Annotated in this window: 32 protein-coding genes and 1 pseudogene (1 of these 33 only partly in view); 18 read left to right on the forward strand and 15 right to left on the reverse strand. The window is 40.6% G+C overall.

Annotated elements, in window-relative coordinates; translation table 11 throughout:
* Together HMPREF1505_RS12265 and HMPREF1505_RS12270 are read right to left on the reverse strand one after the other, a co-directional pair.
* Window positions 1-604, reverse strand: the 5' end (the start) of a protein-coding gene (locus HMPREF1505_RS12265; protein WP_036925857.1) for a GTP-binding protein. Its footprint begins 653 nt before the window's first position; only the first 604 of its 1,257 coding nucleotides appear in the window; the start codon lies at window positions 602-604; the stop codon falls past the left edge of the window.
* A gap of 209 nt (window positions 605-813) precedes the next feature.
* The gene (locus HMPREF1505_RS12270) at window positions 814-1,215 is read right to left on the reverse strand and encodes an FKBP-type peptidyl-prolyl cis-trans isomerase (protein WP_036925860.1); all 402 of its coding nucleotides are present in this window, start codon (window positions 1,213-1,215) and stop codon (window positions 814-816) included.
* A 116-nt stretch (window positions 1,216-1,331) separates the two neighbouring features.
* Here HMPREF1505_RS12270 and HMPREF1505_RS13375 point away from each other — a divergent pair, with 116 nt between their 5' ends.
* The 12 genes from HMPREF1505_RS13375 (at window position 1,332) to HMPREF1505_RS12325 (ending at window position 17,407) form a co-directional block, all read left to right on the forward strand.
* Window positions 1,332-1,472 carry a hypothetical protein gene (locus HMPREF1505_RS13375; RefSeq protein WP_197017528.1) on the forward strand — a complete coding sequence of 47 codons (141 nt, stop codon included), beginning with the start codon at window positions 1,332-1,334 and terminating at the stop codon, window positions 1,470-1,472.
* Between the two features lie 4 nt (window positions 1,473-1,476).
* Window positions 1,477-2,829 (forward strand): MATE family efflux transporter, encoded by a 1,353-nt coding sequence (locus HMPREF1505_RS12275; protein ID WP_197017529.1) that lies wholly within the window; start codon window positions 1,477-1,479, stop codon window positions 2,827-2,829.
* 16 nt (window positions 2,830-2,845) lie between these two features.
* Complete coding sequence (locus tag HMPREF1505_RS12280; RefSeq protein WP_036925863.1) at window positions 2,846-3,949, forward strand: metallophosphoesterase; 1,104 nt, start codon at window positions 2,846-2,848, stop codon at window positions 3,947-3,949.
* A 591-nt stretch (window positions 3,950-4,540) separates the two neighbouring features.
* The gene (locus tag HMPREF1505_RS12285) at window positions 4,541-5,341 is read left to right on the forward strand and encodes a polysaccharide biosynthesis/export family protein (RefSeq protein WP_004361228.1); all 801 of its coding nucleotides are present in this window, start codon (window positions 4,541-4,543) and stop codon (window positions 5,339-5,341) included.
* A gap of 165 nt (window positions 5,342-5,506) precedes the next feature.
* Window positions 5,507-7,354, forward strand: a complete 1,848-nt coding sequence (gene glmS, locus HMPREF1505_RS12290; protein WP_036925865.1) for a glutamine--fructose-6-phosphate transaminase (isomerizing) — start codon at window positions 5,507-5,509, stop codon at window positions 7,352-7,354.
* Between the two features lie 191 nt (window positions 7,355-7,545).
* The gene (locus HMPREF1505_RS12295; RefSeq protein ID WP_036925868.1) at window positions 7,546-9,447 is read left to right on the forward strand and encodes an amidophosphoribosyltransferase; all 1,902 of its coding nucleotides are present in this window, start codon (window positions 7,546-7,548) and stop codon (window positions 9,445-9,447) included.
* Window positions 9,448-9,575: 128 nt separating this feature from the next.
* Window positions 9,576-10,652 carry a glutamine-hydrolyzing carbamoyl-phosphate synthase small subunit gene (carA, locus tag HMPREF1505_RS12300; RefSeq protein WP_013263963.1) on the forward strand — a complete coding sequence of 359 codons (1,077 nt, stop codon included), beginning with the start codon at window positions 9,576-9,578 and terminating at the stop codon, window positions 10,650-10,652.
* Complete coding sequence (gene carB / locus HMPREF1505_RS12305; RefSeq protein ID WP_036925872.1) at window positions 10,652-13,876, forward strand: carbamoyl-phosphate synthase (glutamine-hydrolyzing) large subunit; 3,225 nt, start codon at window positions 10,652-10,654, stop codon at window positions 13,874-13,876. Before carA ends, carB begins: the two co-directional genes overlap by 1 nt.
* Window positions 13,877-14,043: 167 nt before the next feature.
* A complete protein-coding gene (locus tag HMPREF1505_RS12310; protein ID WP_036925874.1) occupies window positions 14,044-14,631 on the forward strand; it encodes a hypothetical protein in 588 nt (195 codons plus the stop codon).
* A 107-nt stretch (window positions 14,632-14,738) separates the two neighbouring features.
* A complete protein-coding gene (locus tag HMPREF1505_RS12315) occupies window positions 14,739-15,599 on the forward strand; it encodes a patatin family protein (protein WP_036925877.1) in 861 nt (286 codons plus the stop codon).
* 30 nt (window positions 15,600-15,629) lie between these two features.
* The gene (locus tag HMPREF1505_RS12320; protein WP_036925880.1) at window positions 15,630-16,808 is read left to right on the forward strand and encodes a phospholipase D family protein; all 1,179 of its coding nucleotides are present in this window, start codon (window positions 15,630-15,632) and stop codon (window positions 16,806-16,808) included.
* Window positions 16,809-16,915: 107 nt separating this feature from the next.
* Window positions 16,916-17,407 (forward strand): low molecular weight protein-tyrosine-phosphatase, encoded by a 492-nt coding sequence (locus HMPREF1505_RS12325; RefSeq protein WP_036925882.1) that lies wholly within the window; start codon window positions 16,916-16,918, stop codon window positions 17,405-17,407.
* 268 nt (window positions 17,408-17,675) lie between these two features.
* Here HMPREF1505_RS12325 and HMPREF1505_RS12330 read toward each other — a convergent pair whose 3' ends face one another.
* The 3 genes from HMPREF1505_RS12330 to HMPREF1505_RS12340 all read right to left on the reverse strand — a co-directional run bounded on the left by HMPREF1505_RS12330 (window position 17,676) and on the right by HMPREF1505_RS12340 (window position 22,743).
* The gene (locus tag HMPREF1505_RS12330) at window positions 17,676-18,863 is read right to left on the reverse strand and encodes an AGE family epimerase/isomerase (protein WP_036925885.1); all 1,188 of its coding nucleotides are present in this window, start codon (window positions 18,861-18,863) and stop codon (window positions 17,676-17,678) included.
* A 178-nt stretch (window positions 18,864-19,041) separates the two neighbouring features.
* Window positions 19,042-21,870, reverse strand: coding sequence for an excinuclease ABC subunit UvrA (uvrA, locus tag HMPREF1505_RS12335; protein WP_036925886.1), 2,829 nt, complete (start codon window positions 21,868-21,870; stop codon window positions 19,042-19,044).
* 189 nt (window positions 21,871-22,059) lie between these two features.
* Window positions 22,060-22,743, reverse strand: coding sequence for a gliding motility-associated C-terminal domain-containing protein (locus HMPREF1505_RS12340; protein WP_036925888.1), 684 nt, complete (start codon window positions 22,741-22,743; stop codon window positions 22,060-22,062).
* A 588-nt stretch (window positions 22,744-23,331) separates the two neighbouring features.
* Here HMPREF1505_RS12340 and HMPREF1505_RS12345 point away from each other — a divergent pair.
* From HMPREF1505_RS12345 to HMPREF1505_RS12355, 3 genes are read left to right on the forward strand one after another with little or no spacing between them, the layout of a single operon-like run.
* Entirely contained in the window at window positions 23,332-24,723 is a 1,392-nt protein-coding gene (locus HMPREF1505_RS12345) for an ABC transporter substrate-binding protein (protein ID WP_036925953.1), read from the forward strand.
* 26 nt (window positions 24,724-24,749) lie between these two features.
* Window positions 24,750-25,499: a porin family protein gene (locus HMPREF1505_RS12350; RefSeq protein WP_036925891.1), complete on the forward strand. Its 750-nt coding sequence runs from the start codon at window positions 24,750-24,752 to the stop codon at window positions 25,497-25,499.
* A 24-nt stretch (window positions 25,500-25,523) separates the two neighbouring features.
* Window positions 25,524-27,053, forward strand: coding sequence for a peptide MFS transporter (locus HMPREF1505_RS12355; RefSeq protein WP_036925894.1), 1,530 nt, complete (start codon window positions 25,524-25,526; stop codon window positions 27,051-27,053).
* A 386-nt stretch (window positions 27,054-27,439) separates the two neighbouring features.
* Here the strand turns inward: HMPREF1505_RS12355 and uvrA (HMPREF1505_RS12360) are convergent, their stop codons facing one another.
* Window positions 27,440-30,316, reverse strand: a complete 2,877-nt coding sequence (gene uvrA, locus HMPREF1505_RS12360; RefSeq protein ID WP_036925897.1) for an excinuclease ABC subunit UvrA — start codon at window positions 30,314-30,316, stop codon at window positions 27,440-27,442.
* 152 nt (window positions 30,317-30,468) lie between these two features.
* On the opposite strand from uvrA (HMPREF1505_RS12360), the gene HMPREF1505_RS12365 reads away from it, so the two are divergent.
* The gene (locus HMPREF1505_RS12365) at window positions 30,469-30,873 is read left to right on the forward strand and encodes a hypothetical protein (protein ID WP_004361211.1); all 405 of its coding nucleotides are present in this window, start codon (window positions 30,469-30,471) and stop codon (window positions 30,871-30,873) included.
* A 64-nt stretch (window positions 30,874-30,937) separates the two neighbouring features.
* On the opposite strand, the gene HMPREF1505_RS12370 is transcribed toward HMPREF1505_RS12365, so the two are convergent.
* From HMPREF1505_RS12370 to HMPREF1505_RS12395, 6 genes are all read right to left on the reverse strand, one after another.
* Window positions 30,938-31,603 carry a hypothetical protein gene (locus HMPREF1505_RS12370; protein WP_036925900.1) on the reverse strand — a complete coding sequence of 222 codons (666 nt, stop codon included), beginning with the start codon at window positions 31,601-31,603 and terminating at the stop codon, window positions 30,938-30,940.
* 112 nt (window positions 31,604-31,715) lie between these two features.
* Window positions 31,716-32,093 carry a YccF domain-containing protein gene (locus HMPREF1505_RS12375; protein ID WP_013264763.1) on the reverse strand — a complete coding sequence of 126 codons (378 nt, stop codon included), beginning with the start codon at window positions 32,091-32,093 and terminating at the stop codon, window positions 31,716-31,718.
* Between the two features lie 295 nt (window positions 32,094-32,388).
* A complete protein-coding gene (locus HMPREF1505_RS12380) occupies window positions 32,389-32,898 on the reverse strand; it encodes a nitroreductase family protein (protein WP_036925903.1) in 510 nt (169 codons plus the stop codon).
* Window positions 32,899-32,979: 81 nt separating this feature from the next.
* Window positions 32,980-34,017: a bifunctional oligoribonuclease/PAP phosphatase NrnA gene (locus HMPREF1505_RS12385; protein ID WP_004361207.1), complete on the reverse strand. Its 1,038-nt coding sequence runs from the start codon at window positions 34,015-34,017 to the stop codon at window positions 32,980-32,982.
* Window positions 34,018-34,176: 159 nt separating this feature from the next.
* Entirely contained in the window at window positions 34,177-35,088 is a 912-nt protein-coding gene (locus tag HMPREF1505_RS12390; RefSeq protein WP_036925906.1) for a sugar phosphate nucleotidyltransferase, read from the reverse strand.
* A 648-nt stretch (window positions 35,089-35,736) separates the two neighbouring features.
* Window positions 35,737-36,444, reverse strand: coding sequence for a DNA alkylation repair protein (locus HMPREF1505_RS12395; protein WP_036925909.1), 708 nt, complete (start codon window positions 36,442-36,444; stop codon window positions 35,737-35,739).
* A 201-nt stretch (window positions 36,445-36,645) separates the two neighbouring features.
* On the opposite strand from HMPREF1505_RS12395, the gene HMPREF1505_RS12400 reads away from it, so the two are divergent.
* Together HMPREF1505_RS12400 and groL are read left to right on the forward strand one after the other, a co-directional pair.
* Window positions 36,646-36,915 carry a co-chaperone GroES gene (locus tag HMPREF1505_RS12400; protein ID WP_036925912.1) on the forward strand — a complete coding sequence of 90 codons (270 nt, stop codon included), beginning with the start codon at window positions 36,646-36,648 and terminating at the stop codon, window positions 36,913-36,915.
* Between the two features lie 153 nt (window positions 36,916-37,068).
* Window positions 37,069-38,694 (forward strand): chaperonin GroEL, encoded by a 1,626-nt coding sequence (gene groL, locus HMPREF1505_RS12405; protein WP_013263821.1) that lies wholly within the window; start codon window positions 37,069-37,071, stop codon window positions 38,692-38,694.
* An 87-nt stretch (window positions 38,695-38,781) separates the two neighbouring features.
* On the opposite strand, the gene HMPREF1505_RS12410 is transcribed toward groL, so the two are convergent.
* The 3 genes and pseudogenes from HMPREF1505_RS12410 to HMPREF1505_RS12435 all read right to left on the reverse strand — a co-directional run.
* Entirely contained in the window at window positions 38,782-39,624 is an 843-nt protein-coding gene (locus tag HMPREF1505_RS12410) for a hypothetical protein (RefSeq protein WP_036925915.1), read from the reverse strand.
* 426 nt (window positions 39,625-40,050) lie between these two features.
* Entirely contained in the window at window positions 40,051-40,230 is a 180-nt protein-coding gene (locus tag HMPREF1505_RS13380) for a hypothetical protein (RefSeq protein WP_036925920.1), read from the reverse strand.
* An 812-nt stretch (window positions 40,231-41,042) separates the two neighbouring features.
* A pseudogene (locus HMPREF1505_RS12435) lies at window positions 41,043-41,405 on the reverse strand (RHS repeat domain-containing protein); the annotation flags it as partial.
* Between the last annotated feature and the right edge of the window lie 84 nt (window positions 41,406-41,489).

Consider the following 41,489-nt stretch of genomic DNA (forward strand, 5'->3'; position numbering starts at 1 on the left):
GAAGTGAACGAATAATCTTCTTCACCAGTCCTAATTCCTCTTTGCTGACATCATCCACCTTATTAAGAAGGATAATATTGCAGAACTCAATCTGCTGGATAAGTAAGTTCTCAATGTCATCTTCTTGCAAGTCTTTCTTCAAAAGGTCGTTTCCAGCAGAGAACTCATCACACATACGACGTGCATCAACAACGGTCACAATAGAATCAAGTACTGCCTTACCTTTCTTAGTAAGGTCTGGATACATTTGTGGATATGCGCAGATAGTCTGTGCGATAGGGGCAGGCTCGCAGATACCACTTGCCTCGATAACAATGTAGTCGAACTTCTGCTGTGAAACAATTTCGTTCAACTGCTGCACTAAGTCCATCTTCAGCGTGCAACAAATACAACCATTTTGGAGTGCAACGAGCGAATCATCCTTCTGATCGACAACGCCACCTGCCTCGATGAGGTCAGCATCAATATTCACTTCACCGATGTCGTTGACAATAACGGCAAACTTAATACCTTTCTTGTTGGCAAGAATCTTGTTTACTAACGTTGTCTTACCGCTGCCTAAATAACCTGTAAGCAGGAGGACAGGAGTCTCTTTTATATTCATCTTATGTGTCTTTTGTTTTATAATTCTTAGACTACAAAGTTACAAAAAATATGCCAAGTGACGTCTTCAGCATGATGAAAAATTGTGTAATTTAGTTTTTCCTATTCCTTAATTGAAAAAGAGTGGCTATGCCAATCAATGCATAGCCACTCTTTTGGGATGTATATTGATCTCTAATACCTTTATAGACAAAGGGAAGCCCCAACTACTTATCCTATCGAAAATAGTTCTATCTCAAAAATCAATGTAGAAAAAGCAGGGATATCACCATCGCGTTTTGTTCCATAACCCTCTTGATAGGGGATATGAACACGCCAATGGTCACCCTTATGCATCGCACAGAGTGCCGTTTGAAATCCTGTAATCAGTTCGTTTACACGGAATGCCTCTGGAATACCTCTCTGCCAACTATCATCGAAAACATTGCCGTTAATAAGACTACCACGGTAATGACAGGTGACAATAGAACGTTCTGTAACTTTTCCTTCACCGCTTCCTTCCTTTATTACTTCGTATAGAATACCATTAGGAAGTTTCTTGATACCTTCCTTCTGACTAAGTTCTCTAAGGTATTCTTCATTCTTTAATTTGTATTCTTGTTTCTTTCCCATACATCTTAATTCTACATTAATGCACGCAAAATTAGCCAATATCTTTTGATTTCACAATTAATTCAATTACTTTTGTTTCGGCATAGTATTTGTTCTATAGCTTATAAACGTACGATATGAATTTTGATAGAATAGAGAATGATACACGTCGGGCAGAGTTGATTTGCGTGTTGGAGCATTCAATAGAGCGATTGTCATTGGCAGAGTTGGAAGCTTTGTATTACGACCTTGTTGCTAAGGATTACATAAGGGAGTAGCGAAATGCAGTTGTTGGATAACTGGAACAAGGAGATTTTACGCCTTGCCATCCCCTCTATTATAAGTAATGTGACTGTTCCATTGTTAGGTCTTGTTGACTTGGCGGTGGTAGGGCATATTGGTAATGAGGCTTATATTAGTGCGATAGCAGTCGGTTCGATGATATTCAATGTGATGTATTGGTTATTAGGATTCCTACGTATGGGAACGAGTGGCATGACATCACAAGCATATGGACGACAAGACGAACAGGAATGTATGAATATTCTTGTGCGCACACTGACAATAGGAGTGGGAATGGGAGTCCTCTTTATCGTGGCACAGCGTGGTATAGAGTGGGGGATGCTTCGGTTGATGAATACGCCAGAGGCTTCGTGGCACTTTGTTGCTACCTACTTTAGGATCGTTATATGGGGTGCACCAGCTATGTTGGGACTCTATGGACTGACTGGATGGTTTATCGGAATGCAAGATACGCGTACACCAATGATGGTGGCTGTGTTGCAGAACGTAGTTAATATCCTTGCCTCTTTGTTCTTCGTTTTTGTATTAGATTGGAGAATCAGTGGTGTTGCAGCAGGTACAGCTTTGGCTCAGTGGGCAGGCTTTGTAGTCTCTTTATATGCTGCATACAAGCGGATAACATCAGGAAAAGAGCGAGGATTGGCTTTTGGGAAAGAACGTTGTGTAGCCTTGCAGACAACCTTCCGTCATGTATTTATCATGAGAGGAAAATGGGGTGAGTTCTTCCGTGTAAACAAAGATATCTTCTTGCGGACGCTTTGTTTGGTGGCAGTGAACTTCTTCTTTACGTCAGCTGGAGGAAAGCAGGGGGCTATGATGTTAGCTGTGAATACATTATTAATGACCTTGTTTACGCTCTTCTCTTATCTGATGGATGGTTTTGCGTATGCTGGAGAGGCGCTTAGTGGTAAGTATTATGGTGCAGGAGATATAGAAGGACTGCACATAACAGTTCGTCGACTCTTTGGTTTTGGTGTCATTATGGCATTGATGTTTACTGCGGTTTACGTCTTTGGCGGCGTAGGTTTCCTTCGTCTTCTCACAAGTGATACGGCTGTTGTGACAGCTGCACAGCCTTATCTCTTTTGGGCTTACCTTATTCCTATAGCAGGAATGGCGGCTTTTGTGTTAGATGGGGTCTTTATCGGCTTGACAGCTACTAAGGGAATGTTATTTTCAACAGCTATGGCAATGATAACATTCTTCGTTGTCTATTATTTGTTTTGGAATAGTCATGGAAATAATGCCTTATGGATAGCTTTCCTATCGTTTCTTGGGATGAGAGGATTTGCCTCTATTCTCTGGGCACGTAGATATTTAGTAATAATTTAAGAAAAAAGATTGTAAGATGGGTTATGGTTGGATAATCGTGTTTCTTTTGGTCCTTTTGCTGGGCTGTGGATATGTAAGTTGGCATGTATGGCAGATTCTGCCCCTTGCTGTAGTAGGTAAATGGATTGTCGTTGGAGCATTTTTGCTTTGCATCGTATGCTTCTTTACCAATTTTATCTTAGGCTTGGATAATAAGCCAATGCCAATAGCTATTACATTGTATGAAGTTGGCAATTCTGCTGTGTTTGTCGGGCTGTATCTGTTGTTACTCTTCCTTGTGCTCGACTTGGGAAGATTACTTCATCTTGTTTCTCGTTCCTTCCTTTATAATAGTTGGGCAGGTACAGTATCGGTAGTTGTTATTATGATTGGATTATTCGTTTATGGATATTTCAATTATTTGCATAAAGAGCGTGTACCCTTAACTTTGCAGTCGGCAAAACCGATGAAACAGCAACATCGTTTGGTAATGATGACCGACCTACATTTAGGTTATCATAATCGTGCAGATGAGTTTAGAAAGTGGGTTGATAAGGTGAATGAAGAGCAACCAGAGGCTATTCTTATAGCAGGAGATATTATTGATGGTAGTATTCGTGCATTAATAGACCAAGATATGGCAACTGAATTTCGTCGTCTGAAGGCTCCTGTTTATGCTTGTCTGGGAAATCATGAATATCTAAGTGGAGAACCTCGTGCAAAGAAGTTCTATCAAGATGCAGGGATTCATCTGCTCATTGATAATCATAGTGTGGTGCCTTTGGCAGGTGGTGACTCAATTCTTATTGTAGGACGCGATGATAGGACGAATAAAAAGCGTGCCAGTCTACAGCATTTGATGAAGTTTGCTCCAAAGGGTTATTATACGATTCTTATGGACCATCAGCCTTATCATTTGGAAGAGGCACAGCAAACTGGTATCGACTTCCAACTCTCTGGCCACACGCATTATGGTCAGGTGTGGCCTGTAAGCTGGATAGAAGACCTTATCTATGAGGATGCTTTCGGACCTTTACAGAAAGGGAATACTCAATATTATGTGTCTTCTGGAATCGGTATTTGGGGTGGTAAGTTCCGTATCGGAACAAGGTCTGAATATGTAGTAGCTGATATCAAGTAGGGATTAACCATTCTGTTTGTTTAGAACAATATTTTAAACAAACTACTTATAGCATAATATGCTTATTGTTAGTGGTTTAATTTATATCATTAAATGATATCTACAAGTTGAATTCTTCATCATCTGTTATAATGTTCATGCTGCGCACATATGGTGCGGAGCATGAACACCATAGGTGCGGGGCGTAAGCACCATTGGTGTTCATGGTTTAATGTGTTATTCTTTTTTGTTGAGAGGGGGCTATGCATTGTCGGAAAAGAATCATATAACCAAATATAAACGATAAGGTCGGTAATTGTACGATTAATTAAGAAATAAGACTTCATTATCGCCTATCACCAGATGAGAGATTAAGACAGAATAATTCTAAAGATGTTCCAACGTTTTCTTAATAAGATAAGTCGTTCGTTACGATGTGTTGAAGAATCTAAAAAGAAAAACAGATATTAGTTTGCGGTTATCAGAAAATAGTTGTATTTTTGCAAAGAATATATTTCGATCGATGAAATAAGGAAAGAAGTTCCTTTGTTTTCGTTCGTTTTTATTTTGCTAAAATTAATGTTGATAGTTGACTACACGTTATTTGTTCAAATGAAAAAAATTATTTTCTCCCTCATAGTTACGGCTATGATTATGACCATGACGGGATGTGGCTCAAGTAAGGGCTTTACTTACTTAGAAAACGCTGATTCTATTAGCCTTGCTGCTTCACGTGGCTTGTATGATGCACGCATCATGCCAAAAGATGAATTGACGATTACTGTAAACACTACTGACCCAGATGCTGCAGCTCCTTTCAATTTGCAGGTGCGTAATCAGTTGGGTAGTGGTAAGCAGGTTGCTTCGGGTGGTGGCTCTTTGCAGGGTTACTTGGTAGACAACTCTGGATTCATCAATTTCCCAGTAATTGGTAAGATTCATGTAAGTGGCTTGACAAAGCCTGAGTGTGAAGACCTTATCAAGAGTAAGATTCAGCCTTATTTGGCACGCACTGAGAATCCTATTGTGACTGTTCGTATGAGCAGTTATCATATAACCGTTCTTGGTGAAGTTGGTCATCCAGGTGTTATTCCTGTATCAACAGAGAAGATGAGCGTCTTGGAAGCAATTGCACAAGCTGGTGACCTTGGTGTTTATGGAAAGCGTGATAACATTATGTTGATTCGTGAAGATCCAACAGGTCAGAAGCATGTTGTACGTTTGAATCTCAATGATGCAAACTTGCTTAACTCACCTTACTATTATCTTCAGCAGAATGATGTCCTCTATGTTCAACCAAACAGTGTAAAGGCTAAGAACTCTGGTATCGGTAGTTCTACTACCCTCTGGTTCTCTTTCATTGGTATTGTGACATCAGTGGCATCGTTGCTTGTAAACGTATTGAGAAAGTAAAATACTGTCCTTAGAGGCTCTATAGCCTTTCTTTGGATAAAATATAATAGGAATGAGAATATCTTTGATATCCATGTCTTGGGTAGACCTTAGGGGACTACTAAAAAGAGAGGGTGTGAGAGGTATTCTCTTTTTGAATTTGGGGTAACTGATTGTATAAGGATTATGTGTGGAATTGTAGGATACATTGGAACAAAGCGTGAAGCTTATCCCATTTTAATTAAAGGCTTACAGCGCCTTGAATATAGGGGATATGACAGTGCAGGTGTAGCATTGATAAATAAAGGTAAGGAACTGAATGTTTATAAAACAAAAGGAAAGGTTGCTGACCTGGAAGAGTATTGTTCAGATAAGGACATAACAGGTAATATCGGTATTGCTCATACGCGTTGGGCAACACATGGTGAACCTTCATCATTAAATGCACATCCGCATTATTCACAGTCGAAGAATCTTGCTATTATTCATAATGGCATTATTGAGAACTATGCTGAAATTAAGCATAATCTCATGGAAAAAGGAATGACATTTCAGTCAGAAACTGATACGGAAGTATTGGTACAATTGATTGATTATATACAGACAAAGAAAAACCTCAGTTTACTGGAAGCTGTTCAGTTAGCACTTCATCAAGTCATTGGTGCATATGCTATAGCTATACTTGACAAGCGCAATCCAGACACTATTATTGCGGCACGTAAGCAGAGTCCATTAGTAGTAGGTATTGGTGATGGAGAGTTCTTCCTTGGCTCGGATGCCAGTCCTATTGTAGAGTATACGGATAAGGTAGTATACTTGGATGATGGCAATATCGCCGTTATGAAGTTAGGAGAAGAACTGAAGGTTGTTAATATTCTAAATGAAGAACTGTCACCAGAGGTGCGTACAGTAGATATTAATCTTGGAGAGATAGAGAAAGGAGGTTTCCCTCACTTTATGCTCAAAGAGATTTTTGCACAGCCAGAGTGTTTGAAGAATTGTATGCGTGGACGTGTACATCCAGAACATACTCAGGTAACATTGAGAGCTTTGATAGATCATCATGATAAGTTGTTGAATGCGAAGCGCATAATTATTGTTGCTTGTGGTACAAGTTGGCATGCAGGACTAATTGGTAAACAACTCATAGAGGAGTATTGTCGTATTCCTGTTCAGGTCGAATATGCAAGTGAATTCCGTTATGGCAATCCTGTGGTTGGTGATGGTGATGTTGTAATAGCCATCTCACAGAGTGGTGAAACAGCAGATACACTTGCTGCAGTAGAACTTGCAAAATCAAAGGGTGCTTTTATTTATGGTATTTGTAATGCCATTGGTTCAAGTATTCCACGTGCAACAGACACCGGAACTTACATTCATGTAGGACCTGAGATTGGTGTAGCATCAACGAAGGCTTTTACAGGACAGGTTACAGTGTTGACAATGTTTGCGCTTGCACTTGCCAATGCAAAGGGAACTATCAGCGAAGAAGATTACAAGAAAGTGATAAAAGAGTTGGCTGAAATGCCTTCTATTATAGAAGAGGTGTTAAAGTCAAATGAGCAGATAGCAGACTTAGCACGTACGTTTACTTACGCCCGTAACTTCCTATATCTGGGTCGAGGATATAGTTATCCGGTAGCTCTGGAAGGAGCATTGAAGTTGAAAGAGATATCCTATATACATGCTGAAGGCTATCCAGCAGCAGAGATGAAACATGGACCAATAGCTTTGATAGATTCAGATATGCCTGTCGTAGCTATTGCAACACATAATGGAATGTATGAGAAGGTTCGTAGTAATATCCAAGAGATAAAGGCACGCCAAGGACGCGTGATAGCCTTAGTTTCAAAGGGTGATACAACCATCTCTAAGATAGCAGATGCTGTTATAGAACTCCCAGACATGATGGAATGTCTTGAGCCATTAGTAGCAACGGTTCCATTGCAGCTGTTGGCTTATCATATTGCTGTATGTAAAGGCAAGGATGTTGATCAGCCAAGAAATCTGGCTAAGTCTGTAACAGTAGAGTAGGGGGAGGTGAGTGGTTGACGCCAGACATTATAAGACATAGTCTGTGTATTTATTCTTAATGAATATAACGAATGCGCAGGCTGTGTTACTCCTAATAAAGTGAAGTTTATATTCATCTTCCTTTTTATTAAGGGAGACATGAAAATAGATATACGATTTTAAAAGTAAAAGAAAGACAGAAAACCTTATCAATGGAAAAGAACATTCATGAAGACTGCGGTGTGGCAATGATTCGATTGCTGAAGCCGCTTGAGTATTATCAGGAGAAGTATGGCACCTGGATGTATGCACTGAACAAACTCTATCTGATGATGGAGAAACAGCATAACCGTGGTCAAGAGGGAGCTGGTATGGCTTCTGTAAAACTGGATTCTGAGCCAGGTAATGAATATATGTTCCGTGAACGTGCAGAGGGTAAGAATGCTGTCGCTGAGATTTTTGCTAATGTTCATAAGCATTATAAGAACCTTTCACAGGAGCAGTTATCTGATGTTTCTTTTGCTAAAACTAATCTCCCCTTTGCGGGAGACCTTTATATGGGCCACCTTCGGTACTCTACTACCGGCAAGAGTGGCCTTTCTTATGTTCATCCTTTCTTGCGTCGCAACAACTGGAAAGCAAAGAATCTCTGTATGTGTGGTAACTTTAATATGACTAATATTGGAGATGTCTTTGAGATTTTGACTGAACAGGGACAGTGTCCACGTATCTATAGTGATACGAACATTCTTTTGGAATTGATGGGACACAGACTTGATCGTGAGGTTGAACGTAACTTTGTGGATGCGCAAAAGTTAGGTTTGGAGAAGCGTGCTATCACCAACTATATTGAAGAGAACGTACAGATGAGTAATGTTCTCAAGACAACGATGCAGCACTTTGATGGTGGCTACGTTATCTGTGGATTGACTGGTTCGGGTGAGATGTTCTCTATTCGTGACCCATGGTCGATTCGCCCAGCTTTCTATTATAAGAATGATGAGATTGTTGTTTTGGCAAGTGAACGTCCTGTTCTGCAGACTACATTCGACCTTGAGTGTGATGATATCCAAGAGTTGAAACCTGGTCAGGCACTGATTGTTAATAAGCGTGGTGAATGTTCACTACAGCAAATACTTGAACCTAAGCAGAATGCTGCTTGTTCTTTTGAGCGTATCTATTTCTCACGTGGTTCAGATCGTGATATTTATAAGGAGCGTGAGACATTGGGACGTCAGTTGACAGAGCCTGTATTGAAAGCAGTTGACTATGATACAGAGCATACAGTTCTCTCGTATATCCCTAATACTGCGGAGGTTGCGTTCTATGGTCTTGTTCACGGCTTTAAGGAGCAGATTGACAAGAAGAAGGTTGAGCAGATCGCAGCTTTAGGTTCTAATGCTTCTTCAGAGGAGGTCTATCGTATTATTCATCAAGATGTACGCTCTGAGAAAGTGGCATGGAAGGATATTAAGTTGCGTACCTTTATCACAGAAGGAAACTCGCGTAACGACCTTGCATCTCATGTTTATGACGTAACATACGAGTGTATTAAACCTTATGAGGATAATCTTGTCATTATTGATGACTCTATCGTTCGTGGAACAACATTGAAGGAGAGTATCCTTCGTATTCTCGATCGCTTGCATCCTAAAAAGATTGTTGTCGTATCCAGTGCGCCACAGATTCGATTCCCAGACTACTATGGTATTGATATGCCACATCCAGAAGAGTTCTGTGTCTTCCGTGCAGTAATCGAACTGATACGCGAACGTGGTATGGAAGACTTACTTCGTGAGGTCTATGAGAATTGTAAGAAAGAATTGGCAAAGCCTAAGGGAGAGACCATTTCAAATGCTGTACGTGCAGTTTATAAGCCTTTTACGGTAGATGAGATTAATAAGAAGATAGTTGAAATGCTGCGCCCAGAAGGTATGACAACACCTGTAGAACTCGTGTTCCAGAGTGTGGAGGGATTACATAATGCAATACCTAATCATCCAGGTGATTGGTATTTTACAGGAAACTATCCCACTCCAGGTGGTATGCGATTGGTCAATGAGGCCTTCGTAAGCTATTACGAGCGTGAACATTTAAATACAGGAAAGGCGTAATAACCGCTTGTCTGTAAATTATCATCATGATAAAAAAGAATTATTTTCATGAAAAGAAAGATTCCTTTTCACGATAAAAAATATTTCTTTTCATGAAAAGAATTTTCAATCCAACAATACTATAAGCAATGAGGAACGTAACTTTAGTCTTAAGTGACGGAACAAAATTCCATGGAAAGTCGTTTGGATACGATGCCCCAGTAGCTGGTGAGGTGGTCTTCAACACTGCGATGATGGGCTATCCAGAGAGCTTGACTGACCCTTCATATGCGGGTCAGCTACTAACAATGACCTTCCCATTGGTAGGTAACTATGGTGTACCACCTTTTACTATTGAGGAAAGTGGTATCCCAACCTTCATGGAGAGTGATAAAATCTATGTCTCAGCCTTGATAGTGTCTGACTATACAGAGGAGCATTCACATTGGAATGCTGTGGAGAGTTTGGCTGACTGGCTGAAGCGTGAACACGTACCAGGTATTACTGGTATTGATACACGTGAACTTACTAAGGTTCTACGTGAGCACGGTGTGATGATGGGTAAGATTCTCTTTGATGATGAACCTAATAATATCCCAGAGGCTGATTACGAGGGAGTAAACTTTGTTGATCGCGTTTCAACAAAAGAGATTATCCACTACAACGAGGGCGCTGGTAAGAAGGTTGTCCTTGTTGACTGCGGTGTGAAAGCCAATATTATCCGTTCATTGATTACCAGAGGAGTTGAGGTTATCCGTGTACCTTGGAACTATGATTATACTGGTATGGATTATGATGGCCTTTTCCTCGGTAATGGTCCTGGCGACCCTGATATGTGTAATGATGCTGTTGAGGTTATTCGTAAGCAGATGAGTATGAGTAAGAAACCTATCTGTGGAATCTGTATGGGTAATCAGTTGCTTTCAAAGGCTGCAGGAGCAAAGATTTATAAGTTGAAATACGGTCATCGTGGACATAATCAACCTGTTCGTATGGTAGGTACTGATAAGTGTTATATAACCTCACAGAATCACGGTTATGCGGTTGATGCTTCAACATTAGACAAGGATTGGCAGGAACTCTTCGTTAACATGAATGACGGTAGTAATGAGGGTATTCGCCATAAGGAGAACCCTTGGTTTACCTCACAGTTCCACCCAGAGGCTTGCTCTGGTCCGGTTGATACTTACTTTATGTTTGATAAATTTGTAGAAACACTGAAATAATGAAAGACGAGTCAATAAAGAAAGTCCTGATACTTGGTTCAGGCGCATTGAAGATTGGTGAGGCAGGAGAGTTTGATTACTCTGGTTCACAGGCGTTGAAGGCATTACGCGAGGAGGGTGTTTCTACGGTTTTGATTAACCCAAACATCGCAACAGTACAGACATCTGAGGGTGTAGCAGACCAGATTTATTTCCTTCCAGTTCAACCTTACTTTGTTGAGCGTGTTATAGAGAAGGAACGTCCTGATGGAATCCTCCTGTCTTTTGGTGGTCAGACAGCACTAAACTGTGGTGTTGAGTTGGATAAGACAGGTGTTCTGAAGAAGTATAATGTAAAGGTTTTAGGTACCCCGGTTAAGGCAATAATGGATACTGAAGACCGTGAACTCTTTGTTGAACGACTCGATGAGATTGATGTAAGGACAATCAAGAGTGAGGCATGTGAGGATATTCAGCAGGCACGTGTGGCTGCAAAGAACCTCGGTTATCCTGTTATTGTACGTGCTGCATACGCATTAGGTGGCCTTGGTAGTGGATTTGCTGATAATGAGGAAGAACTGAATACACTCTGTGAGAAGGCTTTCTCGTTCTCTCCTCAGGTTTTGGTAGAGAAGAGTTTGAAGGGTTGGAAAGAGATAGAGTACGAGGTTGTTCGTGACCGTTATGACAACTGTATCACAGTTTGTAACATGGAGAACTTCGATCCGCTTGGTATTCACACAGGTGAGTCTATCGTTATTGCACCATCTCAGACCCTTTCTAACAGCGAGTATCATAAGCTCCGTGCACTGTCTATCAAGATTGTACGTCACATTGGTATTGTTGGTGAATGTAATGTTCAGTATGCTTTTGACCCAGAGAGTGAGGACTATCGAGTTATTGAGGTAAATGCTCGTTTGTCACGTTCTTCAGCTCTTGCCAGCAAGGCAACTGGTTATCCTCTTGCTTTCGTTGCTGCTAAGTTGGGTATGGGATATGGACTCTTTGAGTTGAAGAACTCTGTTACAAAGACTACTTCAGCTTTCTTTGAGCCAGCACTTGACTATGTAGTTTGCAAGATTCCACGTTGGGACCTTAGTAAGTTCCGTGGTGTGGATAAGGAGTTAGGTTCAAGTATGAAGTCTGTCGGTGAGGTAATGGCTATTGGTCGTAACTTTGAGGAAGCCATTCAGAAGGGACTTCGTATGATTGGACAGGGCATGCATGGCTTTGTTGAGAACAAAGAATTGCAGATAGACGACCTCGATGCAGCATTGCGTGAACCTACCGACAAGCGTGTGTTCCTTATTTCTAAGGCGATGCACAAGGGCTATACGGTTGACCAAATTCACGAACTAACGAAGATAGACCGTTGGTTCCTTAATAAACTCAAGCATATCATAGATATTGATGAGGAACTGAAGACTAAGAATATCAACACACTTGATAAGGAACTTCTGCGTACAGCAAAGGTTTATGGCTTTACAGACTTCCAAATCGCACGTGGTGTTGGTTTGGAGGAAGAGTGCAAGAAGATGCACGAAGCGATGAGAATCGTTCGTCGTCTGCGTAAGAGTTTTGGTATTCTTCCTGTTGTTAAGCAGATAGATACATTGGCTGCCGAGTATCCTGCACAGACCAATTACCTCTATGTTACATACGCTGGTGTAGCTTCAGATGTTACGTTCCCTAATGATCGTAACTCAGTTATCGTACTTGGTTCAGGTGCTTACCGCATTGGTAGTTCTGTAGAGTTCGACTGGTGTGGTGTTCAGGCATTGAATACCATCCGTCGTCAGGGCTATCGTTCTATCATGATTAACTATAATCCAGAGACAGTGTCAACGGATTATGACATGTGTGATCGCCTCTATTTCGATGAGTTGACCTTCGAACGTGTTATGGATATCATTGATGCAGAGAACCCACATGGTGTGATTGTATCAACAGGTGGTCAGATTCCAAATAACCTTGCTATGTATCTTGATGAGGAGAATGTGCCTATTCTTGGAACATCAGCAAAGGATATTGATAACGCTGAGGACCGTGCTAAGTTCTCGTCAATGCTCACAGAGAATGGTATCAATCAGCCAGAATGGAGTGCATTGACAAGTATGGACGATATTGATAAGTTCGTTGACCGTGTTGGCTTCCCAGTACTTGTACGTCCATCTTACGTACTTTCTGGTGCAGCTATGAATATCTGTTCTAATAGAGATGAACTCACTCGCTTCCTTCAGTTGGCTGCCAACGTCAGCGAAGACCACCCTGTTGTGGTAAGTAAGTTCATTGAACATGCAAAGGAGATTGAGATGGATGCTGTTGCACAGGATGGTGAGATATTGGCATACGCTATCTCTGAGCATATTGAGTTTGCTGGTGTTCACTCTGGTGATGCTACAATTCAGTTCCCACCTCAAAAACTTTATGTTGAAACTATGCGCCGTATTAAGCGTATCAGTCGTCAGATTGCGAAGAAGTTGCACATCAACGGACCATTCAACATCCAGTTTATGGCACGTGATAACGATATCCTCGTTATTGAGTGTAATCTCCGTGCGAGCCGTTCATTCCCATTCGTTAGTAAGGTGTTGAAGCTCAACTTCATCGACTTGGCTACTAAGATTATGCTCGGTGCGCCTGTTGAGAAGCCAAGCAAGAACCTCTTCGACCTTGATTACGTAGGTATTAAGGCATCTCAGTTCTCTTTCAACCGCTTACAGAAGGCCGACCCAGTATTGGGTGTTGATATGAGTTCTACAGGTGAGGTAGGTTGTTTGGGTGATGATACCTCTACAGCTTTGTTAAAGTCTATGCTGTCTGTAGGTCTTAGAATACCAAAGAAGACAGTCTTGTTGTCGACAGGTGGAGCAAAGCAGAAGGCTGAAATGCTTGATGCTGCAAAGATGTTGAAGCAGCATGGTTATGAACTTTATGCAACAGTCGGTACATCAAAGTATCTCGCAGAGAATGGAATTGAGAATACATGCGTGTATATGCCTTCGGATGAAGGACAGCATCCACAGGCACTCGATCTCTTACACGAGAAGAAGATAGACATGGTTGTGAACATGCCAAAGGACCTTACTCCACGTGAGTTGACCAATGGTTATAAGGTTCGTCGTGCAGCAATCGACCTCAATGTACCATTGATTACAAACAGCCGATTGGCAAGTGCGTTTATCTCAGCCTTCTGCAATGTCAGCTTAGATGACATTGATATCAAGGCTTGGGGAGAATATTAATAGTCTTCTGGGGTTAAAGGAGTTAAGGGAGTTAGAAGGAGTTTAGTTAACAATTATCATTGTTGGGGTTGATACCTTTCACTAAACTCCCTTGACTTCCAAAGCAAGGGTTAGGAAATAATGTCTAAACTCCTTCTAACTCCCTTAACCCCTTTAGCTTCTTAAAGATGAAACAACATTCAATGAAGTTGCTGCCCTTAGTCTTTGTGGCTATCTTTGCAGTAGCTTTTATGTCTTGCTCAGGCTGTTCTTCACGTGGAGTAGGGCATTATGATACAACACAGGTCGACACTATGTTGGCTGTCGATCTTGATAGTAATTCGTCAGGTGATGGGACGTATGTTTCTTCATGGACCTATTTCAACGATTCTGCAGTAGCCAATATGCAGAGTGCTCCAAACAAGAAGTCGCAGATAACGCCTTCTAATCGTATGAACATTCGTGTACGTTATCTTGGACGTGTAGGTGTTGAAGCATGTATGATTCTTGGTGATGGCGAACAGTTTGCGGGTAACAGTTATGATACAACCAACTATGTTCGTGTCTATGCGTATGGAGAGGAGGTTGGACGATTCAGTTATAAGCCGGGTATCAGTAAGCAGACTGATTCCGCTTTTGTTCAGAATCCAGAAGTTTTTGTTGATTGTCTCCGTAAGTATCGTTCATTCAAGATTGAAACAACGACTTTTACCAGTGGCACACTCGTTTACAGTTTTGATGCTATCGCTGCATTGGCAAAGAGAAAACAAAAGTAAGGTGTTACCTTTTTTGTAACCTTTGTTTTACTACAATAGCATTGTTTATATCTCTAATTATCAGAATATAACATTATAAAAAGGCAGTATTTAAAGGATAAAACATAATGAAGAAAGGATTTGTATTAGAAGGAGGAGCCATGCGTGGATTGTTTTCTGCTGGTGTAATGGATGTTCTGATGGAAAATAACATATGGCCTGATGGCGTTATTGGCGTTTCTGCGGGTGCGGCTTTTGGTTGTAATATGAAGTCAAAGCAGGCAGGACGGGCGATAAGATACAACAAGAAGTTGGCAAACGACTGGCGTTATGCTTCTTTGCGTTCACTCTTAACAACAGGTGATTACTATGGTGGTGAATACGCTTACCATTATATGCCTCGCCATATTGATTACTTCGATGTTGATACTTTTCGTGAGAATCCAATGGAGTTTTGGGCTGTATGTACAAACGTTGGAACGGGTAAAGCGGAGTATAAGCGACTGATGGAGGTTGATAATAATTGTTTAGAATATATTCGTGCCTCTGCATCTATGCCTATTGCTGCTCGTATTGTGACGGTAGAAGGCAAGAAACTTTTGGATGGTGGTATTGCAGACTCCATTCCTCTCCGCTTCTTTCAGGAACAAGGCTATGAGCGTAATTTGGTTGTTCTTACTCAGCCAGAGGGTTTTGTGAAAGAGCCAATCTCACTGATGCCCCTTATGCGTATGTGGTTACATCGTCATCCACGTGTTGTAAAAGCTTTGGAGCAACGACATATCATGTATAATGAACAGTTAGCTTACGTTCGTGCAGAAGAAAAGAAGCCTAATACCTTAGTGCTTCGTCCTAAAGCAAAACTAACAATAGGGCATTTCTCACACGACCCAGCAATGATGCAAGCAACCTATGATCAGGGTAGGGAAGTAGCTTTAGAACATCTAAACGAGATAAAGGAATTGTTTGGAGTAAGTGAGGGAAAATAAGTTTTTAACTATTCTTTAAAATTGAATCTTATGGAATTAATAACCAATGAAACATCATTGAATACGCATTTCAATAAACTAATTTGTTCATTTAAGCATGTATGTATAGCTGTAGCATGGGCAACTGACCAATGCTCCATGTATGATGTACTATGTCAGAATGAAAATAAGATAGAAAAGATGATTGTCGGATTGAATTTCACAAGTACAACTCCAAAATTTATAAAGAGGTTCAAGTCTAATGAGAATGTTCGTTTCCTTGAATTACGTTCACCACATACTTTCCATCCTAAATTTTACTTCTTTTACAATAGTTCTTCTGATTGGAGTTTAATAATTGGTAGTTCAAATTTCACAGGGGGAGGATTTGGATTAAACATGGAAGCATGCGTTCTTATAAACAGCGAAGACAAACAAAATGACTTTTATAAGCAATGTACTGACTATATCAACAATGTTTGGGAACAATCATCTCGACTTAGAGATACAGACATTTCTAAGTATAAAGCAAAATTTGAGAAACAGAAGAAAGAGCATCTTTATGACAAATACAAGTTTCCTCTTACCAAGTATGGTGCAATCATAGATACACTTAGTTGGAAAGACTATGTTAAGAGGGTGATGAAAGATAAAGATAGCGTAGAAGTTCGATGTCAAATTCTGAAGAAAGCGCATGAGTTATTTAACAAGTATAGTTCGTTTAAGGATTTCCCTGATAACGAAAGGAAATGTGTTGCGGGCATTCAACGTGATCTACCTGGTATGGAAGATGTAGACTGGGGATTCTTTGGTACTTGTTTTGGCAATGGTATATTTAAGAAGGCTATCATTGATAACAATACAAAACTTGTTGAGGCTATTGATGCTATACCCTTAGAAGGTGAGGTTACAGTTGAACAGTATAAGAAGTATTGTTCTATATGGAAGAAAGAGTATAAAGAACCTGTAGCACTTGCTTCACGCCTTCTTGCAATGAAACGCCCTGACTTATTTGTATGTATCAATAACCGTAATAGGAAGTTACTATGCAATGAATTTGCCATTTCTCAATCATCGTTATCAATGGATTCTTATTGGGATGAAATCGTTTCTCGAATACAAGCTTCTGTATGGTATAAAGATTGCTGTCCAAAATCTCATTCTGAAAAAGAAATTTGTCAGTATATGGCAGCAATGCTTGATAGTATTTACGATCAAAAAGATAATTGAATAATAGATAAAACACCATATTTAATATCTTTGTAGTATGAGAATCTTGGAATAAGATTTTGGTATAGAATAAGTAAACTGTAATGTAAACTAAAAAAGAAACATATATGGATAACCAATTGAACGACAGTAATAAAATAAATATTCTTTTTATTTGCTTAGGTAATATTTGTCGCTCTCCGGCTGCGCATGCTGTGATGCAACATCTTGTTGAGGAGCGAGGCTGTGCAGACCGATATATGATTGATTCAGCAGGAATTGGTAATTGGCACGTTGGACAGTTACCTGATAAGCGCATGCGTGAACATGGTAGACTGCGTGGATATAGCGTTGATCATCGTGCTCGTCAATTCGATGAGCGTAGAGATTTTGAGTTATTCGATAAGATTGTCGTAATGGACGAGGATAATTATCGAAACATTACGTCTCAAGCACCTAATGAAGCAGCACGAGAAAAGGTTGTACGAATGGCAGATTTCTTTACTCAACATCCTTCTGCTACTTGTGTTCCTGATCCTTATTATGGTGATGCTGACGATTTTAACTTAGCTCTTGATTTAATAGAAGACGGTTGTGAGGGTATTCTTAATACTATCTAAGGCTTTCCATTTTAGGGTAGTATAACTCTTCTCTAACCACAAACAATACTCATTTTAATAGCCTATTGTTAGGTGTTAAGTACTTCGCACTATTGGTGTTAACCGTTAGCACACATGGTGCTAAGCATCCGCACGATGTGTGCGGAGCGTTAATATGTCAGTAGAAAATGGACTAAAAAGGTCATAATAAGTATTATAAAAAACTCCCATAACAAACCATTGCTGGTAATGTTATGGGAGTTTTTATTTTATCCTTTGGTATCTCAGACTATTCCATAGTCTTCAATATCTCCTGACAGAGCATGTAGCCCTTAATCATCATACGTGGAACGTGGAATGGACCCTTGAAGATATTACCCTTTGCAGGCTGTGCAACGGTTCCGTCACGATGTAGGTAACCATACCACTCAGGATAGTCTTGATCAGGGAAGTGGGCGTATGTCCACTCGCTAATACGCTGATGTCGATAGAGATATTCCTCGTCGCCAGTTCCAAGGTAGGCATAGAGAGAGGCAATGATTGTCTCGCACTGTGGCCACCAGAACTTCATATCCTGTGAGTAGTCCTGTGGTGGGAGGTTACGACAGTCTCTGAAGTTGATGATACCACCATATTGCTTGTCCCATCCCCAGTCCCATGACCAATCGAAGATGGTGAGGGCGGTGTCGAGTAAGTCTTTATCCCAGTTGCGCAACTTAGCTTCCTCCATGATAAACCATGCAGTTTCAATACAATGACCAGGGTTGATAGTACGTGTTGCATTGGTATCAATGAATTCTCCCTTTGGGCCGACTGTTTCAAGCAATGCCTTGAACTCTGGGTGCATGAAGTAGCGACGGAGTAATGAGATAGACTCGTCAATCTGTTGGGTCAGTGTAGGGTCGTCAATTACTGCACGCAGACGTGAACCAACGTTGATAAGAATCATAATGATAGAGTGGCTCTGCATCTCTACACCTGCTTCATATTTAGCTGGAAGAAAACCCGGAGTAGAGAGGAAACGCTGTGCATCGTGGAATACCTGCAATGCTCTTTCTGCATAATGCTTGTCACCTGTAGCCAAAGAATATTCGGCAAAAGCTATTGCAGCGAAAGTCTCTGAGAAAACATAGCGACGCTTACGCAGTGGTTTACCCTCTGCTGTTACCTCAAAATACATGTGTCCATTCTCGTCAAAGCAATGCTTCTCAATGAAGTCAATGGTAGACTTTGATGCCTCAAGCCATTCCTGATTCTTCTCTACATTATTGTATGCAAAAGCGCAGATGAAGGCCCATCGTCCTTGAAACCATACCGACTTGGTCGTGTCCATCAATGATCCATCACGATCCAAGCAGGTGTATATACCGCCATTCTCCTTGTCCCAACCATGGTTCAACCAGAAAGGCATAATGTTGTTTGTTAGGTCGTTCTTGTAGGTTTCAGCCCATGAACGTAAGTATTCTTTCTTATCCATAATTTTAGGTGATATAGACAATGTGTTAATTTCTTAATGGATTGTAAAGTAAGGAGGACAGTCTGTACCGTTGTATAGCTGTCCTTTACTACTGTCCTTTGGCAAAATTAGGACTAATTTATCAATTATCCAAAGAAAAGAATTGAAAACTCTTTCTTTATTGCCTATAGAATATGTCTTACTTTAGTACTTTTGCAAGGAAGCGAGAAGTGTAGCTCTCTTTGTTCTTTGCCACAACCTCTGGTGTACCACAACTCAACATGCGACCGCCACCACGACCACCTTCTGGTCCCATGTCAATGATGTAGTCTGCAAGTTTGATGACATCGAGGTTGTGTTCGATGATGATAACGGTGTTGCCACGGTCAACAAGTTTCTGTAATACGTCCATCAAGATACGTATATCTTCAAAATGCAGACCAGTTGTAGGCTCATCAAGGATGTAAAGTGTCTTACCTGTGTCACGCTTTGCAAGTTCGGTTGCCAACTTAACGCGCTGACTCTCACCACCAGAAAGGGTTGTAGAACTTTGTCCAAGCTTGATATAGCCCAAGCCAACGTCCTGTAATGCCTTGATCTTCGGCAGAATCTGTGGTACGTTCTCAAAGAATTCTACAGCCATATTGACTGTCATATCCAATACGTCTGCAATAGATTTACCCTTAAAACGCACTTCCAATGTTTCTCGGTTATAGCGTTTGCCGTGACAAACCTCGCACGGTACCATCACATCAGGTAGGAAGTTCATTTCAATGGTTTTGTAACCATTACCGCCACAGGTCTCACATCGTCCTCCTTTCACATTGAAAGAGAATCGTCCAGGCTTATAACCACGAATCTTAGCTTCGGGAAGATTGACGAAGAGTTGGCGGATATCGGAGAACACGCCTGTATAGGTTGCAGGGTTACTGCGTGGAGTACGGCCAATAGGACTTTGGTCAACGTTCACCACTTTATCAATGTTGTCAATGCCTTCAATCTTTCCGTAAGGCATAGGACGTTTCAGAGAGCGATAGAAGTGTTGTGAAAGTATAGGTTGTAAAGTCTCATTGATGAGTGTACTTTTACCTGAACCAGACACACCAGTGACGACAATTAGTTCGCCAAGTGGGAAAGTAACGTTCACGTCTTTTAGGTTATTACCCTTACAACCTGTGAGTTGGATGGTCTTTCCATTTCCTTCTCTGCGTTCTTTAGGAAGCTCAATGGCACGTTCACCATTCAGGTATTGTGCTGTAAGTGTGTGTGTCTTGAGCATGTCTGCAGGCTTTCCTTGAAAGACAACCTCGCCACCTTTGCGTCCAGCTTTTGGTCCGATGTCTACAATCCAGTCCGCAGCACGCATCATGTCTTCGTCGTGTTCAACAACAATAACCGTATTTCCCATGTCACGTAACTCTTTCAGAGAGTTGATAAGACGCTCGTTATCGCGTTGATGAAGTCCGATAGAAGGCTCATCGAGGATGTAGAGTACGTTGACAAGTTGTGAACCAATCTGTGTAGCAAGGCGAATACGTTGGCTCTCACCACCAGATAGCGTGGCACTTTGACGGTTTAAGGCAAGGTAGTCAAGGCCCACATCGAGTAGAAAGTTTATACGTTTACGAATCTCCTTTATGATTTCAACGGCGATAGTACGCTGCTTTTCGCTCATGTGTTCCTCAACATGATCAACCCAGTCTTTCAGCTCGGTGATGTCCATTTCTGCAAGATCAGCAATGTTTTTATCCCATATTTTATAGGATAGAGCCTCTCGATTCAAGCGATGACCATGACATTCTGGACATTGTGCTTCGGCTATGAACTGGTCTGCCCACTTCTTTCCAGCTGAGGAATCATCGTTCTCCATAACCGTACGGAGATACTTAATGATACCATCAAAGGACACAAAGTAATCGGAGGTGGTGTGTACAAGCTCTTTAGCAATCTTCAACTTTTCCAAAGAACCATACAAAACCTCGTCCATAGCTTCCTTAGGTATATCCTTGACAGGGGTCTTGAGGTCACAATTATGCCTCTTTAAGAGGGCGTCTATCTGCCAGAAAATCATCTGGTTCTTATATTTCCCTAAAGGAACTATTGCGCCACTATGGATGTCTTGTTTGTCATCTGGAATCACTTTCTTCAAGTCAATCTCATCAATCACACCCAAACCTTTACACTGTGGACAGGCTCCTTCGGGTGAGTTGAATGAGAAGATGTTTGGTGCAGGGTCTTTATAAGCGATGCCCGTAACAGGGTCCATCAGTCGTTTAGAGAAGTACTTGGCTTCGTCTCGTTCGTTATCAAGAATCATTATCAAGCCTTCTCCTTGCTTCATTGCCGTTGAAACGGTCTTTGCCAAACGCTCACGTAGCGTGTTATTCTCCGTACCACCGAGTTTCATCTTGTCGATAACAACCTCGATATTATGGTTCTTGTAACGGTCAACCTTCATACCACGTGTTAGCTCTTGTATCTCTCCATCGACACGAATATACAAGTAACCTTTGCGTCGCATCTGCTCAAAGAGCTCACGATAATGACCTTTACGGTTGCGAACAAGTGGTGAGAGAATATATATCTTGCGGTCTTGATAATCAGACATAATCATGTCCACCACTTTTTCCTCGGTGTATTTCACCATCTTTTCACCGCTCATATAAGAGTATGCCTCACCTGCACGTGCAAAGAGAAGACGGAGGTAGTCATATATCTCTGTTGTTGTACCAACGGTAGAGCGGGGATTCTTATTGGTTGTTTTCTGTTCAATGGAGATGACAGGGGATAGTCCTGTAATCTTATCTACGTCTGGGCGCTCCATGTTTCCAAGGAAGTTGCGTGCGTAAGCAGAGAAAGTTTCAATGTATCGACGCTGACCTTCGGCGAAGATAGTGTCGAATGCAAGTGAACTTTTACCTGAACCAGATAGTCCAGTGAAGACGGTAAGTGAGTTACGAGGGATGGTTATGTCTACATTCTTCAGATTATGTACTCTGGCTCCGAAGACTTCTATTTTCTCATTCATGGGGTTGTTGGGTGTTAAATGTTGGGTGATGGGTGTTGAATGTTGGGTGTTGATGAATTGTTGGGTGTTTGTTGATGGTTGATGGGTGTTGAGGATTAGCACCATGTTGATGATTTCTTTAATGATAACCACCGATGAAAAATACTATTCATCACCACCCATCACTCACCACCTATCACCCATCCAACATCACCTCGTCGACTGTGTGTAACCTCTGAGGAGGTTAACATCTCGTCGAATGTGGAACTCTTTGCCGTCAGCTCCTTTGGCGGTTACATTGACGAAGTAAGTCCCTTGGGCAACATCTTTGCCTTTATACTTACCATCCCAGCCACCAGCAGGGTCGTTCCATTCGTATATCTTTTGTCCCCAACGGTTAAAGATAATAGCTTTAAACTCTACAATACTCTTATATCCAGGCTTTGCACGATAGATATCATTGATACCATCTCCATTGGGTGAGAAAGCATTAGGCATCTGTAGGCTACTCTCACTAATGGAGAAACTAATAGCGTTGTAGCGTGTGGTATCACCATTCAGGATTTCATAAAGCACTACCCTCGTTGTTCCTGCCTCTGTAAAGGTGTATTCGGTATTCTCATCATAACGGATAAGAAAAGCTGAACGTGGGTTATTTTGATTGAAGAAGTGCCATTCGTAGTGGGTTGCCGCATCCCTTGTTGTAGGTGGATTGGCTGAGAACTCGATCGTCAAAGGAGCTGAACCAACATAAGTGTCACCTGCGGCAATTGTATTGGTTTCACCATTTGTATCGGTATATTTACCTGAGGGTTGGCAATCTTGTGCCCATGCTATAGAAGAGAAAAGTATAGACACCATCACCCCCAATAGTCTAAATTTATATTGTTTCATTTCAATAGTTCGTTTGATGTTACCTTGAAAAATGTATAATCGTGCAAATTTACACAATTTTTCCCATACAAACAAGTAAATCTATCTGCCTGAATAGGATAATAATATGTATTTCTATCTGATAAAACTTAAATAGTATATTCTCTTGCTATGGCACTTCTTAAGAACTGACAATATTGTATTCTCTTTGAGATAGGAAGGCTCATATCAATTCTTTCTTGTTCGGGTGGGGTGTTCTAACTCTTTTTCTAACAACGAAGTGGCTTAGTTCTAACAATATTTTGTAAGGTGCTTAATAGTCCGCACCATTGGTGCTTAGCCTTAGCACTATTGGTGTTGATGCTTCGCACCATTGGTGTTGAGCATCAATACCATGAAAGAAAATGGTAGGAAAGGCTGATTGATGTCGTAAAATAATATCTAATAGGAGATTATTGAAAACTCAGATAAGAATGCTTTATTTGCCAATAATAAATGAAATGGTGTAAGCGTTTTTGTGTTTTTTATCATTCTACATCTTTTGATTACAGATTTCTTTTGTATATTTGCAGTTGTAATTTGTTACTGATTGAAAACAAAAGTATGTTTATGAGAAATTATTTAAAATATCTTATGCTATTTTTGGCTATGACTTTTAGTTATAGCGTGTTGGCTCAAAGTGTTCAATGGCGTGATCAACATAAGGTGAAACGTAAGGAAACCATCTTTGGTATTGCTAAAGAATATGGTGTTACTATTCCACAACTTCTTGATGCTAACCCTGCAATGAAGCAGGCTGGTTATGAACTGAAGAAAGGTGATTTAATCTTTGTACCATATTCAAAGGAGGGCGATTTCCTTCCAGATGGTTCTGTGAAAGGTAAGACGGACAAGAAAGCTGCTGCAAAGTCTACTGTTGCTCAGGCTCCTGTAAAGGCTGTTAATGCTATCCGAGTTGGTGTTATGCTTCCTTTGCATAATCAAGATGGAGATGGAAAACGTATGGTTGAATACTATCGTGGTATCTTGTTGGCTCTTAATCAGTTGAAGAGTGAGGGAATTACTACAGAGGTTCACGCTTGGAATGTACCTAAGGGTGCTGATATTCGTAATACCTTGCTTGAGCCAAATGCTTCAAAGTTAGATGTTATCTTTGGCCCTCTTTATTCAGAACAGGTAAAACCATTGGCGGACTTCTGCCGTGCGTACGATATTAAACTCGTTATTCCTTTCTCTATAACAGGCAATGATGTAGAAACAAATCCTAATATTTTCCAAGTATATCAGACAGAGGCTTCGTTGACAAACAAGGCGATAGCAGCTTTCTTAGAGCGTTTCCAGAAGTCACATCATCCAATCTTTATTAATTGTAAGGACGAGACAAGTCAGGTGGGTGAGTTCACAACAAGCTTGAGAAAGCAGCTTGATTTACAGAAAATCAAGTATAATCTCACAAGTTTAAAGTCATCGAATGCAGACTTTTCAAAGCATTTTGATGCTACTCGTCCAAATGTTGTGATTCTTAATTCAGAGAAAAGTCCACAGTTGAATGAGGTGTTTAATAAACTGGCTCAGTTGAAGAAAGCGCGCCCTGGTATTGCGATTAGCCTTTATGGTTATAACCAGTGGTTTGTTTATCAGGATTATTATCTTGACCAATACTTCAAGTATAACACTTATATCCCATCTACCTATTATTATAATAAGGCAGCGGATAAGACTAAGGAACTCGAAGCAAAGTATACAGAGCAGTATGGTGAGCCTATGTCAAGACAGTATATTCCACGTATGGCAATTACTGGCTATGATCAAGCACAGTTCTTTGTACGTGGCTTAAAGGCTAATGGAAAGAACTTTAAGGGTACTGCTGCTGAGGTTAAGTATCGTCCATTGCAGACACGTTATGACTTTGTTCGTGTAGGACAGGGCGGATATATCAATGATAACTTCCAGCTGGTTCACTTCAAGACAGACCAGACAATGGAGAATCTTGTCTATTAAACAGTTGTAGAGAACCTTATTCAAAAATGAAGAATAGAATCTCAAGATTATTAGTTGTTGTCCTACTTGCGCTGCCGTTGACTGCTGCAGCGCAGATAGGAGACCATCGTAACGACTTTGCTATTGGTGTAAATGGTGGTTACATACTCTCTAATGTGGGCTTCACTCCGAGTGTAAGACAATCTATTCATGGTGGTGTAACCGGAGGATTGAGTGTGCGTTATGTGTGCGAGAAGTACTTTAATACTATTTGTTCTATCTATGGTGAGGTGAACTATGCCTCAATCGGATGGAAAGAGAAGATACTGACGGGTACTGATCAGCCTGTTATCAACTCTAATGGGGCTGCTGAAGCGTATTCACGCACTGTTAACTATATTCAGATTCCGGTCTTCGCACACCTTGCATGGGGGCGTGAACAGAATGGTTTTAACTTCTTTTTCCAAGCAGGACCGCAGTTAGGACTCTATCTTGGAGAATCAACTTCTAAGAATTATGATACTCCTAACCTTGCTAATGATGGTACAGGGCGAAGTAATGCGGTAACAGCACAGGAGTCAATGCCAGTAGAAAAGAAGTTAGACTACGGTATTGCAGCTGGCTTAGGTTTAGAGTATAGCAACCGACATGTAGGTCATTTCCTACTTGAAGCCCGTTACTACTATGGATTGAGTAATATCTATGGAAGCTCAAAGAAAGACTATTTTGGCAAGTCTAACTATGGTAACATCGTTGTTAAGGCTACCTACCTTTTTGACATTGTAAAAACAAAGTAATAATTAACCTATAATTTTATCATTATGTTTGAGAACCAACCTAAAGCACTGTATGCATTGGCATTAGCCAATACTGGTGAGCGTTTCGGCTATTATACCATGATAGCTGTTTTCTCTTTATTTTTAAGAGCCAATTTCGGGTTATCTGGTGATACAGCTGGCTTGATTTATGGTGTTTTCCTTGCCTTAGTTTATTTCTTGCCATTGGTCGGTGGTATCATGGCCGACAAGTTTGGCTATGGAAAGATGGTGACTATTGGTATTATCGTCATGTTTGCGGGCTATCTATTCTTGTCTATCCCATTGGGTGGAGGAGTAATGGGCTATGCAGCAATGTTTGGTGCTTTGCTACTTGTTAGTCTTGGAACAGGCTTGTTCAAGGGTAACCTACAGGTGATGGTGGGTAATCTTTATGATGCACCAGAACTGTCAGCAAAGCGCGATTCAGGTTTCTCTATCTTCTACATGGCAATCAACATTGGTGCACTCTTTGCTCCTACAGCAGCTGTGAGAATTAAGGAATGGGCTGAGCATTCGCTTGGCTATTCTGGTAATGATGCTTACCACTTCTCTTTTGCAGTTGCTTGTGTTTCCTTGATCGTTTCTATGATGATTTATTATGCTTTCCGCAGCACATTCAGACATGTTGAAGCTGGTGCAGGTAAGAGTAAGAAGACTGACACTACAGTTGCTACAGAAGAACTCACCCCACAGCAGACTAAGGAGCGTATCGTTGCACTTTGTCTTGTTTTTGCTGTTGTTATCTTCTTCTGGATGTCGTTCCATCAGAATGGTCTTACACTGACTTTCTTTGCTGATGAGTTTGTTAGTCCAAAGTCAGAGGGTGTGCAAACAATGGCATTTGATGTAATCAACCTTGTGATGATTATCTTCATGATTTACAGTTTAATGTCATTCTTCCAGAGTAAAACTTCTAAGGCTAAGCTGATTTCTACTGTTGTATTCCTTGCAGCCGTAGGAGTATTGGTTTATAAGTATCATAACATCGGTGGTCCTGTTGATGTTAGTGCTCCTATTTTCCAGCAGTTTAACCCATTCTATGTAGTAGCTTTGACTCCTGTCAGTATGGCAATCTTTGGTGCTTTAGCAGCTAAAGGTAAGGAGCCAACTGCGCCTCGTAAGATTGCTTACGGTATGATTATCGCAGGTAGTGCTTACTTGCTTATGGTTTTGGCATCACGTGGTTTGTTGACTCCTAACCAGCAGGCTGCAGCAAAGGCTGCAGGCGAGACTGTTCCATTTGCTTCTGGTAACTGGTTGATTGGTACCTATCTCATTCTTACTTTTGGTGAGTTGTTGCTTAGTCCTATGGGTATCAGCTTCGTTAGTAAGGTTGCTCCTCCAAAGTATAAGGGTACAATGATGGGTGGATGGTTTGTTGCTACAGCTATCGGTAACCTGCTTGTCAGCGTTGGTGGTTTCTTGTGGAACGACATACCTCTGACAATTGTATGGTCTGTCTTTATTGTACTTTGTCTTCTCTCTGCAGGATTCATGTTCTTGATGATGAAGCGTTTGGAGAAGGTTGCATAAAGGTAGCGCCTCGCGGATTTAGATTTTATGATATAATAAAAGGCTGAACTCAAAGAAAGAGTTCAGCCTTTTATCATGTAATCATATCTGAATGACCAATATCTCTATCATATAAGTAAGTCGATTAGCGTCTTACTCTCTTATTATAAGGGTGATAATCCTTCCTTCTTTTTATCCTTTTATCAACGTGTTGTAGCCTAACACATAATGTGCGAACGCCCCGCACATGTTGTGCGGAGCGTTCGCACTAATGGTGCTAAGCACTAAATACCTTGTAATCTATTATTAGAAGGTGTGTAATTTATTATCAAAAAAGGGCTACACAGTCCTAAACACATAGTGCTTATTTGATTAGGGGCTTGCTACGCTAAGTTATAGAAGTTCATCTACTTTAGTTTTTCAGCTAAATACTTACCTGTCAAACTCTCCTTGCAGAGAGCCACCTCTTCTGGTGTAGCAGCTATTACGAGGTTTCCACCCTTATCACCTCCATCAGGGCCAAGGTCGATGACATGGTCAGCACACTTGATGACATCAAGGTTATGTTCGATGACTAATATCGTATGTCCACGTTCGATGAGCGCATTGAAAGCATGCAGTAGACGATCGATATCATGGAAGTGTAGACCCGTTGTTGGCTCATCAAAGATGAAGAGTGTTGGTTCTTGCTGTTCCTGTCCGATGAAGTAGGCAAGTTTCACACGTTGGTTCTCACCGCCAGAGAGTGTAGAAGAACTTTGTCCGAGTTTGATGTAACCTAATCCAACATCTTCCAACGGTTTAAGTTTATTGACAATCGCTTTGCGTTTGTGCTCACTGAAGAATTGGATAGCCTCAGACACAGTCATATTCAAGACGTCGTTGATATTCTTACCTTGGAACTGTACGTCAAGAATCTCACGCTTAAAGCGTTGTCCGTGACACTCCTCACACTCTAAGACAAGGTCTGCCATAAACTGCATCTCCACTGTAATGACACCTGCACCCTTACATTCTTCGCAGCGTCCCCCCTCAGTGTTGAATGAAAAATACTGTGGTGTAAAGCCCATCTGCTTTGAGAGTTGTTGCTCGGCAAAGAGCTTTCTTATTTCGTCGTATGCCTTTACGTATGTGGCGGGGTTAGAGCGTGTACTCTTACCGATAGGGTTCTGATCTACAAACTCAACGTGTTTAATCTGCTTCCAGTCACCTCCAAGAGAAGAATATTCGCCAGGTGTGTCGGCAACCTCGTCTAAATGACGTTTGAGGGCAGGGTAGAGGATTCCTTTCACAAGGGAAGACTTACCGCTACCACTGACTCCTGTCACCACAGTAAAGACATTCAGAGGGAACTTTACGTCAATACCTTTAAGGTTATTCATGCGTGCCCCCTTCAATTCTATCGCCATATTCCATGGTCGACGACTTGTAGGTGTTTCGATAACTTCCGTTCCTGTGAGGTATTTAATGGTATATGAACGAGGGTACTGCTCCAATAATTGCAGTGATTGAGCATTCTTTTTTTCTTTAATGTCTCCCTCTATTCGCTTGATATCAGATACTTTACCTTCGAACACAATCTCACCACCAAGTCGACCTGCATCTGGTCCAACGTCAATCAAGTAGTCGGCAGCACGCATAATTTCCTCATCATGTTCCACGACAACCACTGTGTTACCTAATGCTTGAAGTTCCTTTAGTACGTGAATGAGGCGATCTGTGTCACGACTATGCAAACCAATGGAAGGTTCGTCAAGTATATAGAGTGAGCCAACGAGGGAAGAACCAAGGGAGGTTGTAAGATTGATGCGTTGACTTTCACCACCACTCAATGAGTTTGATTGGCGGTTAAGAGTGAGATAGCCCAATCCTACATCTAAAAGGAACTGCAAACGACTTGTTATTTCGGTCATCAATCGCTTACTGACTTCCTTTTCATGCTCTGTTAGTTTTAGATTGTCAAACCATTGTTTAAGGTTGATGATTGGCATATCAACGAGGTCGGTGATAGCCATGCCACCTATCTTCACCCATGTAGCTTCTTTCTTTAGCTTCGTGCCATGGCAGTCTGGGCAAACTGTTTTGCCACGATAACGGCTGAGCATGACACGGTATTGAATCTTGTATTGGTTCTCTTTCAACATTTGGAAGAAGGTATCAATACAGATACGGTCGTGAATGTCTTTCTTTCTTTCGCTTGGTAGACCCTTCCAAAGACTTTCTTTTTCAGCCTTAGTTAGTTCAAAATAAGGCTTAAAGATAGGGAAGTTGTCTTTTGCAGCACGTCTGCAGAACTCATCTTTCCATGCTGCCATCTTCTCGCCGTGCCAACATTGTACACAGCCATCATAGACAGAAAGAGACGAGTCAGGGATAACTAACTTCTCATCGATTCCGATGACACGACCAAAACCCTCACAAGTCGGGCATGCACCGAGGGGAGAATTGAACGAAAACATATTATCGTTCGGTTCTTCAAAGCGTATGCCGTCTGCTTCAAAACGCGTAGAGAAATCATAGGTAAGCTTAGCTGGCAGAATCATTAACTGCATATTGCCGTCGCCCTCATAAAAAGCTGTCTCGCATGAGTCAGTGAGTCGGGTCAGTGTATCTTTATAGTTGTCAACTGACAAACGGTCAATAACGAGATAGATATTCTTTGCTTTATCCTTTGCCGTGCTTTTATTGTCATCATCAGCAGGGTTTTGTTCAAGCCAGTCTTCTATGCGGATAAAGTCATTATCTACATAGATACGTGCATAACCTTCCTGCATCTCCATCTCAAGTTGGTTCTGTACGCTTCGTCCTTCAACGATGTGGAGTGGGGCAAGGATACAGAACTTTGTTCCTTCTGAGTAGGACATGACTTTCTCAATGACGTCTTCAACGGAATGATGCTTTACCTCTTCGCCAGTAATAGGACTAAAAGTCCTACCTATACGAGCATAGAGAAGACGGAGGTATTCGTATATCTCGGTAGAAGTACCCACCGTTGAGCGTGGATTACGTGAAATAACCTTTTGCTCAATGGCGATAGCAGGGGGGAGTCCTTTGATAAAGTCGACCTCAGGTTTAGACATTCTGCCTAAGAACTGACGGGCATAAGCAGAAAGACTTTCCACATATCGGCGTTGTCCTTCAGCGTAGAGTGTGTCGAAAGCAAGCGATGACTTGCCCGAACCTGATACGCCAGTAATGGCAACAAACTTACCTTGAGGGATTCTTACATCTATATTTTTTAGGTTGTTAACCTTAGCTCCTTTTACCTCAATATATTTATTCATATTTTTCAACTTTATTCTACATTTATCCTTACATACTCTTAAAAGAGATTTAAAGGATTAATCGCAAGATGCAAAATTACAAAAAAACTTTGGTTCTTTCTGATATTTACTTTATATTTGCAAGCGATATTTGATTTTAAAAGAACACAATTATGAGAGTTAAGAAATTATTGGTTATTGCTTTGTTAGCCCTTCCAATGATGGGTATGGCACAAAGCTCATATGAGCAGATAGGTGAATCTGCAAACATTACACAGTTTGAAAACAAGCAGAATAGCGCAGCTTACCAGCAATGGTTGAGCCAGTATGAAGAGTGTGGTCGTCAGATCAATGCTATATCTGAGCAGTACCAGCGTGAGGTTGAGAAGCGTGGCTATCCAAAGAAGAAGACTGTCAAGGCTAAGATGGCACTTGTAAATCAGTATATCAGTTTGTTGCAGCAGCAGCGTGATTCACCAGAACTGAATCAGGGTGTTGATCTTGACAAGGTGAATAGTAAGATTACTATGTGGCAGGAACAGCTTGAAGGTTTGGCTGCTTTGCTGAAGAAGATTTAAATCGTATTATATTGTAATGTTAAAAGAGCTGTAACCGCTTTGGCAGTTACAGCTCTTTTTTGTTTTATTGCTCTTCACCATCAGTGTTAAGCAGAATCTTTTTATTTCCTTTCTTTGCTTCGAAATAAGGTGGTTCATCTCTTAGCGATATACTGTCATAGATGAAAGGTGCAATAATAGTATCCTTACCGTCAGGAAGTATCAAGCCAAGTTTACCATCTAATTGGGCTATGAGCGGCATTGTTAGTAAGTCGTCAACATAGACATAACAAGTACGAAGGAACTCATACTTCGGTTCAACGAGTGTACGTCCTCTGTGATCGAGAATACCAAACTTTCCTTTTCGTTCGATAACCTCATGATACTGAATATAAATCTCACGTATAAGGTTCAGATACTTCACCATCTTTCGTTTATCGTTGACCAATGTTACAAGGTAATCGAAGGTGTCAGAGTAGTTTGCCATAGCACGAGCTAAGACAATCTTCATGTCTAATCCTTTGATAACCTTGCGGTTCAAGTCGATGTATCGTGCAATAGCAGCCTCCTTTTCCTTCATCGGTAGGTCTTTCAGATGCTCTTCAAAGCGTAACATCTGTTGTTTGCTGCCGTGCATGGCTTTGATGTATCTATGTATCTGTCGCCCCATTTCGATGCACACGAAATGGCGAATCTGCTGCTCCTCTATAGGGTCAGCGTATTCCTGGTTGAAGTTGTCTTGCGTAATCATGGGCTTTTTCTCCTTTGTTTTTGCCAAAGATACTGACTTTTAATAGTTCTACCAAGGAATTAAAAGAATTTAATTCAAATGTTTTTGAAATGTCTTTATTTTCGGCTTTAGACTAAAAGTTAAGCTCAACATCTTTACCAAATGGAGCAAGGGACAGGCCTGCCATTTTGAAGTGTTGCTTGGCAAAAGGAATACCTATAATCGTGATGGCAAGAAGTAGTCCAAAGAAGATGTGGATAAGACATGCCCATAAACCACCAAAGATTATCCAAATGATATTGAGTGGAATGGTGATACAGCCTGAAAGACTTTCTCCATCTCTCACTTCTGCCCCAAAAGGCCATAGGCACAAGAGTCCGAGCTTGAATGTTTGTACTGCAGCTGGTATGCCGATAATGGTGATGGCAAGTGCTAAACTACCTGTGAAATAACCGATAGCAGCCTCTAATCCGCCAAATATCCACCAAATGATGTTTCCAAGAATACGCATAATTTATTGTTGAATTAAGATGTTAAAGTGCAGAGGACTCCTCTGCTTAAATGTTATAAGGTAAGTTCCGAATCTAATTCTACCAACATCTTGCTTTCGTTTCAGCATCATGTTGTGTGGTGTGGAGCGTTAACACCATTGGTGCGAACCATTAGCACCATTGGTGCGGAGCATCAGCACGTCGCTTGAAGATAAGAAGAATGATTCGTTATGGTCGTTACATTATATGTATAAGATGCTAATGAATAACCTATGTGGGATATGTAGAATAGATAACAGAAATCGTTTATAAGGATTATATGAAGTCTGTAATTTCTTCTAATGTCTTCCGCTTCTTCTCATTCGTTGGACAGTCGTCGGCTATGTGACCGATAGGAATGATGGCAATAGGCTCAAAATCTGTATATGGAAAGGTCTCCTTTAGTTTGGCTACATTAAAGTTACATACCCAACAACTACCTAAGCCTCGCTCTGTTGCAGCCAAGCAAAGATGTTCAGTAGCAATGGCAACATCAATATCGCCATGCTGCTTGTTGTCTTCTTTGCGTATCCAGTTCTTTTCAACCTCACGCATACAAATGATGTAGAGCGGTGCCGACTTGAACCATTCGCGGTCGTAGCATTCTTGTAGTTGCTTGCGTGCCTCATCCGACTTCACTATAACAAACTTCCATGGCTGTTTGTTGACAGCCGATGGTGCCATACGTGCCACCTCAAGGATATATTGTAAGTCTTCTTCTGATACAGGGGTGTCACTATATTTGCGTACAGAAAAGCGCTTTTTAGATAGTTCTAATATGTTCATAACCTGATAAATATAAGCTTTCCAAGTGGATTAAGCTATGAAGTGTTTTGTTGTTTATACTCTCGCTATAAGTGGTTCTACTTATTGTAACTCCTCTTTATAATATAGTATCGCCTTAATGGCAATCTGTTCCGCTTCCTCGATGGTACAATTTAGTCTTCCACCTGATGCGTCAGCATGACCGCCACCATTGAAGAATTTTGCTGCCATAGGCTGACAGTGGAAGCCATTGCAAGAACGAAGACTCACGAGTACAGTCTTAGGTTTCTCAGTATCTTCTCGTAATGAGATACTCAGTTTAAGTCCTTTTATCTGCTGTGGAATATTAACAAGTCCCTCCATGTCTCCCTTGATGAAATGGAACTGTGCCATCTCTTCTTTTGTTACGGTATAATAGGATGCGTGCAACTCCTCAATCACCTTCATCTTGTTGAGGATGATGTGTGCACGGAGGCGGAGGGCATTGGTAGAGTAGTTATGGAATACACGGTTATAAATCTCGTCCTTATCAATATTCTTTGCAAGAAGCTGACCGATAATATAGAATATCTCTGGGCGTGACGAATTATAGGTGAAGCCACCAGTGTCTGTCATCATACCACAATAAATGCAGGACGCACATTGGGTTGTCATCTTCTCGTAGCCATCTAACTGACTAATCAGACGGAAGACAATCTCACAGGTACTTGACATTTCTGGATGTGAAACCGTCAATGCGTTGTTTGTTTCAGGTTCTAAGTGGTGGTCGATGAGTAGGCGAGGGGCTGTGGAAGACTCCAAAACCTCTTGCATTGCATCTACACGTGAGTTTTGGTTGAAGTCAAGACAGCAAACAAGGTCAGCTTCCTTAAACGCCTTCTCTACCTCCTTTGGTCGTCTGTCATAACGAATAACGGAATTATGTCCTGGAAGCCAATGCAGGAAGTCGGGTGTAGCGTCAGGCATACATACCTTGATATTGGTCTTACCAATCTGGTTTAGATAATGCATCCATGCCAGTGACGAACCTGTTGCATCCCCATCTGGTGACTTATGAGCACAGATTACGATGTTTGTTGCATTGGAAAGAAGATTGCGTAGTGTTGCAATCTCTTCTTGATTCAGTAGGTTTAATTCCATTATAGCTATAAGCTTTGGTGTGTGTTTGAAAGGTGTGTGGGTTGTTATACCCGATGTGTATTGAGGTGAGAGAAATAAAAAGCCCTGCCTGGATACCCCTCTTACATCCTGAAATACTGAAGAATGTATACGGAGATAGTACCCAGGCAGGGTTATGAATTAGAACAATTTAGCTGGATATGTACCATCATCAACCAGTGACTGAATCTTGTCAACCACGCTCTGACGATCGGCAGCGTAGGTAACGCCAAACCACTTGCTGGTAGTGTCAAGCACCTTCACGGTAGATGTACCATCGTTGATGAGCTTGTTTACCATCAATGGGATGAAGTATTCAGACTTCTTATTCTCCATGTTCTTTGGATCCGAGAGGAACTCCTTGAAGTATGCCTCGCTGTACTCGAAGTAGTCTGGTGTGAAGCCCCATACATTCATAGATACAGGAGTGTTCTCACCAACAGCAACCCACTCACCATTGTTGTCTTTATACTTGATTTCGCCATCGCGACGCTCAATCTCTGTACGCTCAACAACAGTTGTCAAGTTTCCTTCAGCATCGGTAGAGCAGATACCACGAGCAACAGTACCATTCTCGCTCAGTGTGTTACCTACGCGGAAACCAACCATTGCATACTTGTCTCTTGCACCTTCTGGGAGGTCAGCAAGGAACTTACCGATAACCTTGAAGCAATCACGGTTATAGAAGTCATCGCAGTTGATAACGCAGAATGGCTCTTTGATAACATCTTTTGCCATCAATACCGCATGGTTTGTACCCCATGGCTTCTCACGACCTTCAGGTACAGAGAATCCTTCTGGCAGTGCATCGATGCTCTGGAAAACAAGTTCTGCAGGGATATGACCCTCATACTTTGAAAGAACTTGGCTGCGGAACTGCTCCTCGAAATCCTTACGGATAACAAAAACAATCTTACCAAATCCAGCCTGGATAGCATCATAGATAGAGTAATCCATAATGGTCTCACCATTAGGACCCAGTTCGTCGAGCTGCTTCAGCCCACCGTAGCGGCTTCCCATACCTGCCGCAAGGAGTAATAATGTAGGTTTCATTTTCTTTTTTATATCGTTAAATTATATATTATGTTCTGAATGCAAAGGTAAGAAAAATATGGGATATATAATTATTTTATGTTATGAATTATGAGAGTTAAGTATGTTGTTCGTTTTTAACTTTTTCAAGTTTAATTCAAATCACTCGTTATAGCCTAACATTTATCATTCTTATTTAGAATGGTATTGTTTATTACTATCTTTCATTTTCTTATCAATATTTCGTCTATCTTTCTAATTTTTCATACTCTACAACGCTATATTACAAAGTATTATGTCATATAAAGGCGCCCTTATTTATAAGTTTTCTGAAAGGTAATAATGTTCTTGGTGTTTTGAATTTTGTTTACATTGCTTCTCGCTTTCTCCTTAAAAAAGAACTAAAAAGCACTATTTTGAGTGCTTTTGTAACTCTTTTGTTATAAGATAGTTACAGGGCTGGGTTTAAAAAGGTGCTTACTTGGCTTTTAAAAGGGCGTTAGTAAGACTTCAAAAGGGCATCTTTTGCAAGTCAATTGGGCGTTAATTCGAATGCAATTTGTGCTCTTTTAAAAATGAGTATGTGAAAAAAATATGACAAAAAAGTTGTTTCTACTCTTTCTCTGACCGTATGATTAGCATCCAAATGGAAGTTAGAGTGGGGAAGTGTTAGGCACGTTTCATGAGAATAGCGCGCTCTTTGGGTGAGAACTTCTCTATTGCATAACGTAGCATGGTACGGGGCATGTCTGCTCGATGGCTCATCACGTAATCATAAAGTCGCTCAGAATCACGCTTTCCAGCTTCACGAAGCATCCAACCAATAGCTTTGTGCATGAGGTCGTGTGGGTGCTGCATCATTAGGTCGCTCAGTGCATAGGTGTCTTCTAATTGTCCTTTACGAATGAATGCGTATGTTGATACGATGGCGATGCGATTATCCCATAGTAGTGGACTTTGAGCTAAATGATAAAGAATGTCACGTGATTTGTCAAGTAAGTATTCGCCTATGATGAAGCGACAAGATAGGTCAACAAGGTCCCAGTTATTGATTCGCTTAGTTTGAGAAAGGTAAAGATTGAATAGCTCTTTGCGTAAAGCTTCGTCTTTTTTCTTACTTTTCTCTACCATTATGATTAAGGCACAAAGGCGCACTTCATGCCATTCTGACTGTATCAGCTCTCGTATCTCCTCTATGGATATGTCTTTGTGTAACTTGGCAATAGCTCTGATATTGGGAACAGTGACGCCTAAGAAGCGGTCGCCTTCTCCATATTCTCCTTTGCCAGCCTTAAAGAACCTCGGGAAAATCTCTCGTTTTTCAGCATTTGACAGTGCTTGAAGTTCACTTGTAATAGTCTTAGTAATCTGTTTCATAATTAATTCTTTATTGTTTTACCATATTCTTTTTCTAATGCAAAGATAATTATTTTCTTTTGTTTTTAGTCGAATAGGTAAGAAGAACTGACAGATTGTCAGTAAGTCCTTTTGGCATAGTTTTCGTATAATTGAAGGCGAAATGACTTGATGACAGGTCATATACAGAATGAAAATTAAAATCTTAAAACATATACAATTATGACAGTTAAACCTTTAGCAGACAGAGTCCTCGTGCTTCCAGCACAGGCAGAAGAGAAAGTTGGTGGTATTATCATCCCAGACACAGCCAAGGAAAAACCACAGCGTGGTAAGGTTGTTGCCGTTGGTAATGGCACTAAGGATGAGGAGATGATTCTCAAGGTTGGCGATGAGGTTCTCTATGGTAAGTACGCTGGTACTGAACTTGAGAATGAGGGTGAGAAGTATTTGATGATGCGTCAGAGCGACGTGTTGGCAGTTGTTGAGTAACACTTCTCCTATTCTCTCTTTATAAAAAGGTCTTAAAATAGCTGTAGTTTGGCCATTCTGTTATATCTTGTAGAATGATGTTATACATATAAGAGATAAAAAAGAATAGCAAACAACGCATAAATAAACAATCAAAATAAAGGAATAAAGAAAATGGCGAAAGAGATAAAATTCAATTCAGACGCACGTGAACTCTTGAAGAGTGGTGTTGATCAGTTGGCAAATGCAGTGAAGGTAACACTCGGTCCTAAGGGGCGTAATGTTGTTATCGGTAAGAAGTTTGGTGCTCCACAGATTACTAAGGACGGTGTTACCGTGGCTAAGGAGGTAGAGCTTGAGGATAACTTTGAGAATGCTGGTGCACAGCTTGTTAAGAGTGTTGCAAGCAAGACTGGTGATGATGCTGGTGACGGTACAACAACTGCTACTATCCTCACACAGGCAATTGTTACTGAAGGATTGAAGAATGTTACAGCAGGTGCAAACCCAATGGACCTTAAGCGTGGTATCGACAAGGCTGTAGCTAAGGTTGTTGATCATATTAAGGCTTCTGCAGAGGTAGTTGGTGACAACTATGACAAGATAGAGCAGGTAGCTACTGTAAGTGCTAACAACGACCCTGAAATAGGTAAGTTGCTCGCAGATGCTATGCGTAAGGTGTCTAAGGATGGTGTTATCACTATCGAAGAGAGCAAGACTCGTGAGACAAGTATCGGTGTTGTTGAGGGTATGCAGTTCGATCGTGGTTACCTCTCTGGTTACTTCGTAACAGATACAGATAAGATGGAGTGTGATATGGAGAACCCATATATCCTCATCTACGATAAGAAGATTTCAAATGTTAAGGACTTTCTTCCAATTCTCCAGCCAGCTGCAGAGAGTGGTCGTCCATTGTTGGTCATTGCAGAGGATGTTGACTCAGAGGCATTGACAACATTGGTTGTAAACCGTCTTCGTGCAGGTTTGAAGATTTGTGCTGTTAAGGCTCCAGGCTTTGGCGACCGTCGTAAAGCAATGCTTGAGGATATCGCTGTGTTGACAGGTGGTGTGGTAATCAGCGAGGAGAAGGGTCTTTCACTTGATAAGGCAACTCTTGAGATGTTGGGTACAGCGAAGAAGGTTACTATCTCTAAGGACAACACAACTATCGTTGATGGTGCTGGTGAGAAGGAAGCAATCAAGGACCGTGTGGCTCAAATTAAGAACGAGATTGCAGCTTCAACAAGCTCATACGATAAGGAGAAGTTGCAGGAGCGCTTGGCTAAGCTCTCTGGTGGTGTAGCTGTTCTCTATGTTGGTGCTAACTCTGAGGTAGAGATGAAGGAGAAGAAGGACCGCGTTGACGATGCACTCTGCGCTACTCGTGCTGCAATGGAAGAGGGTGTAGTTGTTGGTGGTGGTACCACTTACATCCGTGCTCAGGAAGCATTGAAGGACCTTAAGGGTGAGAATGCTGACGAGCAGACAGGTATCAATATTGTTTGTCGTGCTATTGAGGAGCCTCTCCGTCAGATTATCGCTAATGCAGGTGGTGAAGGTGCTGTTGTAGTAAATAAAGTTCGTGAGGGTAAGGGTGACTATGGTTACAATGCTCGTAAGGATGTTTATGAGGACCTTCGTGCTGCAGGTGTTATCGACCCAGCTAAGGTTTCTCGTGTTGCACTTGAGAATGCAGCTTCAATCGCAGGTATGTTCCTGACAACTGAGTGTCTTATTGTAGACAAGGTTGAGGATACTCCAGCTATGCCAGCTGCTCCAGGTATGGGTGGTATGATGTAATAAGCGTTTTATCAAGATATTATAAAATAAAAGGAAGACATTTATAGCGTCTTCCTTTTATTTTTTATTAATACGTTGTGTTCCTTGTTATTTTTTAGTTGTCTGTTTATAGCTGAGTTCTGTTCCTTTATTTATACTTAAAAGTTCCACTTTCTTATCGGTAATGTTTATGTGAACTTGAACAAAGTTACGTCCTCCTTGAGCAGCATCTGCTGTGTTAAAGAGTGTTCGGTATTTACTTTTTATTATCCCTTGGTCATTGTGGACTTCGTATGCATACAAATTAGCAAAGACATATTTCATATGCATTTTCTGATATCCGAAATATTGAACAAAATAATGGTCATATGGCAATGTGTTGTTGCTACTATTCAGCTCTTTCTTTAGAATTGTCTCAAATGCTCTGTACTCCTGCTTTGTAAGCTTATAATAAGAACAATTATCCCATAATTTGAATGGTTTTCCGTCCATCCATGTTATCATACCTTTGTAAGACATTTCTTGAGGTCTTTTATTCTTAGAATCAATAGCCCAAATGTATTTCTTTCTTTTTCTAATTGCTATCCATAAGAAGAAAGACAAAAGAAAAGTGGACCAAGGAACAATTATACTATAAATTGTTTCACTATTTGTGAAAACCTGATCTCTTTCTGTATCGTAGTATAGAGGAGTATTTTCAATGTCAGATTCTTGGCTATGAGATATTCCTACGTAATAATTTTTATTGTTATATAATATGTTTATAGTTACACCATTTCTGTTACCCCCTCGAGATATAATTTGTTCTCTTTTAATAAAGATAGGATGAGTGGTAGCAATAACTTCTTGTTTATGGTAATAATCAATAGAACAAAAAATAGAATAAAGTAGCACTAAAGCCTGTATTACGCTAATGTATATGCCTACTTTATTAAAGTAATGTTTAATCATTTCCTGCTATAATTTTGTTTTATCATTTGTTTAACAGTTTATACTATCTTTCTTCTAACTCGTAATAATATAGGTTCGAAGATGTGGAAAGTGGGAACAAAAGGCGAGGAATATTATTTCCCTCTGTGGAATTCACCACAATATTAGAAAGCAAACTTCTTCACCATTTTCTCGTTCTATCTCGAGTATGACACCTGCTATCGGAAGAAGAACAAACATAAGGATACATGATAAATACAAAATACTATTTAACATAGCAGAATCATGTTTTGCTTTATAAGCCATATGTATCCTAAAAAATATATAATTTATAATCATCTGATTCTATCTTATTACCAGTTAAGTACTCGACCATTTATATTGTGTTCCACTCTATAACGTTTAGCTTCTTTCCTCATTGGAATCAATCCCATGAAATCTAAGATTCTAATAGGATTCGCATAGACCGTTTAACGTAAGGTTCATTGATAACAGACGCTTACGCTGCTTGTCGTAGGCATAGGTAGTCTCCGTGCCATTACCGAGTTTCGTATAGACCGTATAACCCTCCTTATCGTAACCTATCTTATCAACAATAAAACTTTCATGCCCACTTATTGCTCGCAAATCGATAAAAATCTATGACTTTCTTATAGAGGAAGATCAGGAGTTAGGATTCTTGATTTATTCTTCGATACGAGTTTTATGTCAAAACTATTTCTTCTTTTTATTAAACTATCTCCTACCTGAACTGTATGTAGATCCCACTTTGAAGAAATATCTAATTTAAGAATCTGTCCCTTTCTATCGATACCATAAACATAATATTCGCGTGCTTCTTTCTTTATGCTCAAGACTTTCACACAATATGATTGCCCTTTAACGTATTGATTATAAGAGTTATTACTCAGATCATCTTGTTTAATAAAAATAAAAAAGAGAATAACACAGAACATTGGCCATAAAAAACGTTTTCTTAAAAGAAAGGTATTCATGGGCAACCTCCCTTCCTTGATACATCCAAACGTGCTGGCTTTACATTTAAACTCACTCCATATGACTTTGACAAATTAGTTTCATATAAAAGTCCCAAGTTTCCTACAGATAAGCCATTTAACATCCCAAGACCTATATAACTATCAAATGAGTTTAAATCATTTTTGTTTAGATACTCGTACATAACAAAAATTCTTATTTATATTCAGTAAAACAAAAAAACTTTGACTTTCTTTTGTATCCCACGTCGGTAAGTATCCTGCTTAATTGTCCATTCTCATAAATCATATTATTCTATTTGTTTGTATTTTAAATTATTAGTTTCTGCAAATATAAAAAAACTAATTTTACAAATCAAAGTTTGATGCTTACTTTTTATTACAGTTCCTAATAACAAACGACATACATTCCGTTAAAACACTTATAGATAGTACAAATGTAAACTTCGCCTTGTTGAGTTTCGTCAGCGACGTTGGGTTGGCGGCATTCGTGATACCGAGGATATTATCCACAGTATCATAACGATACCTATTTCCCATCACAGTCTGACTATCCGCTGTAAGCTTCATCACCTGCAGACGTTCACACTGCTTATCATAGGTATAGGTAGTCTCCGTGCCATTACCGAGTTTCGTATAGACCGTATGACCCTCCTTGTCGTAACCTATCCTGTTACCAATAACGCTCTGATGCCCCTGTTTATTTCTCGTAAGACGCTCAACCTGTCCGGCAGCATTGTAGTGATAGGTAACCACTTCACCATCAGGATAAGTTATCGTCTGCACACGGTTCCAGCTGTCATAGGAGCATTATAGGTATAGGACATAAAAAATAATATTGCTGTCCGGTAAAACTCAAATAACATATAAATCCTTGCGGAATTGTCTTTA

The organism is Prevotella sp. ICM33 (assembly GCF_000517825.1).
GTDB classification, from domain to species: domain Bacteria; phylum Bacteroidota; class Bacteroidia; order Bacteroidales; family Bacteroidaceae; genus Prevotella; species Prevotella melaninogenica.

Excerpts from the sequence above, each read along its gene's own strand:
- HMPREF1505_RS12270 (WP_036925860.1), bottom strand. The coding sequence starts at position 1,215 with ATGGGAAAGAAACAAGAATACAAATTAAAGAATGAAGAATACCTTAGA.
- HMPREF1505_RS13375 (WP_197017528.1), top strand. The coding sequence starts at position 1,332 with ATGAATTTTGATAGAATAGAGAATGATACACGTCGGGCAGAGTTGATT.
- HMPREF1505_RS12275 (WP_197017529.1), top strand. The coding sequence starts at position 1,477 with ATGCAGTTGTTGGATAACTGGAACAAGGAGATTTTACGCCTTGCCATC.
- HMPREF1505_RS12280 (WP_036925863.1), top strand. The coding sequence starts at position 2,846 with ATGGGTTATGGTTGGATAATCGTGTTTCTTTTGGTCCTTTTGCTGGGC.
- HMPREF1505_RS12285 (WP_004361228.1), top strand. The coding sequence starts at position 4,541 with ATGAAAAAAATTATTTTCTCCCTCATAGTTACGGCTATGATTATGACC.
- glmS (WP_036925865.1), top strand. The coding sequence starts at position 5,507 with ATGTGTGGAATTGTAGGATACATTGGAACAAAGCGTGAAGCTTATCCC.
- HMPREF1505_RS12295 (WP_036925868.1), top strand. The coding sequence starts at position 7,546 with ATGGAAAAGAACATTCATGAAGACTGCGGTGTGGCAATGATTCGATTG.
- carA (WP_013263963.1), top strand. The coding sequence starts at position 9,576 with ATGAGGAACGTAACTTTAGTCTTAAGTGACGGAACAAAATTCCATGGA.
- carB (WP_036925872.1), top strand. The coding sequence starts at position 10,652 with ATGAAAGACGAGTCAATAAAGAAAGTCCTGATACTTGGTTCAGGCGCA.
- HMPREF1505_RS12310 (WP_036925874.1), top strand. The coding sequence starts at position 14,044 with ATGAAACAACATTCAATGAAGTTGCTGCCCTTAGTCTTTGTGGCTATC.
- HMPREF1505_RS12315 (WP_036925877.1), top strand. The coding sequence starts at position 14,739 with ATGAAGAAAGGATTTGTATTAGAAGGAGGAGCCATGCGTGGATTGTTT.
- HMPREF1505_RS12320 (WP_036925880.1), top strand. The coding sequence starts at position 15,630 with ATGGAATTAATAACCAATGAAACATCATTGAATACGCATTTCAATAAA.
- HMPREF1505_RS12325 (WP_036925882.1), top strand. The coding sequence starts at position 16,916 with ATGGATAACCAATTGAACGACAGTAATAAAATAAATATTCTTTTTATT.
- HMPREF1505_RS12330 (WP_036925885.1), bottom strand. The coding sequence starts at position 18,863 with ATGGATAAGAAAGAATACTTACGTTCATGGGCTGAAACCTACAAGAAC.
- uvrA (WP_036925886.1), bottom strand. The coding sequence starts at position 21,870 with ATGAATGAGAAAATAGAAGTCTTCGGAGCCAGAGTACATAATCTGAAG.
- HMPREF1505_RS12340 (WP_036925888.1), bottom strand. The coding sequence starts at position 22,743 with ATGAAACAATATAAATTTAGACTATTGGGGGTGATGGTGTCTATACTT.
- HMPREF1505_RS12345 (WP_036925953.1), top strand. The coding sequence starts at position 23,332 with ATGAGAAATTATTTAAAATATCTTATGCTATTTTTGGCTATGACTTTT.
- HMPREF1505_RS12350 (WP_036925891.1), top strand. The coding sequence starts at position 24,750 with ATGAAGAATAGAATCTCAAGATTATTAGTTGTTGTCCTACTTGCGCTG.
- HMPREF1505_RS12355 (WP_036925894.1), top strand. The coding sequence starts at position 25,524 with ATGTTTGAGAACCAACCTAAAGCACTGTATGCATTGGCATTAGCCAAT.
- uvrA (WP_036925897.1), bottom strand. The coding sequence starts at position 30,316 with ATGAATAAATATATTGAGGTAAAAGGAGCTAAGGTTAACAACCTAAAA.
- HMPREF1505_RS12365 (WP_004361211.1), top strand. The coding sequence starts at position 30,469 with ATGAGAGTTAAGAAATTATTGGTTATTGCTTTGTTAGCCCTTCCAATG.
- HMPREF1505_RS12370 (WP_036925900.1), bottom strand. The coding sequence starts at position 31,603 with ATGATTACGCAAGACAACTTCAACCAGGAATACGCTGACCCTATAGAG.
- HMPREF1505_RS12375 (WP_013264763.1), bottom strand. The coding sequence starts at position 32,093 with ATGCGTATTCTTGGAAACATCATTTGGTGGATATTTGGCGGATTAGAG.
- HMPREF1505_RS12380 (WP_036925903.1), bottom strand. The coding sequence starts at position 32,898 with ATGAACATATTAGAACTATCTAAAAAGCGCTTTTCTGTACGCAAATAT.
- HMPREF1505_RS12385 (WP_004361207.1), bottom strand. The coding sequence starts at position 34,017 with ATGGAATTAAACCTACTGAATCAAGAAGAGATTGCAACACTACGCAAT.
- HMPREF1505_RS12390 (WP_036925906.1), bottom strand. The coding sequence starts at position 35,088 with ATGAAACCTACATTATTACTCCTTGCGGCAGGTATGGGAAGCCGCTAC.
- HMPREF1505_RS12395 (WP_036925909.1), bottom strand. The coding sequence starts at position 36,444 with ATGAAACAGATTACTAAGACTATTACAAGTGAACTTCAAGCACTGTCA.
- HMPREF1505_RS12400 (WP_036925912.1), top strand. The coding sequence starts at position 36,646 with ATGACAGTTAAACCTTTAGCAGACAGAGTCCTCGTGCTTCCAGCACAG.
- groL (WP_013263821.1), top strand. The coding sequence starts at position 37,069 with ATGGCGAAAGAGATAAAATTCAATTCAGACGCACGTGAACTCTTGAAG.
- HMPREF1505_RS12410 (WP_036925915.1), bottom strand. The coding sequence starts at position 39,624 with ATGATTAAACATTACTTTAATAAAGTAGGCATATACATTAGCGTAATA.